The 55658-nt window shown below is 71.5% G+C and carries 55 protein-coding genes (2 of these 55 cut by a window edge); 30 read left to right on the top strand and 25 right to left on the bottom strand.

Going from position 1 to position 55658, the window contains the following annotated elements; genetic code table 11:
• Both serS and ACZ66Z_RS25075 read left to right on the top strand, forming a co-directional pair.
• Positions 1-768 carry the 3' portion of a serine--tRNA ligase gene (serS, locus tag ACZ66Z_RS25080; protein ID WP_469937509.1) on the top strand. Its footprint begins 522 nt before the window's first position, so 768 of the gene's 1290 nt are visible here — the last part of the coding sequence; the start codon falls outside the window, past its left edge; the stop codon is at positions 766-768.
• Positions 765-1571, top strand: a complete 807-nt coding sequence (locus tag ACZ66Z_RS25075) for an HAD family hydrolase (RefSeq protein ID WP_469937507.1) — start codon at positions 765-767, stop codon at positions 1569-1571. The genes serS and ACZ66Z_RS25075 overlap by 4 nt, the downstream gene beginning before the upstream one ends.
• A gap of 131 nt (positions 1572-1702) precedes the next feature.
• Here the strand turns inward: ACZ66Z_RS25075 and ACZ66Z_RS25070 are convergent, their stop codons facing one another.
• Together ACZ66Z_RS25070 and lpdA are read right to left on the bottom strand one after the other, a co-directional pair.
• Entirely contained in the window at positions 1703-2323 is a 621-nt protein-coding gene (locus ACZ66Z_RS25070; protein WP_469937505.1) for a rhomboid-like protein, read from the bottom strand.
• 89 nt (positions 2324-2412) lie between these two features.
• Complete coding sequence (gene lpdA / locus ACZ66Z_RS25065) at positions 2413-3816, bottom strand: dihydrolipoyl dehydrogenase (RefSeq protein WP_469937503.1); 1404 nt, start codon at positions 3814-3816, stop codon at positions 2413-2415.
• Positions 3817-3940: 124 nt separating this feature from the next.
• On the opposite strand from lpdA, the gene ACZ66Z_RS25060 reads away from it, so the two are divergent.
• Positions 3941-4624, top strand: a complete 684-nt coding sequence (locus ACZ66Z_RS25060; RefSeq protein ID WP_469937501.1) for a FadR/GntR family transcriptional regulator — start codon at positions 3941-3943, stop codon at positions 4622-4624.
• On the top strand, positions 4621-5967 hold the full coding sequence (locus tag ACZ66Z_RS25055) for a CynX/NimT family MFS transporter (protein WP_469937499.1): 1347 nt from the start codon (positions 4621-4623) through the stop codon (positions 5965-5967). The genes ACZ66Z_RS25060 and ACZ66Z_RS25055 overlap by 4 nt, the downstream gene beginning before the upstream one ends.
• A 15-nt stretch (positions 5968-5982) precedes the next feature.
• Here the strand turns inward: ACZ66Z_RS25055 and ACZ66Z_RS25050 are convergent, their stop codons facing one another.
• From ACZ66Z_RS25050 to ACZ66Z_RS25035, 4 genes are read right to left on the bottom strand one after another with little or no spacing between them, the layout of a single operon-like run.
• Positions 5983-6702: an ABC transporter permease gene (locus ACZ66Z_RS25050; protein ID WP_469937497.1), complete on the bottom strand. Its 720-nt coding sequence runs from the start codon at positions 6700-6702 to the stop codon at positions 5983-5985.
• A gap of 16 nt (positions 6703-6718) precedes the next feature.
• Positions 6719-7630 carry an ABC transporter ATP-binding protein gene (locus tag ACZ66Z_RS25045; RefSeq protein WP_469937496.1) on the bottom strand — a complete coding sequence of 304 codons (912 nt, stop codon included), beginning with the start codon at positions 7628-7630 and terminating at the stop codon, positions 6719-6721.
• Positions 7627-8517 (bottom strand): ABC transporter permease, encoded by an 891-nt coding sequence (locus tag ACZ66Z_RS25040; protein ID WP_469937494.1) that lies wholly within the window; start codon positions 8515-8517, stop codon positions 7627-7629. The genes ACZ66Z_RS25045 and ACZ66Z_RS25040 overlap by 4 nt, the downstream gene beginning before the upstream one ends.
• Positions 8514-9470: an ABC transporter ATP-binding protein gene (locus tag ACZ66Z_RS25035; RefSeq protein WP_469937644.1), complete on the bottom strand. Its 957-nt coding sequence runs from the start codon at positions 9468-9470 to the stop codon at positions 8514-8516. Before ACZ66Z_RS25035 ends, ACZ66Z_RS25040 begins: the two co-directional genes overlap by 4 nt.
• 249 nt (positions 9471-9719) lie before the next feature.
• Between ACZ66Z_RS25035 and ACZ66Z_RS25030 the strand changes: the two genes are divergently transcribed.
• From ACZ66Z_RS25030 to ACZ66Z_RS25000, 7 genes are all read left to right on the top strand, one after another.
• Positions 9720-10565 carry a M24 family metallopeptidase gene (locus tag ACZ66Z_RS25030; protein ID WP_469937492.1) on the top strand — a complete coding sequence of 282 codons (846 nt, stop codon included), beginning with the start codon at positions 9720-9722 and terminating at the stop codon, positions 10563-10565.
• Positions 10565-12349, top strand: a complete 1785-nt coding sequence (locus tag ACZ66Z_RS25025) for an SDR family oxidoreductase (protein ID WP_469937490.1) — start codon at positions 10565-10567, stop codon at positions 12347-12349. The genes ACZ66Z_RS25030 and ACZ66Z_RS25025 overlap by 1 nt, the downstream gene beginning before the upstream one ends.
• A 174-nt stretch (positions 12350-12523) precedes the next feature.
• The gene (locus ACZ66Z_RS25020; protein WP_469937488.1) at positions 12524-13453 is read left to right on the top strand and encodes a MerR family transcriptional regulator; all 930 of its coding nucleotides are present in this window, start codon (positions 12524-12526) and stop codon (positions 13451-13453) included.
• A 141-nt stretch (positions 13454-13594) separates the two neighbouring features.
• A complete protein-coding gene (locus ACZ66Z_RS25015; protein ID WP_469937486.1) occupies positions 13595-14155 on the top strand; it encodes an RNA 2'-phosphotransferase in 561 nt (186 codons plus the stop codon).
• Positions 14156-14311: 156 nt separating this feature from the next.
• Positions 14312-14764, top strand: coding sequence for a hypothetical protein (locus ACZ66Z_RS25010; protein WP_469937484.1), 453 nt, complete (start codon positions 14312-14314; stop codon positions 14762-14764).
• A 141-nt stretch (positions 14765-14905) separates the two neighbouring features.
• Positions 14906-15826: a DUF72 domain-containing protein gene (locus ACZ66Z_RS25005; RefSeq protein WP_469937482.1), complete on the top strand. Its 921-nt coding sequence runs from the start codon at positions 14906-14908 to the stop codon at positions 15824-15826.
• 78 nt (positions 15827-15904) lie between these two features.
• Positions 15905-16798: an LLM class flavin-dependent oxidoreductase gene (locus tag ACZ66Z_RS25000; RefSeq protein ID WP_469937480.1), complete on the top strand. Its 894-nt coding sequence runs from the start codon at positions 15905-15907 to the stop codon at positions 16796-16798.
• 30 nt (positions 16799-16828) lie between these two features.
• On the opposite strand, the gene ACZ66Z_RS24995 is transcribed toward ACZ66Z_RS25000, so the two are convergent.
• Together ACZ66Z_RS24995 and ACZ66Z_RS24990 are read right to left on the bottom strand one after the other, a co-directional pair.
• Positions 16829-17512, bottom strand: a complete 684-nt coding sequence (locus tag ACZ66Z_RS24995; protein WP_469937478.1) for a DUF6083 domain-containing protein — start codon at positions 17510-17512, stop codon at positions 16829-16831.
• A 189-nt stretch (positions 17513-17701) separates the two neighbouring features.
• Positions 17702-18196 carry a MarR family winged helix-turn-helix transcriptional regulator gene (locus ACZ66Z_RS24990; RefSeq protein ID WP_469937476.1) on the bottom strand — a complete coding sequence of 165 codons (495 nt, stop codon included), beginning with the start codon at positions 18194-18196 and terminating at the stop codon, positions 17702-17704.
• Between the two features lie 101 nt (positions 18197-18297).
• On the opposite strand from ACZ66Z_RS24990, the gene ACZ66Z_RS24985 reads away from it, so the two are divergent.
• From ACZ66Z_RS24985 to ACZ66Z_RS24970, 4 genes are all read left to right on the top strand, one after another.
• Positions 18298-19071, top strand: coding sequence for a hypothetical protein (locus ACZ66Z_RS24985; RefSeq protein WP_469937474.1), 774 nt, complete (start codon positions 18298-18300; stop codon positions 19069-19071).
• 1 nt (position 19072) lies between these two features.
• Complete coding sequence (locus tag ACZ66Z_RS24980; protein WP_469937472.1) at positions 19073-19957, top strand: SGNH/GDSL hydrolase family protein; 885 nt, start codon at positions 19073-19075, stop codon at positions 19955-19957.
• Entirely contained in the window at positions 19954-20604 is a 651-nt protein-coding gene (locus ACZ66Z_RS24975; RefSeq protein WP_469937470.1) for an NAD(P)-dependent oxidoreductase, read from the top strand. The genes ACZ66Z_RS24980 and ACZ66Z_RS24975 overlap by 4 nt, the downstream gene beginning before the upstream one ends.
• A gap of 114 nt (positions 20605-20718) precedes the next feature.
• Positions 20719-21591, top strand: a complete 873-nt coding sequence (locus tag ACZ66Z_RS24970) for a Cof-type HAD-IIB family hydrolase (protein ID WP_469937468.1) — start codon at positions 20719-20721, stop codon at positions 21589-21591.
• A 50-nt stretch (positions 21592-21641) separates the two neighbouring features.
• Here ACZ66Z_RS24970 and ACZ66Z_RS24965 read toward each other — a convergent pair whose 3' ends face one another.
• From ACZ66Z_RS24965 to ACZ66Z_RS24950, 4 genes are all read right to left on the bottom strand, one after another.
• Complete coding sequence (locus tag ACZ66Z_RS24965; RefSeq protein ID WP_469937466.1) at positions 21642-23372, bottom strand: GAF domain-containing sensor histidine kinase; 1731 nt, start codon at positions 23370-23372, stop codon at positions 21642-21644.
• Positions 23373-23392: 20 nt separating this feature from the next.
• The gene (cydD, locus tag ACZ66Z_RS24960) at positions 23393-26941 is read right to left on the bottom strand and encodes a thiol reductant ABC exporter subunit CydD (protein ID WP_469937464.1); all 3549 of its coding nucleotides are present in this window, start codon (positions 26939-26941) and stop codon (positions 23393-23395) included.
• A 69-nt stretch (positions 26942-27010) separates the two neighbouring features.
• Positions 27011-28012: a cytochrome d ubiquinol oxidase subunit II gene (cydB, locus tag ACZ66Z_RS24955; RefSeq protein WP_469937462.1), complete on the bottom strand. Its 1002-nt coding sequence runs from the start codon at positions 28010-28012 to the stop codon at positions 27011-27013.
• 18 nt (positions 28013-28030) lie between these two features.
• Positions 28031-29539, bottom strand: a complete 1509-nt coding sequence (locus tag ACZ66Z_RS24950; RefSeq protein ID WP_469937460.1) for a cytochrome ubiquinol oxidase subunit I — start codon at positions 29537-29539, stop codon at positions 28031-28033.
• 200 nt (positions 29540-29739) lie between these two features.
• Here ACZ66Z_RS24950 and ACZ66Z_RS24945 point away from each other — a divergent pair, with 200 nt between their 5' ends.
• On the top strand, positions 29740-30120 hold the full coding sequence (locus tag ACZ66Z_RS24945; RefSeq protein WP_469937458.1) for a cyclophilin-like fold protein: 381 nt from the start codon (positions 29740-29742) through the stop codon (positions 30118-30120).
• Here ACZ66Z_RS24945 and hisC read toward each other — a convergent pair whose 3' ends face one another.
• Positions 30121-31218 (bottom strand): histidinol-phosphate transaminase, encoded by a 1098-nt coding sequence (gene hisC / locus ACZ66Z_RS24940; RefSeq protein ID WP_469937456.1) that lies wholly within the window; start codon positions 31216-31218, stop codon positions 30121-30123.
• 391 nt (positions 31219-31609) lie between these two features.
• Between hisC and ACZ66Z_RS24935 the strand changes: the two genes are divergently transcribed.
• From ACZ66Z_RS24935 to ACZ66Z_RS24925, 3 genes are all read left to right on the top strand, one after another.
• A complete protein-coding gene (locus ACZ66Z_RS24935; RefSeq protein WP_469937454.1) occupies positions 31610-32716 on the top strand; it encodes a LacI family DNA-binding transcriptional regulator in 1107 nt (368 codons plus the stop codon).
• A gap of 287 nt (positions 32717-33003) precedes the next feature.
• Positions 33004-34527, top strand: a complete 1524-nt coding sequence (locus tag ACZ66Z_RS24930; RefSeq protein WP_469937452.1) for a metallophosphoesterase — start codon at positions 33004-33006, stop codon at positions 34525-34527.
• Positions 34528-34686: 159 nt separating this feature from the next.
• Positions 34687-35331, top strand: coding sequence for a hypothetical protein (locus tag ACZ66Z_RS24925; RefSeq protein WP_469937450.1), 645 nt, complete (start codon positions 34687-34689; stop codon positions 35329-35331).
• Between the two features lie 18 nt (positions 35332-35349).
• Here ACZ66Z_RS24925 and thiC read toward each other — a convergent pair whose 3' ends face one another.
• A complete protein-coding gene (gene thiC, locus ACZ66Z_RS24920; protein WP_469937448.1) occupies positions 35350-37134 on the bottom strand; it encodes a phosphomethylpyrimidine synthase ThiC in 1785 nt (594 codons plus the stop codon).
• Between the two features lie 199 nt (positions 37135-37333).
• Between thiC and ACZ66Z_RS24915 the strand changes: the two genes are divergently transcribed.
• On the top strand, positions 37334-38656 hold the full coding sequence (locus ACZ66Z_RS24915; protein WP_469937446.1) for a YibE/F family protein: 1323 nt from the start codon (positions 37334-37336) through the stop codon (positions 38654-38656).
• 86 nt (positions 38657-38742) lie between these two features.
• Here ACZ66Z_RS24915 and ACZ66Z_RS24910 read toward each other — a convergent pair whose 3' ends face one another.
• The 4 genes from ACZ66Z_RS24910 to ACZ66Z_RS24895 all read right to left on the bottom strand — a co-directional run bounded on the left by ACZ66Z_RS24910 (position 38743) and on the right by ACZ66Z_RS24895 (position 41201).
• Complete coding sequence (locus ACZ66Z_RS24910) at positions 38743-39183, bottom strand: SsgA family sporulation/cell division regulator (protein WP_030685694.1); 441 nt, start codon at positions 39181-39183, stop codon at positions 38743-38745.
• Between the two features lie 138 nt (positions 39184-39321).
• Complete coding sequence (locus ACZ66Z_RS24905; RefSeq protein WP_469937444.1) at positions 39322-40086, bottom strand: IclR family transcriptional regulator; 765 nt, start codon at positions 40084-40086, stop codon at positions 39322-39324.
• Between the two features lie 262 nt (positions 40087-40348).
• Positions 40349-40567: a DUF5326 family protein gene (locus ACZ66Z_RS24900; protein ID WP_123453633.1), complete on the bottom strand. Its 219-nt coding sequence runs from the start codon at positions 40565-40567 to the stop codon at positions 40349-40351.
• Between the two features lie 316 nt (positions 40568-40883).
• Positions 40884-41201 (bottom strand): cupin domain-containing protein, encoded by a 318-nt coding sequence (locus ACZ66Z_RS24895; protein WP_469937441.1) that lies wholly within the window; start codon positions 41199-41201, stop codon positions 40884-40886.
• 51 nt (positions 41202-41252) lie between these two features.
• Here ACZ66Z_RS24895 and ACZ66Z_RS24890 point away from each other — a divergent pair, with 51 nt between their 5' ends.
• The 5 genes from ACZ66Z_RS24890 (at position 41253) to ACZ66Z_RS24870 (ending at position 44596) form a co-directional block, all read left to right on the top strand.
• Entirely contained in the window at positions 41253-41630 is a 378-nt protein-coding gene (locus ACZ66Z_RS24890) for a phage holin family protein (RefSeq protein ID WP_469937439.1), read from the top strand.
• 9 nt (positions 41631-41639) lie between these two features.
• Positions 41640-41810, top strand: a complete 171-nt coding sequence (locus tag ACZ66Z_RS24885) for an arsenate reductase/protein-tyrosine-phosphatase family protein (RefSeq protein ID WP_469937437.1) — start codon at positions 41640-41642, stop codon at positions 41808-41810.
• Positions 41807-42946, top strand: coding sequence for a cystathionine gamma-lyase (locus ACZ66Z_RS24880; RefSeq protein WP_469937435.1), 1140 nt, complete (start codon positions 41807-41809; stop codon positions 42944-42946). Before ACZ66Z_RS24885 ends, ACZ66Z_RS24880 begins: the two co-directional genes overlap by 4 nt.
• A gap of 238 nt (positions 42947-43184) precedes the next feature.
• Complete coding sequence (locus ACZ66Z_RS24875) at positions 43185-44081, top strand: LysR family transcriptional regulator (RefSeq protein WP_469937433.1); 897 nt, start codon at positions 43185-43187, stop codon at positions 44079-44081.
• Between the two features lie 35 nt (positions 44082-44116).
• Complete coding sequence (locus ACZ66Z_RS24870) at positions 44117-44596, top strand: NUDIX domain-containing protein (protein ID WP_030685712.1); 480 nt, start codon at positions 44117-44119, stop codon at positions 44594-44596.
• Positions 44597-44618: 22 nt separating this feature from the next.
• Here the strand turns inward: ACZ66Z_RS24870 and ACZ66Z_RS24865 are convergent, their stop codons facing one another.
• Both ACZ66Z_RS24865 and ACZ66Z_RS24860 read right to left on the bottom strand, forming a co-directional pair.
• Entirely contained in the window at positions 44619-45812 is a 1194-nt protein-coding gene (locus tag ACZ66Z_RS24865; RefSeq protein WP_469937431.1) for a globin domain-containing protein, read from the bottom strand.
• Between the two features lie 104 nt (positions 45813-45916).
• Complete coding sequence (locus tag ACZ66Z_RS24860; protein ID WP_469937429.1) at positions 45917-46570, bottom strand: HAD family hydrolase; 654 nt, start codon at positions 46568-46570, stop codon at positions 45917-45919.
• A gap of 113 nt (positions 46571-46683) precedes the next feature.
• Between ACZ66Z_RS24860 and ACZ66Z_RS24855 the strand changes: the two genes are divergently transcribed.
• The 3 genes from ACZ66Z_RS24855 (at position 46684) to ACZ66Z_RS24845 (ending at position 48592) form a co-directional block, all read left to right on the top strand.
• Positions 46684-47547, top strand: a complete 864-nt coding sequence (locus ACZ66Z_RS24855) for a GNAT family N-acetyltransferase (protein ID WP_469937427.1) — start codon at positions 46684-46686, stop codon at positions 47545-47547.
• 90 nt (positions 47548-47637) lie between these two features.
• Positions 47638-48096 (top strand): MarR family winged helix-turn-helix transcriptional regulator, encoded by a 459-nt coding sequence (locus ACZ66Z_RS24850; RefSeq protein WP_469937425.1) that lies wholly within the window; start codon positions 47638-47640, stop codon positions 48094-48096.
• 43 nt (positions 48097-48139) lie between these two features.
• On the top strand, positions 48140-48592 hold the full coding sequence (locus ACZ66Z_RS24845; protein ID WP_469937423.1) for a GNAT family N-acetyltransferase: 453 nt from the start codon (positions 48140-48142) through the stop codon (positions 48590-48592).
• A gap of 53 nt (positions 48593-48645) precedes the next feature.
• Here the strand turns inward: ACZ66Z_RS24845 and ACZ66Z_RS24840 are convergent, their stop codons facing one another.
• The gene (locus ACZ66Z_RS24840; RefSeq protein WP_469937421.1) at positions 48646-50037 is read right to left on the bottom strand and encodes a serine hydrolase domain-containing protein; all 1392 of its coding nucleotides are present in this window, start codon (positions 50035-50037) and stop codon (positions 48646-48648) included.
• 217 nt (positions 50038-50254) lie between these two features.
• The gene (locus ACZ66Z_RS24835) at positions 50255-50860 is read right to left on the bottom strand and encodes a dihydrofolate reductase family protein (RefSeq protein ID WP_469937419.1); all 606 of its coding nucleotides are present in this window, start codon (positions 50858-50860) and stop codon (positions 50255-50257) included.
• Between the two features lie 140 nt (positions 50861-51000).
• On the opposite strand from ACZ66Z_RS24835, the gene ACZ66Z_RS24830 reads away from it, so the two are divergent.
• Complete coding sequence (locus tag ACZ66Z_RS24830) at positions 51001-51795, top strand: DUF6193 family natural product biosynthesis protein (protein WP_469937417.1); 795 nt, start codon at positions 51001-51003, stop codon at positions 51793-51795.
• A gap of 22 nt (positions 51796-51817) precedes the next feature.
• Here the strand turns inward: ACZ66Z_RS24830 and ACZ66Z_RS24825 are convergent, their stop codons facing one another.
• Entirely contained in the window at positions 51818-52132 is a 315-nt protein-coding gene (locus tag ACZ66Z_RS24825) for a hypothetical protein (RefSeq protein ID WP_469937415.1), read from the bottom strand.
• A gap of 106 nt (positions 52133-52238) precedes the next feature.
• Complete coding sequence (gene dnaB, locus ACZ66Z_RS24820) at positions 52239-53702, bottom strand: replicative DNA helicase (RefSeq protein WP_177181944.1); 1464 nt, start codon at positions 53700-53702, stop codon at positions 52239-52241.
• Between the two features lie 440 nt (positions 53703-54142).
• Between dnaB and ACZ66Z_RS24815 the strand changes: the two genes are divergently transcribed.
• On the top strand, positions 54143-55480 hold the full coding sequence (locus tag ACZ66Z_RS24815) for an MATE family efflux transporter (protein WP_469937414.1): 1338 nt from the start codon (positions 54143-54145) through the stop codon (positions 55478-55480).
• Positions 55481-55639: 159 nt separating this feature from the next.
• On the opposite strand, the gene rplI is transcribed toward ACZ66Z_RS24815, so the two are convergent.
• Positions 55640-55658: the 3' portion of a 50S ribosomal protein L9 gene (gene rplI / locus ACZ66Z_RS24810; RefSeq protein ID WP_053640001.1), read on the bottom strand. The gene runs 428 nt beyond the window's last position; only the last 19 of its 447 coding nucleotides appear in the window; its start codon lies off the right edge, out of view; it ends in the stop codon at positions 55640-55642.

Raw genomic sequence — 55658 nt, 5'->3', positions numbered from 1 at the left:
CTCGCCCTGGTCAACGCGGCGATCGCCCAGGCCACCGAGGCCGGCTTCATCCCCATGCTGACCCCGGCGCTGGTCCGTCCGCGCGCCATGGAGGGCACCGGCTTCCTCGGCCAGGCCGCGGAGAACGTGTACCACCTGGAGAAGGACGACTACTACCTCGTCGGCACGTCCGAGGTGCCCCTCGCCGCGTACCACATGGACGAGATCATCGAGGCCGACAAGCTGCCGCTGCGGTACGCGGGCTTCTCGCCCTGCTTCCGCCGCGAGGCCGGCACGTACGGCAAGGACACCCGGGGCATCTTCCGCGTCCACCAGTTCGACAAGGTCGAGATGTTCTCGTACGTCGCTCCGGAGGACGCCGAGGCCGAGCACAAGCGGCTCCTGGAGTGGGAGAAGCAGTGGCTGACCTCGCTGGAGCTGCCGTTCCAGGTCATCGACGTCGCCACCGGTGACCTCGGCGCCTCCGCCTCCCGCAAGTTCGACTGCGAGGCGTGGATCCCGACGCAGGGCAAGTACCGCGAGCTGACCTCCGCCTCCAACTGCGACGGCTTCCAGGCCCGCCGCCTGTCCGTCCGCATGCGCGACGACAAGGACGGCAAGAAGGTCGTGCAGCCGCTGGCCACCCTGAACGGCACGCTGTGCGCCGTACCGCGCACGATCGTGGCGATCCTCGAGAACCACCAGCTGGCCGACGGTTCCGTGCGGGTGCCGGAGGTGCTCCGTCCGTACCTCGGCGGTCGTGAGGTCCTGGAGCCGATCGCCAAGTGAGCCCCTTTCCCTACCGCCTGGTCGCGACGGACCTCGACGGCACGCTGCTGCGGTCCGACGAGTCCGTCTCGGACCGCACGCGGGACGCGCTCGCCGCCGTCACGGAGGCGGGCGCGGCGCACATCGTGGTCACCGGCCGGGCGGTGCCCTGGACCCGGCACATCCTCGACGACCTCGGCTACCGGGGGATCGCGGTGTGCGGGCAGGGCGCGCAGGTCTACCACGCCGGCGAGCACCGGCTGCTGACCTCGCTGACCCTGGACCGGCAGCTCGCGGGGCTCGCGCTCTCCAAGATCGAGGCGGAGGTGGGCCCGCTGGCGCTGGCCGCCAGCCGCGACGGTCTGGACGGCGAGGTCCTGATGGGCCCCGGTTACCGGGCGCACGAGGGACCGCTGCCGTACGTGTCGTACGAGGACCCGGCGGAGCTGTGGTCGGCGCCGCTGACCAAGCTGTACGTCCAGCATCCGACGCTGACCGACGACGAGCTGACCCGGGCGGCGCGGGAGACGGTCGGCGGGCTCGTCGACGTCGTCATGGCGGGCCCGGGCATCGTGGAGATCCTCCCGCTCGGCCTCAGCAAGGCGACCGGCCTGTCGCTCGCGGCACGCCGACTCGGCGTGAAGGCCGCGGAGACGATCGCCTTCGGCGACATGCCGAACGACATCCCGATGTTCGGCTGGGCGGCGCACGGCGTGGCCATGGGCAACGCGCACGCGGAGCTGCGGGCGGTGGCGGACGAGGTGACCGCCTCGAACGAGGAGGACGGCATCGCGCTCGTCCTGGAGCGCCTGCTGGCCGCCTGACCTGCCGACACCCGGACGAAGGCCCGCTCCCCGAGGGGAGCGGGCCTTCGTGGGTCGCGGCCCGTGCGGACCGTGGTCCGCGCGCTCGAAGCGGCCGCACCCGGGGAATCCCCCGTGTCCCCCGCGTACAACTAGTGTGCGCCGGGCGGCCGTTCGAAGGCGACCGGTTTTCCGTCGGACGGCGTCCCCCGGGTCAGCGGGTAGCAGGCCAGACCGATCGCCAGCGAGATCGCGTGACCGAGGTCGGTGTACGTGCGGTCGGTGGCGAGCGGTACGAGGAAGAACGCGGCCACCACGGCGAGGTAGATCAGGCGCCAGGGGTTCGGCAGCCGGTAGGTCAGGATCCCGGCCGAGGCGGCGAGGCCGTAGCTGACCCCGATGTCGACGACGTGCGCCATGCTGCGCGGCACGTCGTGGAGCTGGATGGCCGCCAGGACCACCTGCTGGCTGATGAGCGTGGCCGCGATGTGGGCGGTGGCGACGGTGAGGAGCCACTTCGGGGTGCCGAGCCAGCGTTCCACGGGAGCGTGGAAGACCTCGAAGAGGACCGCGTAGAGCAGGAGGTCCGCCGGGTTCTCGATCCAGAACGCACTGCCGAGCAGCGCCTGCATCGGGTGGTGCGCGAGCTGGTGGAGATTGCTGCTGTTGCGGTGGAGGAGATAGGTCCCCAGACCGTGCGGGGAGAGCGCGATGACGAGGCTGGTGATCGCGATGACCGCCAGCCACACGTGCGTACCGGGTGACGAACGCACCCACGACCTGATCGGTCGGGACGGTTCGCCACCCGGAGAGGTTTCGCTCGGCACCTTCCCGTGCCTATCACCCGAACCTGGGAGAAACCTCAGAAATTGATCATGTGTCCGGCAATACCGTGGATCGCTTCCTTCACGGCCTCGCCCAGCGTCGGGTGCGCGTGCACGTTCCGGGCGACCTCGTGGACCGTGAGGTCCCACTGCTGGGCCAGCGTCAGCTCGGGCAGCAGTTCGGTGACGTCCGGGCCGATCAGGTGGGCGCCGATGATCTCGCCGTACTTCGCGTCGGCGACGATCTTCACGAAGCCGGTGGCGTCGCCGAGGCCGTGCGCCTTGCCGTTCGCGACGAACGGGAACTTGGCGACCTTGACGTCGAAGCCCTTCTCGCGGGCCTGCGCCTCGGTCCAGCCGAAGCTGGCGATCTGCGGCTGGCAGTAGGTGGCGCGCGGGATCATCGGGTAGTCGAGCTCCATCGTCTCGGCGTCCCCGATGGTCTCGGCCGCGATGACGCCCATGGCCTCGGCGGTGTGCGCGAGCATCAGCTTCGCCGTGACGTCGCCGATGGCGTAGATGTGCGGCACGGAGGTGCGGCAGCGGCCGTCGACGTCGATCGCGCCGCGCTCGGTCAGCGCCACGCCGGTGTTCTCCAGGCCGTAGCCGGTGACGTTCGGCGCGAAGCCGATGGCCTGGAGGACCTTGTCGGCCTCCAGGACCTTCTGGGCGCCGTCCTTGCCGGTGACCGTGACGCGGACCTGCGGGCCGGACTCGTCGATGGCCTCGACGCGGGTGGAGGTCAGGACGTCGATGCCGAGCTTGCGGTACTGCTTCGCGAGCTCCTTGGAGACCTCCTCGTCCTCCAGCGGCGCGATCCGGTCGAGGAACTCGACGATCGTGACCTTGGTGCCGTAGTTGTTCAGCACGTACGCGAACTCGATGCCGATGGCGCCGGCGCCGGCGATGACGATCGACTGGGGGGCGTCCTCGGCGAGGATCTGCTGCTCGTACGAGACGACGCGGTCGCTCAGCGAGGTGCCGGGGAGCATCCGCGGGCTGGCGCCGGTGGCGATGATGCAGTTGTCGAAGGTGATCGTCTCCGAGGTGCCGTCGGCCTTGGCCACCTGGAGGGTGTTCGCGTCGAGGAAGGTGCCCCGGCCGCCGAACTCGGTGATCCCGTTCTTCTTCATCAGGAAGTGGACGCCCTTGACGCGGCCGTCCGCGACCGAGCGGCTGCGGCGGAAGGCCTCGCCGTAGTCGAAGGAGACCGTGCCGTCGACCTTGATGCCGAAGGTCTTCGCCTCGTGGTTGAAGATGTGGGCGAGCTCGGCGTTGCGCAGCAGCGCCTTGGTGGGGATGCAGCCGACGTTCAGGCAGACACCGCCCCAGTACTTCTCCTCGACGACCGCGACCCGCTTGCCCAGCTGGGCGGCGCGGATGGCGGCGACGTAGCCGCCGGGGCCAGCTCCGAGTACGACGACGTCGAAGCGGTCTGACATGACTGACTCCCGAGGGTGATGAGGGTGTTCGGTCCGCGTACGGCCCCACAGTAGTCCGCCACCCCTCGCGCGGTCAGTTGTAGGATGACTGGGTAACCGGGCGAATGGAGAGGTACGGAACGACATGGCGGCACTCAAGGCGGCGGGGCGGACCTCGCTGGTGGACTCCGTGGTGGAACAGCTGCGCACCCAGCTCACCGACGGGGAATGGGCGGTCGGCGACCGCATCCCGACCGAGCACGAACTCGCGCAGCAGCTGGGCGTGGGGCGCAACACCGTCCGCGAGGCGGTCCGGGTCCTCGTCCACGCGGGCCTCCTGGAGTCCCGCCAGGGCAACGGCACCTTCGTCAGGTCGACCGCCGATCCGTCCGCCGTGCTGCGCGGCGTCCGGCACGCGGGCGCGGCCGACGTCCTCGAACTCCGGGTCGCCCTGGAGGCCGAGGCCGCCCGTCTCGCGGCCGTCCGCCGCGACACCCACGACCTGCTGCGGCTGCGGGCCGCCCTGACCGGGCTGCGCGAGGAGGGCGACCGGGACGCGGACGCGGACCTCGCCTTCCACCTCGCGGTCGTCGGCGCCACCCACAACGCGGCCTTCGTGGAGGTGTACCGCTTCTTCTCCGCCCAGGTGCACGAGGTCCTGGTGGAGGCCCTCGGCGACCGGGAGATGCCCCCGGTCGACATCGACGCCCACGAGGCCCTGGTGGCGGCCGTCGAGGCCGGCGACCCGGAGGCGGCGGAGCGACAGGCCCGCGAACTGCTGCGGGTCCCGATGGAGACGGTCGCGGCCCTGACGGAGCAGAACCAGTGAGCTCCGGAACGCGGGCGGGAGCGGGCGGGGGCACGGCTACGGGAAGGGACTCGGGGACCGGTCCGGGCTCGGGGTCGCCGCGCACGGGCGCGGAAGCCCGCGGGCTCGTCGACGCCGAGGCCGGGGTCCGGCCGTCGGCCGAGGGGGCGGCGGCCCGGCGGGCCCTGCTCGCCCGCCCGGCGCTGCTCCTGGTCGGCATCGTGCTGGCCTCGCTCAACATGCGGGTCGCGCTGGCGAGCGTGGCGCCGCTGGTCGGCGAGATATCCGCCGCCTTCGGGCTCTCGTCGACCGCGAGCTCGCTCGTGACCTCTGTCCCGGTGCTCTTCCTCGGCCTGGGCGCCCTGGTGGCACCGTGGCTCGGACGCCGGTTCGGCGCCGAACGCGTGCTGTTCGCGGCGCTCCTGCTGCTCGGCGTCGGCATCCTCGCGCGCGTCCTGCCGTCCGTGTACGCGCTGTACGGCGGCGGGATCCTCGTCGGCACCGCGATCGCCCTGCTCAACGTGCTGATGCCGGGCCTCATCAAGCGGGACTTCCCGGACCGGGCCGCCTCGATGACCTCGGTCTACACGGGCGCGATGATCGCCGGTGCCACCGTCGCCGCGGCGGCCGCGGTCCCGCTGGAGAAGGCCCTGGGCGGCGGCTGGGAGGCCTCCCTGGGCTTCTGGTCGCTGCTCGCCGCGGTCGCGGCCCTCGCCTGGCTTCCGCAGGTGATGATCGCGCGGGGCCGCACGGGGCACGAGGTACGGGCCGTCCCGGCCGGCGGCGCCCGCCCGGTGAGCGTCTGGCGCTCGGCGCTCGCCTGGCAGGTCACCCTCTTCATGGGCCTGCAGTCGCTGTGGTCGTACGTGCTGATCGCCTGGATGCCAACGATCTTCACCGACCACGGGATGAGCCGCTCCGCGGCCGGCGTGATCTTCGCCTTCAACAACCTGATCCAGGTCGCCGGCGCCTTCGTGGTGCCGCTGCTCGCCGGCCGGATGCGCGGCCAGCGCCCGCTGGTCGTGCTGGTCACGACGCTGGTCGCGGCCGGATACGCCGGATTGATGGTGGCGCCCGTGGAGGGCGCCTGGCTCTGGTCGGCGGTCCTCGGCGTCGGTCAGGGCGGCGCCGTCGGCCTCGCCCTGACCCTGATCGTGCTGCGCTCCGGGGACGCGGTGACCGCGGCCGGACTGTCCGGCATGGCCCAGACGGTCGGCTATCTGCTGGCCGCCGCCGGGCCGCTGGCGGCCGGAGCCCTCCACCAGGCCACCGGCTCCTGGACCCTGCCGATCTGCGTGGTCCTCTGCGTCTGCGCCGCGGCCGCGGGCGTCGGACTGCTCGCCGCCCGGGACCGTACGGTCTGACGTTCCCCGGGGTGTCTACTCCTCTCCGGCCAGCTTCAGCGTGCGCAGCTTGTGGCCGGCGAACCAGGTGGCGCCGAGGGTGACGACCACGAGCAGCACGGTCGCCGTCGGCAGGGCCACGTCCGACGTGACCAGGCCGTCGCCGGTGACCTTCTCGGCCAGCGCGAGGGCCCACTGCTGAACGCTGAGGGTGCGCGCGCCGGAGATCAGGGAGCCGAAGAGCGCCTCCCACACCAGGGCGTAGACGAGGCCGATCACCACGGCGTGCCGGCTGACCGTGCCGAGCAGCAGGAAGAGCGCGCTGTAGGCGATGGAGGCGACCAGCGCGGCGACCGTGTAGGCGACGGCGACCTGCTGCCCGTTGCCGTTCAGGATGAAGCCGGCGATCAGCGTCGGCACGGCCGAGAAGACCATGGTGACGGCTATGGCCACGGTCAGCTTGGTGGTGATGATCGTCGACCGCTTCACCGGCTTGGAGAGCAGGTAGACGATGGAGCCGTCGTCGATCTCCGGGCCGATCGCGCCCGTGCCGGCGATGACGCCGATCAGCGGGACCATCGTGGCGAGCGCGAAGCCACCGAGGAGGTCGGCCGCGACCTGGTCGTCCGCGCCGTTGAGCGCGCGGACGGCCGCGGCGATGACCAGGAGCAGGGCGGGCAGGAGGAAGAGGATCGCCGCCCGGCGGCGGCCGAGGAGGGCCCGGTAGGTGAGCCGGGCGACAGTGGGGTCGTACATCGGTGTCGTACTCCTTTCAGGCCGCGACGAGATACGAGAAGACGGATTCGAGGGACTCGTCGGAGGGCGAGACCGTCAGCAGCCGGATGCCCCGCTCCCGCGCGACCTTCGGCAGCAGCTCGGTGAACCGTCCGAAGTCGACGGCCTGGATCCGCAGTCCGCCGTCCACCGCGTCCACCTCGATGCCGGCCGTGGACGGGTCGGCGATCAGGGCGGCGGCGAGCGCCCGGTCGTCGCTGGAGCGGACCAGGTAGCGGTGCGGCCGGTCCGTCATCAGGCGGCGGATCTTGCGGAAGTCACCGGAGGCCGCGTGCCGTCCGGCGACGATCACCTCGATGTGGGAGGCGAGCTGCTCGACCTCCTCCAGGATGTGCGAGGAGAACAGGACCGTGCGGCCGTCCGCGCCCATCCGCCGCAGCAGGTCCATCAGCTGCATGCGCTGGCGCGGGTCCATGCCGTTGAAGGGCTCGTCGAGCAGGAGCACGGACGGCTCGTGGACGAGGGCCGAGGCCATCTTCACGCGCTGCCGCATGCCCTTGCTGTACGTGGCGATCTTCCGGTCCTGCGCGTACTCCATCTCGACGGTGGCCAGGGCCCGCTGGGCCTCCGCCGCGCCGAGGCCCTGGAGCTCGGCGTTGGCCACGACGAACTCGCGGCCGGTGAGGAAGTCGTACATCGCCTCCCGCTCGGGGACGACGCCGATGGAGCGGTAGACCGACTCGTTGCGCCAGACCGGCTCGCCGTCGAGGCTCACGCTGCCGGTGGACGGGTCGAGGAAGCCGCCCATCATGTTGATGAGGGTGGACTTCCCGGCGCCGTTGGGGCCGAGGAGGCCGGTGACGCCGGGGCCGATCGACATCGTGATGTCGTTGACCGCCACCACGTTTCCGAACCAGCGCGAGACGTGGTCGATGTGCAGGGTGCTCACAGTCCGACCTTTCGGTAGCGGCGCATCAGGATGCCGTAGCAGGCGGCGACGAGACCGAGGACGACCAGCAGGTAGACCGCACCGGTGCCGGCCCCGACCTCCATCTCTCCGGGGAAGGAGGCGGGAGCGCCGAGGAAGGCGTTCTGCAGGCCGATGACGAGGGTGAGGGGCGAGAAGAGGCCGAGCCAGACGATGGAGCCGGTGTTCTCGGTGGCGTAGGAGATGCCCTGGAGGGTGGAGACCGCGCCGTAGGAGATGGTGAGGACGGCGATCACGGCGGCGACGCCGAAGCCACGGCGCGGGGTGAGCGCGGCCATGACCAGGCCGACGCCGGCGAAGAGCACCGACAGGATCGCTACGGAGACGAGGCCCTGGCCGAACAGCTTGGCCTGCTCGGCGAAGTCCATCTTGGCCAGCATCGAGCCGATCCACATGATGAGCAGCGGGGCGGCGGTGAGGATGAAGAGCGCCGAGGCCATCGCACCGTACTTGGCGAGCACGTAGTCCACCCGCTCGATGGGGCGGGAGAAGTACAGCGGGACCGTCCGGAACCTCAGGTCGCGGGAGACCGACTGGGGCGCCTGGGAGGCGAGGAAGACGGCGATGACGAGCTGGAGGTAGACCGCGTACTGGGTGTACTCCATGAAGAGCTTGTCGGCCTTGGTGTACACCGAGATGGCGACGATGATCAGCGCGGGCGCGCACATCACCGCGAAGAGCAGCATCGGCAGCACCTTGGACTTGGCGCTGCGGCCCAGTCCGTACGCGCCGCGCAGTGACTGCGAGAACAGCGACCGGCGCGCGTACGCCCGGCCGAGGCGCGGGCCGTCGTAGGACCGGTAGCCGATGTTGTGGATCCGGGTCGTGTCGGGGGCCTGGGAGCTCATCGAGCAGGCACCTCCTCCTGGTCCGTCGCCTTGAAGACCTCGGCGATGTGGTGGCGGCGCTGCTCCATGCGGACGAGACCGAGGCCGAGATCGGCGACGGTGTCCCGCACGAGGTCGTACGTCTCCTCGCCGGCCGCCTCCAGGAGCAGGATGTGGCCGGCGCCCGGCAGGCCGTCCTCCACGCCCTCGTGGACCGTCACGTCGGCGGCGGCGAGGGCCGCGCGGAGCGCCGCCGTGCCGTCGGGGCGGACGTCGGAGTCGGTGACCTCGACGGCGAGCGTCGTGGTGGTCCGGGTGAAGTCGCTGGTGGAACTGGAGCGCAGCAGCCGGCCGCCGTCGATGACGACGACGTGGTCGCAGGTGCGCTCCAGCTCGCCCAGCAGGTGCGAGGTGACGAGGACGGAGATGCCGAAGTCGGTCCAGACCCGGCGGATCAGTCCGAGCATCTCGTCCCGGCCGACCGGGTCGAGGCCGTTGGTCGGCTCGTCGAGGAGGACCAGCTTGGGGTCGTGGACGAGCGCCTGGGCCAGCTTCACCCGCTGCTTCATGCCCGTCGAGTAGCCGCCTATCGGGCGGTAGCGCTCCTCGTACAGGCCGACGTGGCGCAGGGTGTCGGCGGTCCGCTCCCGGGCGGCGGTCGCGGGCAGCCCGGACATCCGCGCCATGTGGACGACGAACTCGGTGGCCGAGACGTCCGGCGGGAGGCAGTCGTGCTCGGGCATGTACCCGACGCGCTCACGGATCTCGGCGCCGTGGGTCCGGACGTCGAGGCCCAGGACCTCCGCGGTGCCCTCCGTGGCGGGGGAGAGTCCGAGCAGGATTTTGATCATCGTGGACTTGCCGGCTCCGTTGGCACCCACCAGTCCGGTCACACCGGGCCCGATGTCCAGGGAGAGCCGGTCGAGAGCGGTCACCCGGGGGAACCGCTTGCTGAGGCTTTCGGTGGCGATCACAGTCACGCTTCGACGGTAGTGGTGTGCGCCACAGCAGTCGTCAGCCCAACGGCTCGATCCTTCTCCCACTTCAGGAGTACAAGCCCGTAGGGGCGTCGCGACGAAAGTCTTTCTCCCGGGCCGTCGGCCGGACTTTTCCACAGGCCGCCGTCCGCCCCCTTGACGCAGCCGCCGGGCATTGTCACATTCATCGGTGTCAAGTTACGAACGCGTAGCGCATCCGGGCGCTCACACGGGACGGCGGGTGGCATGGCCTCAGCAGTGACAGGCGAACTCTCCGCGGAGCTGCGGGGGTTCAGGGAAGTGCAGCGGCTCTCCTACGAGTGCGCGGAAGCCGTCGCGGCCCAGCTCAAGCCGGGCGTGACCGAGCGCGAGGCCGCCCGGATGCAGCGGGAGTGGCTCCACGACCGGGGCGTGCGGGACTGGTTCCACCGACCCTTCGCCTGGTTCGGCGACCGCACGGCCTTCGTGGACTTCAGGGTCCCGCTGCAGTTCTTCCCCACGAACCGGCGCCTGGAGGCGGGGATGCCGTTCATCCTCGACATGGCGCCCGTCTACAAGGGGTACACGGCCGACATCGGCTACAGCGGCTGCCTGGGCCTCGACCCCCTGCACGACAAGCTGCTCGCCGACCTGGAGGCCCACCGCGAGCTGATCCTGCACGAGGTGCGCGAGCGCCGCACGCTGCGCGAGATATACGAGGACGTGGACCGGCTCATGGTCCGCCAGGGGTACGCGAACCGGCACCGGGCCTACCCCTTCGGCGTCATCGCCCACAAGGTCGACCGGGTGAAGGAGCGCCGCTGGTCGCCGACGCTCTTCGGCTTCGGCACCCAGTCGCTCAAGGGGCTCGCGAGCGACGCCCTGCACGGTCACCGGGACGGCTGGTCGCCGCTCTGGTCGCCGTACAAGTTCTCCGACCACCCGCCCGTGCCCGGGCTGTGGGCGGTCGAGCCGCACCTCGGCTTCCGGGGTACGGGCGCGAAGTTCGAGGAGATCCTGGTCGTCACCGACTCCCGGGACCCCGAGCAGAGTGCTTTCTGGCTGGACGACGATCTGCCGCACGTGCGGCGCTGGAACGAGGGGGCGGTCTGATGGCGGGGCTGAACGGGGCGCGGGAGCGCCGGGTCCGGACGGGCGGGATCGAGCTGTGCGTCGCCGAGCTCGGCGACGCGGACCGGCCGACCGTCCTGCTCGTGCACGGATACCCGGACTCCAAGGAGGTGTGGTCGGAGGTCGCGGTCCGGCTGGCCGAGGAGTTCCACGTGGTGCTGTACGACGTCCGGGGCCACGGCCGGTCGACGGCGCCGGTCCCGCTGCGCGGCGGCTTCACGCTGGAGAAGCTGACGGACGACTTCCTCGCGGTCGCCGACGCCGTCAGCCCGGACCGGCCGGTCCACCTCGTCGGCCACGACTGGGGCTCGGTGCAGTCCTGGGAGTTCGCCACCGTGTCGCGCACCGAGGGCCGGATCGCCTCCTTCACCTCGATGTCGGGGCCCTCGCTCGACCACTTCGGGCACTGGATCAAGCAGCGGATGACCCGGCCCACCCCGCGCCGGGTCGGCCAGCTCCTCGGCCAGGGCGCCAAGTCCTGGTACGTGTACATGCTGCACACGCCCGTGCTGCCGGAGCTCGCCTGGCGCGGCCCGCTCGGCAAGCGCTGGCCGAAGGTCCTGGAGCGGATGGAGAAGGTCCCCGCCGGCGACTACCCGACGTCCTCCCTGCCGAACGACGCGGCGCACGGAGCCTGGCTCTACCGGGACAACGTCCGGGCCCGGCTCGGCCGGCCGCGCCCCGACGCGTACGCGCACGCGCCCGTGCAGCTGATCACGCCGACCGGGGACGCGTTCCTCTCCGAGCGGCTCTACGACGACCTGGGCACCTGGGTCCCGGACCTGACCCGGCGCACCCTGCCGGCCAAGCACTGGGTGCCGCGCACCCGGCCGGACCAGCTGTCCGCCTGGATCGCCGAGTTCGTCCGGGCCAACGAGGACGCGGCGACCAGGGCGCCGAAGCCGATCGCGGCGAAGAGCGGCGTGAAGCCGGCGTACGCGGAGCGGTTCGGCGGCCAGCTCGTCCTGGTCACCGGGGCGGCCAGCGGCATCGGCCGGGCCACCGCCTTCGCGTTCGCGGAGGCCGGCGCCCGGGTGGTGGCCGTGGACCGGGACGCCGAGGGGGCGGCCCGCACGGCGGAGATGGCACGCCTGATCGGTGCCCCGGAGGCCTGGGGCGAGCCGGTCGACGTGGCCGACGAGCAGGCGATGGAGAAGCTGGCCGCGAAGGTGGCGGCCGAGTACGGCGTGGTCGACGTCCTGGTCAACAACGCGGGCATCGGTCTCACCGGCTCCTTCTTCGAGACCTCGGGCGAGGAGTGGAAGCGGGTCCTGGACGTCAACCTGTGGGGCGTCATCCACGGCTGCCGCTTCTTCGGTGCGCAGATGGCCGCGCGCGGCCAGGGCGGCCACATCGTCAACACCGCCTCGGCGGCGGCCTTCCAGCCCTCCCGGGCACTGCCCGCGTACAGCACGTCGAAGGCGGCGGTGCTGATGCTCAGCGAGTGCCTGCGCGCCGAACTGGCCGACCAGGGCATCGGGGTGTCGGCGATATGCCCCGGCATCGTCAACACCAACATCACGGCGACCGCGCGGTTCGCCGGGGTCACGGACGCGGCCGAGGAGAAGCGGCGGCAGCAGAAGGCCTCCCGGCTGTACGGGCTGCGGAACTACCCGCCGGAGAAGGTCGCGGACGCGATCCTGGGGGCGGTCCTGCACGACCGGGCCGTCGTCCCGGTGACCCCCGAGGCCCGGGGCGCCCACCTCCTGTCCCGGCTCAGCCCCGGTGCCCTGCGGACGCTGGCCCGCTGGCAGCCGCCGGCCTGACCGTCGGACCGACCGGGCCCGGGCCGGTGGCCACGCCGTCGTGACCGGCAGGACCCAGGTCAGTGGCCACGCCGTCGTGACCGGCAGGGCCCGGGCCGGGTCGGCGGTCGTACGATCCCTCCCAGGAGGGGCTCCGCGGTGGCGGGGCGGAGGACGCGGGTGGTGGGAGCGGGTTTGTCCGAGCAGTCAGCACAGCCGGAGTACCGGATCGAGGATCTCGCCCACCACAGCGGGGCCACGGTCCGGACGATCCGCGCCTACCAGGACCGTGGTCTGCTGCCCCGCCCGGAGCGGCGGGGCAGGTCGAACGTGTACGGGGACGCGCACCTCGCGCGGCTCCGGCAGATCGCCGACCTCCTCGACCGGGGCTACACCCTGGCCTCGATCAAGGAGCTCCTGGAGGCCTGGGACACCGGCCGGGGGCTCGGCGGGGTGCTGGGCCTGGTCGCGGAGGTCCACGGACCGTGGACGGACGAGGAGGCGGACCGGATCTCCCGCGCGGAGCTGGACGCCCGCTTCGGCGGCACGCCGGACGAGGAGGCCATCCGGGAGGCGGTCGAGCTCGGCGTACTGGAGCGGCTGCCGGGCCGGGAGGACGAGGAGTACCTCGTCCCGAGCCCGCAGGAACTGGCGGTGGCGGCCGAGTTGTACGCGGCGGGGGTGCCGTTGGCGGCGATCACCGGTCACCTGAGGGAACTTCGCGATCAGGTCGAGCACATCGCGTCCCGTTTCCTGGAGTTCACGACCGAGCACGTCTTCGCGCGCTACCTGGAGCACCGGCCGCCGACGGACGCGGACGCGACCGAGGCGGCGACGATGGTGCGGCGCCTCAGGCCGCTCGCCCAGCAGACGGTGGACGCCGAACTGGCACGCGCCATGCGCTTGTTGGCCACGCGGCACCTCCAGATCCATCTGTCGCCGGATCCGCCCCGGGCGAAGGACGATCAGCCGCGCGCGGTGTCGCTCCCGGCCGGGACGATAAGGGCCGTGCAGGGCCTGGTCGGCGCGGAGGGCGTGGAGGCCTTCATCGCGGCGGCCACGGAACGAGAGGTGAACAAAAGGACATTGGATACCCTTGCCTCAAGTCGCAGCATAACGGACTAATTTACCCAATCTCCCTGGAAGTGCAGCGCTGTTGTCCACAGAAGTGCCAACATCCCTGTGGATAACTAGCCTTGCTTGTGGATCAAACCTGCGCGCTCGAATTCGATGGTGAAGGGTTCCACGCTCCGGCATCCTGACGGCATGAACCGAAGACAACCACCCGACGAACGTCGCACGGTGAAGGTGTCGAAGTACCTCTCCAAGCATCTGCGTCACCAGCCCGAGCGCATCGGGCTCGTCCTCGACGCGCACGGCTGGACCGAGATCGACGACCTGCTCCGGGCCGCCGCGGAGCACGGCTTCCCCTTCACCCGCGAGGAGCTGGACCACGTCGTCGAGACCAACGACAAGAAGCGCTTCGCCGTCGAGGGCACCCGCATCCGTGCGAGCCAGGGCCACACCGTCGCGGTCGACCTCGACCTGCCGGCCGCCGAACCGCCCGCGTACCTCTACCACGGCACGGTCGCGGACCGGCTCCCCGCGATCCGGGCGGAAGGCCTGCGGCCCATGGCCCGCCACCACGTCCACCTCTCCCCCGACCGGAAGACGGCGACCCGGGTCGGCGCGCGCCGGGGGCGGCCCGTCGTGCTGAGCGTCGACGCCGGTGCCATGCGGCGGGCCGGACACGTCTTCCGCGTCAGCGCCAACGGGGTCTGGCTGACCGACGCCGTCCCGCCGGAGTTCCTCCGCTTCCCCTCCTGAGCCCGCAGGTCCGGGCCCGCACACTTCGACCCGTACGCACCTCGGCCCATGCGCGCCTCGGCTCGCGCACTTCGGCCCATACGCACCTCGGCCCATGCGCACCTCGGGCCCGTGCTCGGGAGCGGGGCTCAAGGGCGATCGGGCATGATCGTTCCCATGCCCCGTCCGCACCTGCCCACCACCGAAGCAGCCGTCACCGCGATCCGCGAGATCGCCCGGGAATTCCACCTGGAGATGACGGTGACCGACGACATCGGCGCGGACCGGACCTCCCGGCGCATCTCGTCCGGCGCGTTCGCCGTCCTCGACCCGGACGGATCGCTGCCGCACGAGGCCTACGTCGAACTGGGCGGCTCCCCCTCGGTCACGGTCCAGGTCTTCCCCGAGGACGACGCCAGGATCACCGTGGACGGGATCGAGTTCGCGGACGTGCCCCGCGACGCCGTCCCCGCCTTCCTCCGCTCCGTCCACGGCGGCCTCGCCCGTGTGAAGGGGCGGTTCTTCCCGCCCGGCTGGTGGCTGATCGTCCCGCTGCCCGGCGACGAGACGTACAAGGAGCTCGTCCCCGGCACCTCGCTCACCCCCTGGATGAGCTCCCGCGTCCACTGATCGCCACGGGCTCGGAGACATGCCCCCGTGCCTGAGCGGCGTGATCCTGCCCGTCGCCCACCGGCACGCATCCGCTCGCGTCCGAGGGAATCGCGAGCGCCGGAAGAGAGTCGGCGGCACCGGTCCGGGAAGACGGTGACCATGGGTGACATTCTCGTCGGCGCGTGTTCATGGACGGACAAGGAGCTGCTGGCCAGCGGCTGGTACCCGAAAGGCCACCGCGGCGCGGAGGCCAGGCTGCGGCACTACACCACGAAGTTCCCGCTGGTCGAAGTGGACGCCACCTACTACGCGTTGCCCAGCACGCGGAACAGCGTCCTCTGGGTCGAGCGTTCGCCGGCCGGTTTCCGCTTCGACGTGAAGGCGTTCTCGTTGCTGACCGGTCATCCGACACGACCCGCCTCGCTGCCGGCCGATCTGCGGACGGCAGTGGCCGGGCGGCGCGGTCGGGAGGAGGTGGACCCCGGGCTGCTGGACGAGGTGTGGGACCGTTTCAGCGGAGCCCTCGAACCCCTGCGCCAGGCGGAACGCCTGGGGACGGTTCTCTTCCAGTTCCCTCCGTGGCTGGCTCCGAGCCCGTCGGCGGCGTCGATGCTGCGCCAGTGCCGGGAACGCACCGCGGGCTGGCCGGTGGCGGTGGAGTTCCGGCATCCCGACTGGTGGCGGCCGGACCGCTCCGCCTCCACCTTCGGCCTGCTGGCGGAGCTGGACCTGACCGCCGTGGCCGTGGACATGGTGCAGTCGCTCCCCACGTCCATCCCGCCGGTCACCCCGGTCACCTCCGACCGGCTCGCGGTCGTGCGCTTCCACGGCCGCAACCGCGCCTGGGGGACGGGCACGAAGGAGGAGCGGTTCCGCCACCGGTACACGCCCGAGGAGCTCTCCTCCTGGACGCCGGCCGTCCGCGCGATGGCCGACCGGGCCCGCGAGGTCCACGTCCTCTTCAACAACTGCTGCGGCGACGCGGCCGTCCGCGCCGCCGAGACGATGAGCCACCTGCTCGGAGCGCCGTCCGAAGCCGATCGGGCGGACGGCCCGGGCGACGCGACGCGCCTGTTCTGAGCGGCCGGGGGCGGGCCGCCGAGCCGGGAACCGGTCGGGGCCGACGCCCGGCCGGAGGGGTCCCGTAGGGTCGACGGCATGCGACTGAGCACGGTGATCCTCCCCATCCACCGGTGGAGCGAGGGGCAGAAGACCTGGCGGCGGGCCGAAGACCTCGGTTTCCACGCCGCGTACACCTACGACCACCTCTCCTGGCGGAGCTTCCGCGACGGCCCGTGGTTCGGCGCGCTGCCCACGCTCACCGCGGCGGCAGCGGCCACCGAGCGGATCCGCCTCGGCACCCTCGTGACCTCGCCGAACTTCCGGCACCCGGTGACGCTCGCCAAGGAGCTGATCACGCTGGACGACGTCTCCGGCGGACGGATCACCCTCGGCATCGGCGCGGGCGGCAACGGCTTCGACGCCACCGTGCTCGGGCAGGAGGCGTGGACGCCGAAGGAGCGGGCCGACCGGTTCGGCGAGTTCGTGGCGCTCCTCGACCGGCTCCTCACCGAGGACGCGGTGACCGAGCGGGGCACGTTCTACTCGGCCGACGAGGCGCGGAACGTCCCCGGCTGCGTCCAGCGCCCGAGGCTGCCGTTCGCGGTGGCGGCGACCGGACCGCGCGGGCTGAGGCTGGCCGCGCGACACGGCCAGGCGTGGGTGACCACCGGCGACCCGAAGCTGTACGAGGAGGGGACGCCCGAGCAGTCGGTGGCGGCCCTGCGCGGCCAGGTCGAGAAGCTCGCCAAGGCGTGCGCCGAATCCGGTCGGGACGTCGCCGGACTGGACAAGGTCCTGCTGACCGGTTTCACCCCGGACCGGGGGCGGCCTCTGGAGTCCGTGGACGCCTTCGTCGACTTCGCCGGGCGGCACCGGGAGCTCGGCTTCACCGAGATCGTGATCCACTGGCCGATCCCGGACTCCGGCTTCGCCGCCGACCAGACCGTCTTCGAGAAGATCGCCACCGAGGCGCTCGCCCAGCTGGACTGAGCGTCCCGGCCCGCCCGGGGGCGGTGCCCGTCAGGCCGTGTGCCGGGCGTGGCTCCGCCACAGGGCGAGCAGGACCGGGGAGTCGGCCGGTGCCGGGCGCGCCGGGCAGACGTCGAAGTGGCTGACCCGACACCTGTCCGACGGCAGGGCCGCGCCCAGGCCGACCGCTGTCCCGTCGCCGCCGACCCGCCAGCGCCTGCCGGCCGGTACGAGCCGGGCCGCCAGTTCCCCGGGCTCGATCATGATCCAGCGCCCGCGCACCGTGCGGTGCCACTCGGCGCGCGCCCCGCACCGGTCACAGACCGCGAGTCCCGGATCCCGGGCGCCCGGACCCGAGTGCCCGGGATCCGGGCCCCGTGCGTCCGGATCCCATGCGTCCGGTGCCCCGCTCCCGGGCCCGACGCCGTCCTGCACGGCGTCCCCGGGCCCGAACAGATCCCGTACGGTGCCCCCGGCCCCGTCGCGTACGGCACTCCCGGCCGCGTCACGCACGCCGCTCCCCGACCGCGTCCGCTGCGCCACGACGCGGGCGCCCCGGGCCACGTCGGCGGCCAGGCCGGCCAGGACGTCGCCCACCAGCACCGGGTCCCGCGTGGGGTGCGCCGCTCCGACCCGCTCGCACTCCGCGCAGAGGGCCATGCCGAGGCTCGCGATCCACGCCCCGTACGGCGTGCCGCAGCAGTCGCACTCCGCGCCTCGCCGGCCCGCGACCATGCCCCGCCCTCCCTGGAGACGCCGTCAGCTCCCAGGGGTCTTCCCCCGTCACGGCCGGAACGAACGGGTGTTTACGGCCATGTCCTGGCGCACACCGGCGCACACCGGGTACGCCCGCTCCGCGCCGACTCAGCGCCCGCTCCGCGCCGACTCCGCACCAGCTCAGTGCCGGCTCCGCGCGGCCCTCGCTCAGTCCGGGCGCTTCGGCAGGTGGCGGTAGCCCGGGTGCACGCCGGGGGTGAGGCCCTGCTGTTCGGCGATCCGCCCGAGGAGCGCCGTCAGCCGGGCCCGGTCGTCCTCGTCGAGCGCGGCGAACAGGTCGTCCTCGTGCAGCGCGGCGACCTCACGGACGCGTCCGAGCGCGCGGCGGCCGTCCTCGGAGACGTACAGCTCGTGGTGGCGCCGGTCCTCGGCGCTGCGGCGCCGCTCGACGAGCCCCTTCCTCTCCAGGTTGTCGATGAGCGCGACGACCCGGCTCGGGACGACGCCGAGGTCGGCGGCGAGGGAGCGCTGGCTCCGTCCCGGTTCCGTGGCGATCATCCGCAACAGGCCGACGTCCGGCGGGGCGAGCCCGAGCTCGCCGACGCGCTCGCCGAAGCGTCCCGCCGCGTGCGCCCCGAGCTGGGCGAGCAGGAACGCTCCGCCGCGCGGGGGCGGGGCCGTCGCCGCTCCGGAATCTTCCACTGGTTGCCGGTCACTGCTCACGGGGCTATCGTACGCGAAAAGAACGATTCTTCCCTGTGAACTATTCTCACCAGAGAACCATAAGAGAACGGAGTGGACCCGTGTCCGCAGCAGAAAGCCGGGCCGAGCTCCGGCCGTCCGCCGCCCCCCGTCCGCACGGGGAAGCCCAGGGAGGCCCTCCGCCCGGCGTGCTCGCCGTGGTGTTCACCGGGCTGTTCCTGGCCGGGCTGGTGCTCAGCACCGTGCTCGCCGACGGTGACCCCTTCCCCTCGCCCTTCGGCGGGACCGGCGAGATCGTGGCGTACTTCCAGGCCCACTCCGACGCCGTCCGGATCTCCGGCGCCCTCCAGTTCGCGGCCTCCATCCCGCTGGCCGTCTACGCCGCCACGGTCTCGGCCCGGCTGCACCGGCTCGGCGTCCGCGCGCCCGGCGCGACCATCGCCCTGGCCGGCGGCCTCCTCGCCGCCGGTTTCCTGGCCTGCTGCGGCCTGGTGAGCTGGACCCTGTCGCGTACGGAGGTCCTGGAGCTCCCGCCGCTCGTCCGGGCCCTCCAGTACCTGGCCTTCGCCACCGGCGGCCCGGGCCACGTCGTGACGCTGGGCCTGCTGGTGGCCGGGATCGCCGTCCCCGGGCTCCTCGCCGGACTGCTGCCCCGCGCGTTCGCCGTGACCGGCCTCGCCCTGGCGGCGGTCGCCGAACTCTCGACCCTCGTCCTGCTCCTCGACGGCGCCGCCCTGCTGCTGCCCCTGGCCCGCTTCACCTGCCTGGGCTGGCTGATCGCCGCCGGCTTCCTGCTGCCCCGGCACCGCGCCCGTACCCGTACCCGTACCCCTACCCGTACCGAGCCCCTCCTCCGCACCGGCAAGGAGCACTGACATGACCGACACCACGACGGACACGACGGCCAGGACGGCCAGGACGGCCAGGACGGCCACGGACAAGAAGCTCACGGACAAGCTGGTGCGCTTCCAACAGCCCGAGAAGGTCCTCCGCTACCTGGGCGAGGTGCCCGACACCCGCCTCGCCGCCCTCTTCGGCCTGGACACCGAGACGTACCGGACGCTCCTGCGCGGCCTCGACGACCAGACCCAGGAGGTCGCCGCCGAGCTCCTCGAGGACCCCGCCTTCGCCGAACGGGTCGACCGGCTGCCCTTCCGGCCGGGGCAGCGGATCGTGGCCCTCGGCGAGAGCACCACCGCCGACCGGCTCTCCTGGTTCTCGATCCTGCGCCACCTCCTCCCGGACGGCGTCGAGCTCGTCAACCTCGCCGTCTCCGGCTCCACCACCACGCAGGCCCTCGCCCAGCTGCCCCAGCTCGGCTTCCTGCGCCCCGACTGGATCCTGTGCATGCTCGGCGCCAACGACGCCCAGCGGCTGGGCCGCGGCGCGGGGGCCGTCGGCACCCGGCTGGTCAGCGAGACGGAGACCGAGCGCAACCTCCTCGCCCTGCGGGACCTCACCGGGCGCGGCGGCCCCTCCGGCCCGGACCGCTGGATCTGGCTCACCCCGAGCGCGGTGGACCAGGAGCGGGCCGACGCCTATCCACACTTCCGTCGCGCCGGGATCGGCTGGACGAGCGAGGACGTCGACGGTGTCGCCGACTTCCTCCTCGGGCGTCCGGAGCTCACGGTCGACACCCGGCGGGCCACCGCCGGTCTCCACCTCGACGACGGCGTCCACCTCGGCCTCGACGGCCAGCGTGCCGTCACCGTCGCCCTCGTCGACGCGCTGGCACAGCGGGCAGGGGCGGTGGCCCCATGAGGCTCATGCTCTTCGGCGTCACCGGAGGTACGGGCGCGCAGCTCCTGACCCAGGCCCTCGGCGCCGGCCACCGGGTCACGGCCGTCGCCCGCGACCCCGCCCGGGTCCCCGCAGCGGACCCGGGGGCCGGGCTGACCGTCCTGCCCGGCGACGTGCTCGCCCCCGGGAGCTGGCGGAAGGCGGTCGCCGGCCACGACGCCGTCCTCTCCTGCCTCGGCAGCACCGACCGCAAGCACCCCACGACCGTCTACTCGCGGGGCACGCGGAACATCGTCGAGGCCATGCGCGCCTCCGGCGTCGACCGGCTGCTCTGCCTCTCGTCCGCCGGCCTGGAGATCACCCCGGAGGTGCCGCTGCCGCAGCGGCTCGTCACCCGGTACGTGATCCAGCGGCTCTACCGGCACGGCTACGCCGACATGGCCCGGATGGAGGACTTCGTGCGGTCGCCCGCCGCGGACGGCACCGTGTGGACGGTGGTCCGGCCCCCGATGCTGACCGACGGCCCGCTGACCCGCTCCTACCGGACCGCGGAGAACGCCCCTCTGGAGCGGCCGAAGTCGCTCTCCCGCGCCGATCTCGCGCACTACCTGCTCACCCACGTCGACGACCGCCGCGCCCACCGGGCCGTCGTGGAGGTCGCGTACTGAGAACCCCGCGGCGAGAACCCACGCGCTCAAGGCGAGAACCCACCCGCTCGAACCCGCGCACTCATATGTGCGGCTCCTCGCACGCCCGTGCGTCCGGTGCGGAAGAATGGGGCGGTGACCTCTCCCCGTTCCCCGCGCCCTTCCGCCCCGGTGGCCCGGCTGATCGCCACCGACCTCGACGGCACCCTGCTGCGTGACGACAAGTCCGTCTCCGAGCGCACGGTCGCCGCCCTCGCGGCCGCCGAGCAGGCCGGCATCGAGGTCTTCTTCGTCACCGGCCGCCCGGCCCGCTGGATGGACGTCGTCAGCGACCACGTCCACGGCCACGGCCTGGCGATCTGCGCCAACGGGGCCGCCGTCGTCGACCTCCACGCGGGAGGCGCCTTCCTGGAGGTACGCCCGCTGGAGCGGCCGGTCGCGCTCGACGTGGTCCGCGCCCTGCGCGCCGCCGCGCCGGGGACGTCCTTCGCCGTCGAGCTCACCACCGGCATCCACTACGAGCCGCAGTACCCGCCCTTCTTCCTCGACCCCGGCGCCACCGTCGCCACCGCCGAGAAGCTCCTCTACGAGGAGAAGGCCGGCTCGGCCGCTCCGGTGCTCAAGCTGCTCGCCCAGCACCCCGAGCTCGACCCGGACGTGTTCCTCGCGCTCGCGCGGGAGGCCGCGGGCGACCGGGCCGCCTTCACCCGCTCCAGCCCGACCGCCCTCATCGAGATCAGCGCGTTCGGCGTCTCGAAGGCCTCCACCCTGGCCCTGTGCTGCGCCGAGCGCGGCATCGCGGCCGAGGAGGTCGTCGCCTTCGGCGACATGCCGAACGACATCGAGATGCTGAGCTGGGCCGGCCGCTCGTACGCCATGGGCAACGCCCACCCTGACGTCATCACCGCCGCCTCGGGCCGCACGGTCGGCAACAACGAGGACGGCGTGGCCGTCGTCATCGAACGGCTCGTCGCGGAGGTCCTCGGCGCGTCGGAGGCGTCGGCCTAGCCGAAGGCCCCGGGCTAGTCGGAGGCCTCGGGCTAGTCGGGGCCCTCGGGCTAGTCGGAGACGTCGGGCTGGAGCGGTGCCTCCCACAGCACCGTCGTCCCGCCGCCGTCCTCGCCCAGGCCCGGGCCGCACCAGCTCGCGCCGCCCAGCGACTCGGCCCGGCGCGCCAGATTGCGCAGGCCGCTGCGCCGCCCGCCCGCCGGGATGCCGATCCCGTCGTCGGCGACCGAGAGCCGCACCCCGGCGGAGCCGTCGGGCAGGGTGACCCCGGCGTCGACGACGACCTCGATGCGGCTCGCCTCCGCGTGCCGGAACGCGTTCGAGAGCGCTTCGCGCAGGGCGGCGATGAGGTTCTTGCCGGTGAGCTCCCCGACCGTCGCGTCGATCGCGCCGAGGAAGCGGTGCGCGGGCTTGAAGCCGAGCGGCACCGCCGCCATGTTGATCTCCCGCAGGACGCGGGTGCGCAGCCCCGACGGGGCCTCGGCGGGACCCTGCTGGAGCGCGAAGATCGCCGTACGGATCTCCTGGATGGTCACGTCCAGCTCGTCCACGGCCTTGCCCACGCCCTCGCGCACGGCCGGCACGATCGACCTCCGCTGGGCGCTCTCCAGCATCATGCCGGTGGCGAAGAGCCGCTGGATGACCAGGTCGTGCAGGTCCCGGGCGATCCGGTCGCGGTCCTCGAAGACGGCGAGGCGCTCCCGGTCGCGCTGCGCGTCGGCCATCATCAGGGCGAGGGCGGCCTGCGAGGCGAACTGGGTGGCGAGCGTCCGCTCGGCCTCCGTGAACGGCCGGGCGCCGCGCAGCCGGGGCGTGGCGAGCGCGCCGAGGACCCGTCCGCCGCTCTGCAGCGGCAGCATCATGCTCGGCCCGTACGGGGACGTCAGCCGGCTGATCATGCGCGGATCGGTCGAGGCGTCGGCCACGAAGACGGCCTCGCCCTGCAGGAGTTCCTTCACGACGGCGCTCTCGGACGGGATCACCGTGCCCAGCGACTTCGTGGGCAGGGGCGAGGAGACGGCGACGATCTCCAGGCCGCCTTCCTCGGCGGGCAGCAGCACGATCCCGGCGTCCGCGCCGGCGAGCCTGCGGGCCTGTTCGGCGACGACCGTGAGGGCGTCGTCCGCGTCGCCGCCGGAGAGCAGGGCGGTGGTGACGGCGACCGAGCCGTCGATCCACCGTTCGCGCTGCCGGGCCGCCTCGTACAGGCGGGCGTTGCCGATCGCGATCCCGGCCTCGGTGGCGAGGACCCGGACCATGTGCACGTCGTCGTCGTTGAACTCGCCGCCGCCGTGCTTCTCCGCGAGGTAGAGATTGCCGAAGATCTCGCCCTGGACCCGGATGGGGACGCCGAGGAAGGACCGCATCGGCGGATGCCCCGGCGGGAAGCCCGCCGCGCGCGGATCGGTGGACAGATCGGCGAGCCGGATGGTCTGCGGGTCGCGGATCAGCGCGCCGAGCAACCCCGCACGGCCGTCGGGGCGGTGGCCGATCCGGCGGACCACGTCCTCGCCGGCGCCGAAGGTGACGAAGGCGGAGAGCCCCTCGCCCTCCTCGTCGACCACGCCGATCGCGGCGTACTCGGCGTCGGCGAGTTCGGCGGCGGTCTCGCAGATCCGGTCGAGGGTGGAGGGGAGTTCGAGCCCGGTGCCGACCGAACGCATGGCCTCCAGGAGCTGCGGCACGCGGGCGGTGAGCTCCGTGGACAACCCCTGGAGGCTGCGGGTGACCTGGGTGGCGGCTTCCAGGGGGTCCGGGGCGTCGGACGCGGCGGCGGTCATGGAAGCGAGCCTAGTAAGTCCTATTTGGCGAGAAAAGTCGGCCGTTCCGTACCGGTCGTCGCGGAGGTGACGAGCAGGTCGGTTCCCCGTTCCCGCTCCAGCATCCGGCGCAGCGGGCCCTCCGTCGCCGCGAGCTCGGCGTACGGGCCGCGCTGCACGGTCCGGCCCTCGTCAAGGACCACCACCTCGTCGACGGCGTCGAGACCGTGCAGCCGGTGGGTGATGAGGACGGTGGTGCGGCCCTCGGTGGCCCGGAGCAGATCGTCGGTGAGGGCGTCGGCGGTGGCCAGGTCCAGGTGCTCGGCGGGTTCGTCGAGGACGAGGACCGGGAAGTCGGCGAGGAGGGCCCGGGCGAGCGCGAGGCGCTGCCGCTGTCCTCCGGACAACCGGGAGCCGTGCTCGCCCACGAGCGTGTCGAGTCCGGCGGGCAGCCCGTCGACCCAGTCGAGCAGCCGGGCCCGGCGCAGCGCCTCGCGCAGCTCCTCGTCGTCCGCACCGACCTTGGCGAGCCGCAGGTTCTCGCGCACGGAGCTGTCGAAGAGATGGGCGTCCTGGGCGCAGAGCCCGACGAACCGCCGGACCGCGTCGCCGTCCAGCTCCCAGGCCGGTACGCCGCCGATGCGGTACGTGCCGTACTCCACGTCCAGGAACCGCAGCAGCACCTGGGCGAGCGTGGTCTTGCCGGAGCCGGAGGCACCGACGACCGCGACCCGGCGCCCCGCCTCCAGGGTGAGCCCGAACCCGTCGAGCGCGAGCCGCTCCTGTCCGGCGTGCCGGGCCGAGAGCCCGGCCAGTTCCAGCGGGAACGGGCTCGCCGGGGGAGCGGCGGGCGTCTCCGGCTCGTGCACGGGGACGGGGGCGTCGAGCACCTCGAAGACCCGCTCGGCACTGCGCTTGATCCGCTGCCGGTACTGGACGGCGAGCGGCAGTCCGGTGACGGCCTCGAAGGCGGCGAGGGGCGTCAGGACGATCACGGCGAGGGCCACCCCGTCGAGCCGCCCGTCCCGTACGGCCTGGACGCCGACGAGCGCGGCGGCCGCGACCGTCAGGTCGCGGACCAGGGCCGAGAGGCCGGCGCCGAGCGCGGTGGCGGCGGCCTGCCGGGAGGCGATGGAGGTGAGGGCGCGGTCCGCGTCCCGCGTCCGCGCGATCCGGCCGCGGAGCGCACCGGCGACGGTCAGTTCGGCGCAGCCGCGCAGCAGGTCGGCCACGGCGGTCGCCAGGGCGCCGCGCGCGGGGGCGAGCCGCCGTTCGGCCCGGCGGGCGAGGGCTCCGCCGGCCGCCGGCACGGCGACTCCGGCGACCAGCAGGCCCGCGGCGAGGACGGCACCGGCCTGGGGCAGCAGCCAGGCGGTGAACCCGGCGGAGGCGATGCCCACGACGAGCGCGGCGCCCACCGGGAGCAGCCAGCGCAGCCAGTAGTCCTGGAGGGCGTCGACGTCCTGGACGAGCCGTGCGAGGAGGTCACCGCGCCGGATGCGGCGCAGTCCGGCCGGAGCGATCCGCTCCAGGCGCCGGTAGACGGAGACCCGCAGGTCGGCGAGCATCCGCAGGACGGCGTCGTGCGAGACGAGCCGCTCGGCGTACCGGAAGACGGCCCGGCCGATGCCGAAGGCGCGCGTGGCGGTGACGGCCATCATCAGGTAGAGCACGGGCGGCTGTTCGGAGGCCCGCGAGATGAGCCAGCCGGACACGGCCATGAGCCCGACGGCGGATCCGAGCGCCAGGCTTCCGAGCAGCAGCGCGAGCGCCATCCTGCTCTTGAGCTTCCCGGCCGTCCCCCGCACCCGCGCCAGTGCGGGCCCCTGTTCCGCACGGGGCGGAACGGGCGGGCGCACCCCACCGGCGACGCCGTCGTCTTCCGCACCCGCGCCCCCGGCGCCCCGGACGGTCGCCCCGGGCGCCTCCGGTGCGGCGGGCTCCGCACCCACCACGGCACCGCCCAGGCTCACCACCCGATCGGCGACGGCCAGCAGTGCCGGCCGGTGCACGACCAGCAGCACCGTCCGCCCGGCGGCGAGACGGCGGACCGCCTCCACGACCCCCGCCTCCGTCGCACCGTCCAGCGCCGCCGTCGGCTCGTCGAGCAGCAGCAGCGGCCGGTCCGCCAGGAACGCACGGGCGAGCGCGAGCCGTTGCCGCTGTCCCGCCGAGAGTCCCGCGCCGTCCTCGCCGAGCGGGGTGTCGAGACCCTGGGGCAGCCCCGCCACGAACCCGTCCGCCCCGGCGTCCCGCAGGGCGTCCCGTACCGCCTCGTCGGAGGCGTCCGGACGGGCGAGCCGTACGTTCTCGGCGACCGTCCCCGCGAAGAGGTACGGGCGCTGCGGGACCCAGGCGATCCGGGACCGCCACTCCTCCACGTCGAGCGTCGCCAGGTCGGTGCCCCCGACCCGTACGGAACCGCCCTCCTCCGGCACCGCGAAGCCCAGAACGACGTCGAGCAGCGTCGACTTCCCGGCCCCGCTCGGCCCGACCAGAGCCACCGTCTCGCCCGGTTCCACCGTCAGCGTCGCCGCGTCGAGCGAGGGCTCGGCGCGCCCCGCGTGGCGGACGGTCACGCCGTCGAGCTCAAGGCGTACGGACTCCGGCGCGGCCGCCGTGCCGCCGTCCCGTACCGGCTGCTCCAGGACGTCGAAGATCTCCTCCGCCGCCGCGAGCCCCTCCGCCGCCGCGTGGTACTGCGCCCCCACCTGCCGCAGCGGAAGGTACGCCTCGGGCGCCAGGATCAGGATGACGAGCCCGGTGTACAGATCGAGCTCGCCGTGGACGAGCCGCATGCCGATGGTCACGGCGACGAGCGCGACCGACAGGGTCGCCAGGAGCTCCAGGGCGAAGGAGGACAGGAAGGCGATCCGCAGCGTGCGCATCGTCGCCCGGCGGTACTCCGAGGTGATCGCGCGGATCGACTCCGCCTGGGCCTTCGCCCGGCCGAAGATCTTGAGGGTGGGCAGGCCGGCCACCACGTCCAGGAAGTGCCCGGAGAGCCGTGAGAGCAGCTTCCACTGCCGGTCCATCCGGGCCTGGGTGTACCAGCCGATGAGGACCATGAAGACCGGGATGAGCGGCAGCGTGACCACGATGATCGCCGCCGAGACCCAGTCCTCGGTGACGATCCGGGCCAGGACCGCCACCGGCACGACCACCGCGAGGCCCAGTTGCGGCAGATAGCGGGCGAAGTAGTCGTCGAGGGCGTCCACGCCCCGGGTGGCGAGGGCGATCAGCGAGCCGGTCTTCTGGCCGCTCAGCCACCCCGGTCCGAGCGCGGCCGCGCGGCCGAGGAGCCGACCGCGCAACTCGGACTTGACCGCCGCGCTCGCCCGGTGGGCGGCGAGCTCGGTCAGCCAGGAGACGAGCCCCCGCGCCACCGCGACTCCGGCGAGCAGCAGCAGGGGCGCGGTCAGGTCGGCGGCCGACTGGGCCTTCTGGAAGGCCCCCACCACGATCTCGGCGACGAGCATCGCCTGGGCGACGACCAGCGCCGCTCCGACGAGGCCGAGCACGACCACCGCGCTCAGGAAGAGACGGGTGGCCCTGGCGTACCGGAGCAGGCGCGGGTCGATCGGTTTCACGTGAAACATGCTCCTCTGGAGAGCGTCGGCCGCCGAGCGCCGGCGGGGGCGTCGGCGGCCGAGTGGCGACTAGTGAGCATCGGCGATGTGCTGCGTACCGATGCGCTTGCGGAACACCCAGTAGGTCCAGCCCTGGTAGAGCAGCACCAGCGGGGTCGCGATCGCCGCACACCAGGTCATGATCTTGAGCGTGTACGGGCTCGAGGACGCGTTCGTCACGGTGAGGCTCCACTCGGGGTCGAGTGAGGACGGCATGACGTTCGGGAAGAGCGCCAGGAAGAGCATCGCCACGGTTGCGGCGATCGTCACGCCCGAGAGCGCGAACGACCAGCCCTCGCGTCCCGCCTTGATGGCGACGAGGGCGCCGACCAGCGCCACCACGGCGACCAGCATCGCCGCGAGGCTCCCGCCGTCCCCCGTGTCGACCTGGGTCCAGCTCAGGAAGCCCAGGGCGAGCACCGCCGTGACCAGACCCAGCTTGAGCGCGAGCGCCCGTGCCCGGCCCCGGATGTCCCCGACCGTCTTGAGCGAGGCGAAGACCGCTCCGTGGAAGGTGAAGAGGGCGAGCGTGACCAGACCGCCGAGGAGCGCGTACGGGTTGAGCAGGTCCCCGAGGGTGCCGACGTACTCCATGTCGGCGTCGATCTTCACGCCCCGGACGATGTTGCCGAAGGCCACGCCCCAGAGGAACGCGGGGATCAGCGAGGTCCAGAAGATCGCCTGCTCCCAGTTGCGCTGCCAGTTCTCCTCGGCCCGCTTCACCCGGTACTCGAAGGCGACGCCCCGGACGATCAGGCAGACCAGGATGATCAGCAGCGGCAGGTAGAAGCCGGAGAACAGCGTCGCGTACCAGTCGGGGAACGCGGCGAAGGTCGCGCCGCCGGCGGTGAGCAGCCACACCTCGTTGCCGTCCCAGACGGGTCCGATGGTGTTGATGAGGACCCGCTTCTCGGCCCGGTCACGGGCGAGCAGCTTGGTCAGGACTCCGATCCCGAAGTCGAAGCCTTCGAGGAAGAAGTAGCCGGTCCAGAGGACGGCGATGAGTACGAACCAGACGTCGTGGAGTTCCATGCCTCGATCTCCTCAGCCTCAGTACGAGAAGGCCATGGGCCGGTCGGGGTCACGAGAGTCCCCGCCGATCCTGGTGGGCGGGTTGAGGTCGTCCTCGGTGAGCTCCGGCGGGCCCGCCTTGACGTACTTGACGAGGAGCTTGACCTCGATGACGGCGAGGATCGCGTAGAGGGTGGTGAAGACGATCATCGAGGTGAGGACCTCGCCCTGGGAGACACCGGGGGAGACCGCGTCACGGGTGCGCAGCACGCCGTAGACGACCCAGGGCTGGCGGCCCATCTCGGTGAAGATCCAGCCCCAGGAGCTGGCGATCAGCGGGAACGCCATCGTCCAGAGGGCGGCGATCCAGTACCACCTGCCCAGGCGGGGGCTGAGCGCCTTCCGCTTGAACAGGACCAGGTTCGGCACCTCGTCCTCACCGGTCCGCATCCCCGGCGGCAGCATGAACTTCTTCCGGGTCAGCCAGAGGCCGAGCATGCCGATGCCCAGCGAGGCCATGCCGAAGCCGATCATCCAGCGGAAGCCCCAGTAGGCGACGGGGATGTTGGGCCGGTAGTCGCCGGGGCCGAACTTCTCCTGCTCGGCCTTGTTCACGTCGTTGATGCCGGGGACGTACGAGCTGAAGTCGTCGTTCGCGAGGAAGGACAGCAGGCCCGGGACCTCGACGGCGACCGTGTTGTGGCCCTTCTCGACGTCGCCGTAGGCGAAGACGGAGAAGGGCGCGGGCGCCTCGCCGTCCCAGAGCGCCTCGGCGGCGGCCATCTTCATCGGCTGCTGCTTGAACATGACCTTGCCGAGCAGGTCACCGCTGATGGCGGTGCCGAGGCCGGCGATGATCAGCGTGATCAGACCGAGCCGCAGCGAGGTCCGCATGATCGGGACGTGCTTCTTGCGCGCCAGGTGGAAGGCGGAGATGCCCACCATGAACGCGCCGCCGACCAGGAACGCCGCCGTCATCGTGTGGAAGAACTGGGTGAGCGCGGTGTTCTGGGTGAGCACCTGCCAGAAGTCGGTGAGCTCCGCCCGGCCGCGCTCCTTGTCGATGCGGTAGCCCACGGGGTGCTGCATCCAGGAGTTGGCCGCCAGGATGAAGTACGCGGAGAGGATCGTGCCGATCGACACCATCCAGATGCAGGCGAGGTGGATCTTCTTCGGGAGCTTGTCCCAGCCGAAGATCCACAGACCGATGAAGGTCGACTCGAAGAAGAAGGCGATGAGCGCCTCGAAGGCGAGCGGGGCGCCGAAGACGTCGCCGACGAAGCGGGAGTAGTCGGACCAGTTCATGCCGAACTGGAATTCCTGCACGATCCCGGTGACCACGCCCATGGCGATGTTGATCAGGAAGAGCTTGCCCCAGAACTTCGTCGCCCTGAGGTACTTCTCCTTGCCCGTGCGGACCCAGGCGGTCTGGATGCCGGCGGTGAGCGCGGCAAGCGAGATCGTCAGGGGCACGAACAGGAAGTGGTAGACGGTGGTGATGCCGAACTGCCAGCGCGCCAGTGTCTCCGGCGCCAAAGCTAGGTTCACGTCTTCTCCTTACTCGACGTGGTCACAGCGGGCAGTCTGCCTGGCGGGTTCCACCCCAAAAGGGGAGGAAGCAGGACACGCTTGTGAACGCGTTCACATTCACAAGCATTATTACTTATACGAAATCCGCACCGTAAGGCGGGGGGCTGTACTACGGGTCACACTTTCCGAGCCCTTCAACATATTGTTGAATCCGGTGTATGACTCTTCGGATACGCATCTCCTGGCCGGCCGGACACACCACGGCCACCCTGGACGAAACCCCCACGAGCAAGGCGCTCGCGGGGGTTCTCCCGATCATCTCCACCGCCCGGACCTGGGGCGAGGAGGTCTACTTCGACACGCCGGTCTCCACCTCGGTCGAGGACGGCGCGCGTCAGGTCGTCGAGCCCGGCACCGTGGCCTTCTGGACGGAGGGCGACGCGCTCGCCCTCCCCTACGGCCCGACCCCGATCTCGCGGGGCGAGGAGTGCCGGCTGGCGAGCCCCTGCAATCTGCTGGGCGCGCTCGACGGCGACCCGCGGGTCCTGGCCACCGTCAGAGACGGTGACCCGATCCGCGTGGAACTCGCCGGGAACTGATCAGAGGCCCTCGCGGAAGCCCTCCGCCGCCTTCAGGAACAGGTCGTTCGCCTCGCACTCACCGATCGTGACGCGCACGCCCTCGCCCGCGAACGGCCGCACCACCACGCCGTGCCGCTCGCACTCCGCCGCGAAGTCCATGGTCCGCTCACCGAGCCGCAGCCAGACGAAGTTGGCCTGGGTGTCCGGCACGGTCCAGCCCTGGGCCACGAGCCCCGCGTGGACCCGCTCGCGCTCGACCACCAGCGAGCCGACCCGCCCGAGCAGTTCGTCCTCGGCCCGCAGCGAGGCCACCGCCGCGTCCTGCGCCAGCTGGCTCACGCCGAACGGCACCGCCGTCTTGCGCAGCGCCGCAGCCACCGGCTCGTGGGCGATCGCGAAGCCGACCCGCAGCCCCGCCAAGCCGTACGCCTTGGAGAAGGTGCGCAGCACGGCGACGTTGGGCCGGTCGCGGTAGAGCTCGATGCCGTCCGGGATGTCGCTGTCGCGGACGAACTCCCGGTAGGCCTCGTCGAGCACGACGAGGACGTCGGAGGGCACCCGGTCCAGGAAGCGCTCCAGCTCCGCCCGGCGCACGGCGGTGCCCGTGGGGTTGTTGGGGTTGCAGACGAAGATCAGCCGGGTCCGCTCGGTGATCGCCCCGGCCATCGCGTCGAGGTCGTGCACCTCGCCCCCGGTCAGCGGCACCTGCACGGAGGTGGCCCCGCTGATCTGCGTGATGATCGGGTACGCCTCGAAGGAGCGCCAGGCGTAGATCACCTCGTCGCCCGGGCCCGAGGTGGCCTGGAGCAGCGACTGCGCGACGCCGACCGAGCCGGTGCCGGTGGCCAGGTGGGAGACGGGCACGCCGAAGCGGTTCGCCAGCTCCTCCGTCAGCCCGGTGCAGGCCATGTCGGGGTAGCGGTTGAAGTTCGCGGCGGCGGCGAGCGTGCTCTCCATGACCCCCGGCAGCGGCGGGTAGGGGTTCTCGTTGGAGGACAGCTTGAAGGCCACGGGACCGCCCGCGGCGGCCGGCTTGCCCGGCTTGTAGGTGGGGACGCCGTCCAGCTCGGCGCGCAGCTTGGGGCTGCCGGTGCTCGTCCCGCTGGTCTCGCTCACAGTGTGGCCTCCTCGACCGTCCGTACCGCCAATACTCCTCACCTTAAGAGGATTCGCCGCCGCTGCGAATGGGCTGTGGACAACAGGAGGGACACGCTGTGGACACGGCCCCGCTCGCGCTCCGGAAGAAGGGGGGCGCGCACCAGGGTGGCGTGCGCCGGTGGCGGGCGCCGTGGCGCGCATCCCCCGTAGAGGTGAGTTGAGACCTCTTCGAGACCTCGCCCCCACGCCAGGTCTACGCCGTTCGATGGCCCTAGATCGCACGTAAGCCGCGGTAACTGCCTTGGATTTAAAGTCCATTGGCGTTCTTCGATCATGCAGAAACGTGTCTGTCAACGTCTGCATATGCGACCGTCCCGACCGCCCCTCGTCGCCCTACTATCGGCTCGCCATGACAGCAGCAGGGAAGCACCAGGTGAGCCGGGCACAGACCCGGGGAAGCCGGCAGGGCCGGGCAGGCATCCGGGACGTGGCCGCCGCCGCCGGGGTCTCCATCACGACTGTCTCCGACGCGCTCAACGGCAAGGGCCGACTCCCGGACGCCACCCGCCGCCACGTCCGCGAGGTCGCCGACAGGCTGGGCTACCGCCCATCCGCGGCGGCCCGCACGCTCCGTACCGGCAAGTCGGGACTCCTCGGCCTGACCGTGACCACGTACGGGGATGAACCTTTCACCTTCACCGAATTCGCGTACTTCGCGGAGATGGCCAGAGCAGCCACATCGGCGGCACTCGCCCGGGGCTACGCCCTGGTCATCCTCCCCGCCACCTCCCGCCATGACGTCTGGTCGAACGTCGCCCTCGACGGCACCGTCGTCATCGACCCCTCCGACCACGACCCGGTCGTCACCGAACTGGTCCGCCAGGGCCTGCCCGTCGTCTCCGACGGACGCCCCGCCGGCACCCTTCCGGTCACCGCCTGGGTCGACAACGACCACGAAGCCGCCGTCCTCGACCTGCTCGACCACCTCGCCGACGCCGGCGCCCGCCGGATCGGCCTCCTCACCGGAACCACCACCGACACGTACACCCGCCTGTCCACCACCGCGTACCTCAACTGGTGCGAACGGGTGGGCCAGGACCCCGTCTACGAGGCCTATCCGGCGCACGACCCGTGCGCGGGCGCCGTCGCGGCCGACCGGCTGCTCGCCCGCCCGGACCGGCCCGACGCCGTGTACGGCCTCTTCGACCCCAACGGAACCGACCTCCTCGCGGCCGCGCGCCGCTACGGACTGCGCGTCCCGGACGACCTGCTGCTGGTCTGCTGCAGCGAGTCGACCGTCTACGCCACCACCGAACCGCCCATCACGACGCTCTCGCTCAAGCCGCGCCGGATCGGCACGGCCGTCGTCCAGCTCCTCATCGACGCCATCGAAGGGATCGACGCCGACGGTCCGGTCGAGCAGGTGATACCGACCGAACTCATCGTCCGCACCTCCTCGCAGCGGCGTTCGCCGCGCACCACGGTCAGCCCGCCGCGCTCGCCCGCCAAGGACTGAACCCCACGGGCGACGGCGCCCGAACCCGCCGTCATCCGAACCGCCGTCCCCGCCCCTGCCCGTGGGCGGGGACGGCGAAACCGGCCACCGCACCGGCCTCACCCCTGGACTGGACCTTCGCAATTCGGGCGAAACAACTGGTGAACCCGGAGTGGACCCGGATTCACCACCCCTGGTGCGTCACACGGAAGCGCCCTCATTCCTATGATGGGCGGACGACACCGCGGACCACCCCGACCAGGCCGGTCCGCGATGTGCAGGGCATCGCGACGGTGGTGGAGGGGTCGATGACTCAGGGGGCCGGTCAGGAGCCCGTGGTGCGCACGGCGACATTGCGTGACTTCCGCGTACCGCCGTACGCCCGCGTGCCCGTGCAGGGCCACGCCGCGGAGCCGCCGTCCCCGGAGGGGCCGCCGACGGCTCCGCCGGGCGAGCCGGCCACGACCGGGCACCGGTCTCCCGCCGCGTACCCGGCGTCCGTCGAGCACCTTCCCCCGGTCGCGCCCTCCCCGGTCGAGGCCGTCCCGGTGCCGACCCCGCCGGCCGAGGCCCTCCCGGCGGAGGTCCCCGCGACCGAGGTCCCTCCGACCGAGGCACCCCCGGCCGCGCCCGCCACCGCTCCACAGGCCGCCGCGCCCGCCGCGCCGCCGGTGACCGCGCCCGCCGCACCACAGGCCGCCGCACCGCAGCCCCCCGCGCCCGCCGCACGGCCGGCGACCGCGCCCGCCGCGCCGCAGGCCTCCGCGCCCATGCCCGCCGATCCGACCCTTCATCTGGGGCACCGGATCGCCCCGGCGTACGCCGCCCCGGCCGGCTCCTCCATCGTCTCCGTCGCCACCGGCCACCCGGGCAACGCCTTCCCCGGGGGCGAGCCGCCCGAGGGGTACACCCCGACCGAGCGCGACCTCCCCGTCATCAACCGCGGCGACACCGTCCAGGTCCCCGTCACCCCCGAGCCGGCCCCCGCCCCCGAGCCCGCGAACGGTGACGGGCCCGGCCCCCTCTACGTCGTCGGCGACGTCCACGGCTACCTCGACGAGCTCCTCGCCGCCCTCCGCGCCCAGGGCCTCATCGACGACAACGGCGGCTGGGCCGCGGGCAACGCCCGACTCTGGTTCCTCGGCGACTTCACCGACCGCGGCCCCGACGGCATCGGCGTCATCGACCTCGTCATGCGCCTCTCCGCCGAGGCCGCCGCCGCCGGCGGCTACTGCAAGGCCCTCATGGGCAACCACGAGCTGCTGCTGATCGGCGCCAAGCGCTTCGGCGACACCCCCGTCAACTCCGGCGCGGGCACCGCCACCTTCCAGGCCGCCTGGCTGCTCAACGGCGGCCAGAAGCACGACATGGACCGCCTCCAGGACGTCCACCTCCAGTGGATGTCCCGGCTCGACGCCGTGGTGCGCGAGGACGACCACCTCCTCGTGCACTCCGACACCACCGCGTACCTCGAATACGGCCAGACCATCGAGGACGTCAACGACACGGTCCACGAGATCCTCAACCGGAACGACGCCGACGAAGTCTGGGACGTCTTCCGGAAGTTCACCAAGCGCTTCGCGTTCCGCGACGACGGCGGCCCGCAGGCAGTCCAGGAGCTGCTCTCCACCTACGGCGGCCGCCGGATCGTGCACGGGCACAGCCCCATCCCGTACCTCCTCGGCCAGGTCGGCGCGGAGGACGGCGAGGACGGCGCGGGCCCGGTCGTCGACGGACCGCACGTGTACGCCGACGGCCTCGCGATCGCCATGGACGGTGGAGTGACCATGGCCGGGAAGCTACTGGTCGTCCAACTCCCCCTGAACGGCTGATGCATAACGCTGCGCATCCGAGGAAGTCGATTTCCGGAAAGACCCTGTCAGGCCGTGGTGTCGCCGCAATACCATCGGGTCATCCGTAGCAGGCTCTCCTCCGTTTCCGCCCGACCGACCGTTTCCCACGGCTGATCCGGGCCTACGGAGCATCGGGGGATGCACATGAACGTGGCTCCGCACCTGCTGACCGAGGACCGCGCCGAGTACGAGCGGGTCCTCGACGACGCACTGGGCACCGCCCACGCACGTCCGGAACTCGCCGGAGTGGGCACGAGGCTCACGGTCGCGCAGCTGCGCGCCATGACGATGAACGCGACGGCGCTCATCACCACCGCCGCGGCCCTCGAGTACGACCACTTCGTGAAGGTCCGCGAGCAGAACCGGGCGGCGCTCGGGGCCCGGACGCCCGAAGCCGAGCAGGACGCGGACACCGGCGCGGGCGCCGTCGCCGTCGTCACCGTGCTGCTGCCCGTCCTCGCGGGCACCGCTGCAGCGATATTCCTGCTGGTCGGCGGGGTCCTGCACGCCCTCGCGCCCACCGTGGTGTTCGGCGGGACCCTGCTGACGGCGGGCCTCGTCTTCGCCGCCCTCGCCGCCGCCGGCCTGCTCTCCGCGGGCGTCGGCCTCCTGGTGACCGCGCTGCGCAACAGGCCGGCCGCGGCGGACGGGACCGCCACGGCCGACGACGAGCTCTCGCTCGCCCGGGAGGCCTGGCGCCACGCCCTCCTGGAGCGCGGCATCCTCCCCTTCCTCCGTGACGCCCTCGCCGCCGCGGCGCCCCCGGACGCGACGGCGCCCTGAGGAACGGCGGTGCCGGGACTACTCGGCCAGCGGCAGGTAGACGCGGTTGCCGCTCGCCGCGAACTCCTTCGACTTCTCCGCCATGCCGGCCTCGATCTCCTGCTGCGTACCGCCGTGCTCACGACGGATGTCCTGGGAGATCTTCATCGAGCAGAACTTCGGACCGCACATCGAGCAGAAGTGCGCGGTCTTCGCGGGCTCCGCCGGCAGCGTCTCGTCGTGGAACTCGCGCGCGGTGTCCGGGTCGAGCGCCAGGTTGAACTGGTCCTCCCAGCGGAACTCGAACCGCGCGTCCGAGAGCGCGTCGTCCCACTCCTGCGCGCCCGGGTGCCCCTTGGCGAGGTCCGCGGCGTGCGCCGCGATCTTGTACGTGATGACGCCCGTCTTCACGTCGTCCTTGTTCGGCAGGCCCAGGTGCTCCTTGGGCGTGACGTAGCAGAGCATCGCCGTGCCCCACCAGGCGATCATCGCGGCGCCGATGCCGGAGGTGATGTGGTCGTACGCGGGTGCGACGTCCGTGGTCAGCGGGCCGAGCGTGTAGAACGGCGCCTCCTCGCAGATCTCCTGCTGGAGGTCGATGTTCTCCTTGATCTTGTGCATCGGGACGTGGCCCGGGCCCTCGATCATCGTCTGCACGTCGTGCCGCTTGGCGATGGTGTTGAGCTCACCGAGGGTCTTCAACTCCGCGAACTGCGCCTCGTCGTTGGCGTCCGCGATCGAACCGGGGCGCAGGCCGTCGCCGAGCGAGTACGTGACGTCGTACGCCGCCAGGATCTCGCAGAGCTCCTCGAAGTTCGTGTAGAGGAAGTTCTCCTTGTGGTGCGCCAGGCACCAGGCGGCCATGATCGAGCCGCCGCGCGAGACGATGCCGGTCTTGCGGCGCGCGGTGAGCGGCACGTACGGCAGGAGCACGCCGGCGTGCACCGTCATGTAGTCGACGCCCTGCTCGGCCTGCTCGATGACCGTGTCCTTGTAGATCTCCCAGGTCAGGTCCTCGGCCTTGCCGTCGACCTTCTCCAGGGCCTGGTAGAGCGGCACGGTGCCGATGGGCACGGGGGAGTTGCGCAGCACCCACTCGCGGGTGGTGTGGATGTTGCGGCCGGTGGACAGGTCCATGACCGTGTCGGCGCCCCACTTGGTCGCCCAGGTCATCTTCTCCACCTCCTCCTCGATGGAGGAGGTGACGGCGGAGTTGCCGATGTTGGCGTTGACCTTCACCAGGAACCGCTTGCCGATGATCATCGGCTCGATCTCCGGGTGGTTCACGTTCGCCGGCAGCACGGCGCGGCCCGCGGCGATCTCCTCCCGTACGACCTCGGGGGAGACGTTCTCGCGGATCGCGACGTACTCCATCTCCGGGGTGATCTCGCCCCGGCGGGCGTACGCGAGCTGGGTCACCGCCTGGCCGGTGCGGCCCCGGCGCGGCAGGCGGGGACGGCCGGGGAAGACGGCGTCGAGGTTCTTCAGCCCACCGCCGCGCGGGGAGGTGTGCTTGATGCCGTCGTCCTCGGGGCGGGCCGGGCGGCCCGCGTACTCCTCCGTGTCGCCGCGCGCGATGATCCAGTTCTCGCGCAGCGGGGGAAGGCCCCGCCGGACATCGGTGTCGATGGCGGGGTCGGTGTACGGACCGGACGTGTCGTACAGCGTGACGTCCTTGCCGTTGGTGAGGTGCACCTGACGGACGGGCACCAGGAGGTCGGGGCGCGAGCCCTGGACGTACCCCTTGTGCCAGCCCGGCGTGCGCTCCTGCCCGTCGGTGCGGTTCTGGTCGGAGGCAGGCGTGCGTGCATCCTGAATGGTCATGAGACCGATCTCCCTACGCCGGCATTACCCGGTAACAGGTTCGGCGGTCGGCGCAGCCTCTTCCCGTACGCGCGTACGGTGATCAGCGCCCTCTCAGCCCGGTGCTCCGAGCTCCCGCGTGTGCAAAGGTGCCACCACGCTAGCGCCCTCCCTGGCGTGCTGAACAGTGGGCCCCCGTCGTTCTTGCGATGATCGGCCGGTGACTTCCCCCCAGCAGACCCACGAACCTCATGGCCACGGGCACTCCCATTCCCACAGCCACGGGCCCGCCGCCCCGGTCTCGCGGCATCTGCGCAAGGTCATCGCCGCGATCCTGATTCCCTTCGCCGCCGCCGTCGTCGTCGGGCTCGCGGTCCTGTGGCCGGGCGGTGCCCCGGCGCACCAGCGCACCGGCGTCGGCTTCGACCGGCAGACCCAGCAGGGCGAGGTCGTCTCCGTCGAGCACGTCGACTGCAAGGACGTGAACGCCGCTCAGGTCCCGCCCACCGGCGACACCTCCACTCCGGAGGGGCGCGAGGCGGTCGACGCCCAGCGGGGGCAGTGCGGGAAGGCGACGGTCGAGGTCACCAGCGGCCCGGACGAGGGGCGCAGGTTCGTCGAGATCGTGCAGCCGGACGCACCGCGCCAACTGCACGAGGGGCAGGGCGTGGTGGTGGCGTACGCCCCCGACGCACCGCACGACCTGCAGTACTCGGTGACCGATGTGAACCGCAAGCTGCCGTTGGCGCTGCTCGCCGGCATCTTCGCCGTCGCGGTCGTGGTCGTCGGCCGGATGCGGGGCCTCATGGCGCTCGTCGCGCTCGCCGTGAGCTTCCTCGTGCTGACGTACTTCATCCTGCCGGCGATCCTGGAGGGGTCGAACCCGCTGGTCGTGGCGGTGGTCGGGTCGAGCGCGATCATGCTGCTCGCGCTCTACATGTGCCACGGGCTCTCGGCCCGCACCTCGGTCGCCGTGCTCGGCACGCTGATCTCGCTGCTGCTGATCGGTCTCCTCGGCTCGCTCTTCATCGGCTGGACCTCGCTCAGCGGCAACACCGACGACTACACCGGCCTGATCCACGGCCTGTACCCGGAGATCGACCTGTCCGGGCTGCTGCTCGCGGGGGTCATCATCGGTTCGCTCGGTGTGCTCGACGACGTGACGGTCACCCAGACCTCGGCGGTCTGGGAGCTGCACCAGGCGGATCCGGGCATGGGGCCGCGCGGCCTGTACCGGGCGGGGATCCGGATCGGCCGCGACCACATCGCCTCGGTCGTGAACACGCTGGTACTGGCCTACGCGGGCGCCGCCCTGCCGCTGCTGCTGCTCTTCTCCATCGCCCAGAGCAGCATGGGGACGGTGGCCAACAGCGAGCTGATCGCCGAGGAGATCGTCCGGACCCTGGTCGGGTCGATCGGTCTGGTGGCGTCCGTTCCGGTCACCACGGCGCTCGCGGCCCTGGTGGTCTCCGCCGACCGCCCGGCCTCCGGGGGCGGGAAGCCTGCGGCGGTACGGGGAGGGCGGCGCCGTCGCGCCAAGTGAGGTGGTCGTGCTGGGGGATCGGGCCGGCCCGACTCGGGGAGGGTCCGGCTCGGAGAGGAGCGTCCGGCTCGCAGAGGGCGGCCGGTTCAGGCGGGGCCGGCGCTCTCTTCGGCCAGGATCCGGCCCAGCGCGGCCTCCAGGTGGTCCTCGAAGTCTCCGAGGGTCCGCTCCTGACCGAGCGGAACCAGCTTGTCCGTTCGGTCGAGGAAGGCGACCAGCGGCGGCGCGCTGGCCCGGAACAGCGCGCGATCGCCGCCCACCTGGAGCCGGATGGAGACGTCCGAGAGCCGCTCGGGCTCCGTCGGAGCGATGTGCACGTCACCGTCCCCACTCGGCCGGTTGATGCCGTCGAGCAGCAGCTCCCTCCCGAAAGCCCAGGTGACGGGGGCGTCTCCGGGAAGGTGGAAGGTCATCCGCACCGCGTAGGGATCCCGGGTCTCATACCGGAGTTCGACCGGGATCTTGAAGGAGAGCTCCTCGGAGACGAGGAAGCTCATCAGGACCTCGGCCTGAACCGACTCTCGCATCGTGTACCCCGCAGTAGGTGAAGCAGTTGTGTGAACACAGCTGCTGAAAGCTGTGACCGAAACGGCCAGGAATGATCCCCCACGGCCCTCTTGACGTAATCGTGCTGTAAGCACTAGCAGATCACAAGGAGTGATTTTTCAGATACTGATAGAGAACGCGAGCGAACCCAGGAGACTTCCGATCTCATAACGTAGTCGCTCGACTGCGGGGAGCAACCGTTCTTCCTGGTGGAGGGGGAGAGAAATCGCCATCGCGGCCGCCGTGGAGCCCGCAGTGATGGGGATCGCGGCACAGACGGTGCCGAGCGCATATTCCTGACGCTCCACCAGGGGCTCCATTCGCCCCAAACCGCCCAGACGCTCCAAAAGCACACGGCGATTACGCACCGTGTACGGAGTGATGGCTTCCACAGGGTGGCGGTCAAGGTGGTCTTGACGAGATTTCAGATCGAGTTGACTCAGTAGGCACTGCCCGATCGCATGGGCGTGCGCGGTCTCGCGGAAGTCGGCCCATTCCTCCACCGCGGGGGCGGAAGGGGTGTCGGCGACGGCGACGAGTTCGACCTCGCCTTCGCGGTAGAAGGCGAGGTAAATGGGTACACCGATCTCGTCCCGCCAGCGGGCAAGGGAGTCTTCGATCTTGATGCGACGATTCTGCACGGCTCCGCCGCCGGCCAGCCGGACAGCGGCCTCGCCCAGGACGAACACGCCCTTGTCGCGGAGCAGATAGCCCTCGTGCGTCAGGGTGCGGAGCAGGTGGTACGTGGTGGGCAGCGGGAGGCCCGTCTCGCGGGCGAGCTGTTTCGCGGGGGCGCCCTCCGCATGGGAGGCCACGGCCTCCAGGAGTCTCAGCGCCCGCTGCACCGAGCCGATCAGGGTAGGCGCTGTCGTCTGCGTGGCCATGGCCAAAGGTCACCCCCAGGCGTGAGGACGGATGCAGTGCACCCGCCCGCGGGGGCCGCCCCCGCGCGCCCGCCGGGCCTGGGAAACCGCTGGTCAGTATGGAGGTCTACGCCTGTAGTCCCCATCGCGGCGGAGAGATTCCACTCTAGTGGCAGGCCCGGGGCCCATACCCTGATTGGCCAGGGCGGTCCCCCGCCCGGGCTAACGCCCTCCTTCGCCCTCGTACCGATCAACAGCTTGTGCTACCGGTCCTCGGCTCGATCTACCAGTCCTCGCGCGACCTGGCGGAGGAGCTGAACTTCCGCACGACGTAGACGAGTCCGGCGACCAGGGCCACGAAGAGCAGCACCTTGAAGAGCAGACCGACCACGAAGGTGAGGACGCTGGTGATCAGCCCGCCGAAGACGAGCAGGGCGAGCACGGGTATGGCGACCCACTTCACCCACCAGGGCATCCCCGCGAGAATCTCCCGTACGGCCATCGTCCCTACCTCGCTCTCGAAGAACCGCGCACTCCGCGCCGAACACCCTCAAGGCTAGGGGCGGGAGGAAGCCGGTGGGGGCCCCGCGGCCCCCGCTCTCCCCTGATCCGCCCCCTAGGGGGTCGGCCCTCGCACCGGCACCCGCTCTCCGGGTCCGCCTCGACGCCCGCGCCGGCTCAGTCCCGCGCCGGCTCAGCCCTGGCCGGCTCGGCGACCGCGCCTGCTCGGCCCTGACCGACTCGGCGCCCGCGCCTCCGCCGGCCCAGACCGACTCGGCGGCTCCGCGGGCCCAGACCGACTCGGCGGCCCCGCCGGCTCAGCTCTCCGGCGGCGAGAAGACCACCATGACCCGCAGGTCCTCGCTGATGTGGTGGAACCGGTGCTCCACCCCGGCCGGCACGTAGACCACGCTCCCGCGCGCCACCTGGGTCGTCTCCGTCCCGACCGTGATCGCCGCCCGTCCGCTGACCACGAAGTACACCTCGTCCTGGCCGTGCGGCTGCTGCGGATCGAGTTCCCCGGCGTCGAGGGCGTACAGGCCCACCGACATGTTCCGCTCGCGCAGGAACTGGAGGTACGCGCCCTTGTTGGCGGCGCGCTCCGCCTCCAGTTCTTCCAGCCGGAATGCCTTCATCGTCCGCTCGCCCCTGCCCTCGGCCCGATCATGTCTGCCACGATCAGACACATGATGAATTTCGTAGTCAAGACGCTCGCGAACGCGGGCGCCCTGGGAGTCGCCATCTGGCTGCTCCAGGACATCACCCTGACCGGTGAGAGCACCGGCAAGAAGGCCCTGACCCTCATTCTCGTGGCCCTCGTCTTCGGGCTGGTGAACTTCCTGGTCAAGCCCGTCGTCAAGCTCCTGACGCTTCCCCTCTTCATCCTGACCCTCGGTCTGATCACCCTGGTGGTCAACGCCCTGATGCTGCTCCTCACGTCCTGGCTGGCCGAGCAGCTCGACCTCAGCTTCCACGTGGAGGGCTTCTGGACCGCCGTCCTGGGCGGCCTGATCATCTCCGTGGTCTCGTGGGCGCTGAACGTCGTGCTCCCCGACGACGACTGAGGGGAGACCATGACCTACCGCGTCCGCTCCGTCCGCACGGGCGACATCTGCCGCTCGCCGACGGTCGGGCACGTCTTCCGCCGTCGGGCGGAGGAGGCCGGCCCCGGTGGTCCGGCGGAGATCGACAGCACGGGACTGCTCGCGGCCGTACGTGCGGAACTGGAGGAACGGACACCGTGAAGGACGACGAACTCGGCGACGGCACACGGGCGGTACGGGCCGGGCTGCCCGAACCCGTGAAGTACGAGCCGACCCTGCCGGGGCCGGTCTTCGCGGCCCACTTCCACCTGCCGGGCGAGCCGACCGGCCCGTACACCTACGGCCGCGACGAGAACCCCACCTGGACCCATCTGGAGCGGGCGATCGGCGAGCTGGAGGCGCCGGGGGAGGAGGGCGTGGAGACGCTCGTCTTCGCCTCCGGCATGGCCGCGATCTCCGCGGTCCTGTTCTCCCAGCTGAAGGCCGGCGACGCGGTGGTGCTGCCGACCGACGGCTATCAGGCCCTGCCCCTGCTGCACGAGCAGCTGCGGGCGTACGGCGTCGAGGTCCGCACCGCACCGACCGGCGGCGACGCCCAGCTGTCCGTACTGGACGGGGCCCGGCTGCTGTGGATCGAGACCCCCTCCAACCCCGGCCTCGACGTGTGCGACATCCGCCGTCTGGTGCGGGAGGCCCATGCGGCCGGGGCGCTCGTCGCCGTCGACAACACGCTCGCCACCCCGCTCGGACAGCGACCGCTCGCGCTGGGCGCGGACTTCTCCGTCGCCAGCGACACCAAGGGCATGACCGGACACGGCGACGTCCTGCTCGGCCACGTGAGCTGCCGTGATCCCCGGCGGGCGGCGGAGGTGCGGCGCTGGCGCAAGATCGTCGGTGCCATTCCCGGCCCCATGGAGGCCTGGCTCGCCCACCGTTCGCTCGCCACGCTCCAGCTGCGGATCGACCGGCAGTGCTCCACCGCGCTGGCGCTGGCGCGGGTGCTCGCCGAGCGCGCGGACGTGACCGGGCTGCGCTACCCCGGGCTGCCCGACGACCCCTCGCACGCGGTGGCCGCCCGGCAGATGCGGCGCTTCGGCCCGGTGGTCTCCTTCGAGCTGGCGGACCGGGAGCGGGCCGAGCGGTTCCTGGAGGGGCTGCGGCTCGTCGACGACGCCACCAGCTTCGGCGGCGTGCGCTCCACGGCGGAGCGGCGCGGGCGCTGGGGCGGGGACGCGGTGGCGGAGGGTTTCGTCCGCTTCTCGGTCGGAGCCGAGGACCCGGAGGACCTGATCGCCGATGTGCTGCGCGCCCTCGACGAGGCCGGGAGCGCCGACTGAGACCGGTGGCACCGGCTCCGGAGCGTACGGAACGGGGCGCTCCGAGCCTCCCCCCTCGTGGCTCGGAACGCCCTCGGTCTCCCACGCGGAAACCGCCTGCACAAGGCTAGTTGACTGGGCGTCAGTGTCCAATCACGGTAGCGACAGCGACCTATCGACTTATTTATAGTTGGACGGTCCTGAGGCGCAGTCAGCCGACCGCCTGAGTCGAACGGCCACGGGCCGGGAGGGGGCGCACATGGATCTGGCCCTGCTGCGCACGTTCGTCACGGTGCACCGGGCCGGCTCCTTCACCCGCGCCGCCGCGCTCCTGGGCCTCTCCCAGCCCGCCGTCACCAGCCAGATCCGCACGCTGGAACGACAGCTCGGGCGGCCGCTCTTCCTCCGACGGGCGCGCGGGGTCACCCCGACCACCATCGGCGACGAGCTCGCGCACCGCGCGGCACCCCATCTGGACGCCCTCGTGGAGATCGCCGAGACCGGGCTCGACGAGGACAGCGGGGTCCGCACCCTCCATCTCGCCGGGCCTCCGGAGTTCACCGCGCTCCGTGCGCTGCCCGCCCTCACCCCGCTGGTCGGGCGGGGGCTCGCCGTGCGGGCCACCTTCCTCGGCGACACGGAGGAGATCCTCGACGGGCTCGCCGCGGGCCACCACGATCTGGCCATCGCGACCGCCCGTCCCCGGGGAGGCCTGCTGGTCTCCACCCCGCTCTGCGACGAGGAGCACGTCCTGGTCGCGGCTCCGCGCTGGGCCGCCCGGCTCTCCCCCGAGGCGCTGCCGGGCAAGGGCGCGATGTCCCTGGAACAGCTGCCGGTGGTCGAGGTCCACGAGTCGCTGCCCTTCGTCTCCCGCTACTGGGCGAGCGTCTTCGAGACCAAGCCGGCGGCGACCGCCACCGTCATCGCCCCCGACCTGCGGGCCGTGCGGGACTCCGCCGCCTCGGGGGCCGGGCTCGCCGTCCTGCCGCGCTACCTGTGCGAGGAGGCCCTGCGGCAGGGACGGCTCGTGGCGCTGCTCGACCCTCCGGTCCCGCCGCTGCGGACCTACTTCCTGGTCGCCCGCACGGGGACGCTCGCCCTGGCCCCGCTCGCCCTGGCCCACGAGGAACTGCTGCGCGCGGCCGGGAACTGGTGAGTTTCAGGACACCCCGGACGGGCCATTTTCTTCCCATGACCGAACGGCCCGTGATCAAGCGCACCGCACGCGCCATCCTGCTCGACGGGGACGATCTGATCCTCATCAAGCGGACCAAGCCCGGGATGGATCCCTACTGGCTCACGCCCGGCGGCGGCGTGGAGCCCACCGACTCCACCGTCGTCGAGGCCCTGCACCGCGAAGTGCTCGAAGAGCTCGGCGCCAAGATCACCGATGTGGTGCCCTGCTTCGTCGACACCGTCGAGCACATCGTCGACGGCGGGGTCTCCGGGGTGAAGGTCCAGCACTTCTTCGTGTGCCGGCTCGGCTCCATGGACCCCTCCCTGCGGCACGGCCCCGAGATCGAGGAGCCGGTCGGCGAGTACGAGATCGTCCGGGTGCCCTTCAGCCGGGTCGGCATCGCCGCCGTGCACCTCGTCCCGCTCTCCCTGCGCCACTACCTCGACGGCAACATCGAGGGCGTCCGCGCGATGCACGCCCCCGACCTGGGCTAGGGCCCGCTTCTCGGACCGGTCCCTAGCCGGCCGCCGCGGGGGTGAGCTCCGCGAGGAAGTCGTGGCGGATGCGGTCCGAGGGGACCCCCGCGCCGCGCAGTGCGTCGACGCCTCGGCGGACCATGGCGAGCGGCCCCGAGAGATAGGCGTCCCGTTCGTTCCACGGGCCATAGCGGCAGACGGCGTCCGGGAGCCTCCCCTGTTCCTCGGTGACCGGGTGGACGGAGAGCCACGGGAAGGTCTTCTGGAGCCGCAGCATCGTGTCGATGTCATAGAGGTCGTGGCCGCTGCGGGCCCCGTAGAAGACGTCGACCGGGCGCCGGTCCCCGTGCTCGGCGACGTCCTCGACCAGCGCCTTGATCGGAGCTATCCCGGTGCCGCCGCCCATGCAGAGCAGGCCGGTGTCCGTGGAGTGGTCCACCGTCATGGAACCGGCCGGCGGACCGAGCCGCAGCACGTCCCCGGGGCGCGCCCGGTGGACCAGCGCGTTGGAGACCCAGCCGGCCGGGACGGCCTTGACGTGGAGGGAGAGCAGCCCGTCCGGCCGGGGCGCCGAAGCGAAGGAGTAGTGCCGCCAGACCCGGGGCCACCACGGGGTCTCCAGCGTCGTGTACTGCCCGGCGAGGAAGGCGTACGGCTGGTCGGGCCTGAGCGTGAGGACGGCGATGTCCGGCGTGCGCAGGTCGTGGGAGACCACCTCGGCCTGCCACCAGGCGGGCGCGGCCCTCTCGTTCTCCGCGGCCGCGTCGATCATGATCTGGGAGATCGTCGTGTACGTGCGGACCCAGGCGGCCTCGGTCTCCTCGTCCCAGCTCTTCTCCGCGTACCGCTCCAGAGCGCCCATGAGGGCCTCGCCGACGGCCGGATAGTGGGCCGCCCGGGTTGCATACTTCCGGTGCCCCCTGCCGAGGTTCTCCAGGTACGCGGTGAGGACCGGGGTGTCGTCCAGGTGCTCGGCCGCCGTCAGCAGGGCCCTCAGGAGCCGGTCCCGCTGGGTGTCCATGGCAGCGGGGAACATCTCGCGCAGCTGGGGGTGCCGGACGAAGAGCAGGGCGTAGAAGTACGAGGTCACCCGGTCGGCGACCGGTGCGATCTCCGCCAGGGTGCGCCGGACGAGCACGGCGTCGGCGGAGGGCCCCTCGAGTATTCGGGGTTCCGTCCCCTCTGCCTCCGGGAACTCCCGCTCGTCCGTCGTGGTGGTCGGAGCATCCATCATGTGCCTCGCCTCGTGCCGGCCGGCTTCCGTGACCGCAGCATGGCGCTCGGACCCGCGCTTCGGACGGAAAGCGACGTTCTCGGGCCATAGGCCCGGGTTTCTGGCTAGGCTGCGCTGTTTCGGACCAGGGCGTAGGCCTCGCGCAGATCCCCGCCGGAGTAGCTGTGGCGGGAGAGCCCGGCGAGATGGTGGTCCGCGTTCACCGCCACCGTCTCCGGAACGATCGCGAAGAGCTCCGCGTCGGACATCGAGTCCCCGTACGCGACGCAGTCGGCGGGACCCACTCCGTATCCCGCGCAGAGCTCCCTCGCGATCCGCACCTTCGCACGCGCGTCGAGAATGCCCGGTCGGTGGATCGGCTCGGTGAAGGGGACCACCGGCCAGCGCGAACCGTGGGTCGAGTCGGCGCCCCAGTCGAGCAGCCGCTCGACGAAGAAGTCGGGCGAGAGGGAGATGACCGCGCAGCGGTCTCCCCGCGCCCGGATGTCCGCCCACACCTCGCGGATGCCCGCCAGCCAGGGAGCCCCTTCGAAGGCCGCCGTGACCTGCTCCGGGGTGAGCGCGGCCCACAGCTCGCGGGCCCGGACGGCGAACTCGTCCGGCGCGAGTCCCCGCAGAAATCCCTCCTCCAGGGCGGCGATCTCATCCCCCAGGTCCAGTTGCCGGGAGATCTCCACCGCGGCGGCCGAGCCCCTGATCAGGGTGCCGTCGAGGTCGAAGAGGTGCAGTCGTGGCGTTCGGGGTTTCACGTGAAACATCGTCCGGGTGCCGTCCGACGGAAGCAACGGTTCCTCCCGTACCGGCCGGCACGGTCGGTCGGATCCGGTAAAGCGGTGGACGGAAGATCACCGCGTCGGACAGCCTGAAAGGCATGCCGATTTCCCCCGCCTCCCTCGCACAGCTCCCGATCCGACGCCTCACCTCGAAGGACCTGCTCGCCTGCGCCGATCTCTCCGAGAACAGGGGTTGGCCGCGCGAGGAACACAAGTGGGGGCTGCTGCTCACCGCCGGCACCGGCTACGGCATCGACGACCCCGACGGTCCGGGCCTCGCCGCCTGCTCCGTGGTCACCTCGTACGGTCCCGGGCTCGCCGCGATCGGCATGGTGCTCGTCGCCGAGCGGTACGCACGCCGGGGCGTGGGGCTCCGCCTCATGCGGCACGTCCTGGCGGAGGCCGGGGACACCCCGCTCACGCTGTACGCCACGGCGAACGGACAGCCCCTGTACGAACAGCTGGGCTTCACCGAGGCCGGCCGGGCCGAGATGGTGAGGGGACACTTCACCTTCACCGCGCCCGCCCCGGACGTTCCGGTCCGGCCGGCGACGGCCGAGGACCTTCCGGCGATCCTGCGCCTGGACCACGAGGTCTTCGGGCTCGACCGCACCCACGTCATCGCCCGGCTCCCCGCCTTCGCGGACCACCTCAGGGTCGCGGAGGAGGACGGTGAGCTCACCGGCTTCGCGGCCGCCTGGCCCAACATGGACACCCGCGTCATCGGCCCCCTGATCGCCCGGGACCCGGGCACGGCGAAGGCCCTGATCACCTCCCTGGCCGCCGTCACCGACCGGCCGCTGCGGACGGACATCGACGTACGGCATGCCTCCCTGCTGAGCTGGGTGAAGGAGAACGGCATCGACACGATCGCCACCACGTCGGTGATGATCCGCTCCCTGCCCGATCTCCCCGGCGACCGGCGCCGCCGCTTCGCCCCCCTGACGGTCGCCGCCGGATAGTTTTACTTGCAGACGCCCATTATTGCGCCGCTTCGTCTACCCTGGGTCGAGAGCCGCATCGGCGCCGAGGAGACATCGAGGAGAGAGAACATGACCGCGACGGACCCCGCACTCACCGCGCTCTCCCAGCGCTGGTGCGCCCTCTCCCTGCTGCACGGCAGGATCGAGTCCCACATCGAGCGCGCCCTGGAGTCCGGCCACGGTCTGAGCGTGCGGGAGTACTCGCTGCTCGACGTCCTCAGCCGCCAGCACAGCGGCCCCGGCGGCCACCTCCAGATGAAGCAGGTCGCCGACGCCGTCGTGCTCAGCCAGAGCGCCACCACCCGGCTCGTCACCCGGCTCGAGGACCGCGGTCTGCTCACCCGGTACCTCTGCGCCACCGACCGGCGCGGCATCTACACCGATGTGACCGAGGCCGGTCAGAAGCTCCTCGAAGAGGCCCGCCCCACCAACGACAGCGCGCTGCGCGAGGCCCTCGACGAAGCCGCGAAGAACCCCGAGCTGGCCCCGCTGGTCCAGGTCGTGGAGGGCGTGGGCACGCCCGCGTGAACCTGAGCGCCGGGCCGGGAGCGTCGGCGTTACGCTGCGGGGCATGAGCGATCTTGAGATACGTCCCGCCGCCGCGGAAGACCTCCCGGCCATCGTCGCCATGCTCGCCGACGACCCCCTGGGCGCACAGCGCGAATCCCCCGACGACCTCGCCCCGTACCTCCTCGCCTTCGAGCGCCTCGCGAACGACCCGAACCAGCACGTCGTCGTGGCCGTCCGCGAGGACAAGGTCGTCGGCACCCTCCAGCTGACGATCATCCCGGGGCTCTCCCGCCGGGGCTCCACCCGCTCGATCATCGAGGGCGTCCGCATCCACGCCGACGAGCGGGGCAGCGGTCTCGGAACGCAGCTCATCGAATGGGCCGTCGAGGAGTGCGGGCGGCAGCGCTGCCAACTCGTTCAGCTGACCTCCGACGTCACCCGCACCGATGCCCACCGCTTCTACGAGCGCCTGGGCTTCGAAGCCTCCCACGTCGGCTTCAAGAAGAGCCTCTGACGAGCCGTTTCACGTGAAACAGCACGGTTTCACGTGAAACAGCACGCAGCGACTCAGAGACCGCGCCAGCCTGCCTCGTCCACACCGCCCGGAACCGCGTCCTTCGGGTCGTACGGCTCCCGTGTGAAGACGAACGAGCCGAGGTCGAGGTGGCTCACGCTGCCGTCGGCGCGCCGCACCGCCCTGAGCGTCTCCCCCGCGTAGTAGCCGTTCAGACCGACCCAGCCACCTTCGGGTAGCGCCCGGAAGCGGGCCCGCCGCCCGGCGCCCCGCAACGGTTCGAGCACCACGCTCCGCTCGGGACCGAGCCGGAGCCCGTAGGCGTACGTGCCCCAGTACCAAGGCCCCGTGAGGGACAACAGCTCCTCGTCGACCTCGGCCTCGGGAAGGGGCCGCCACGGCTCCGGGAACCTGGGCTCCGCCTCCGCCACGATCCGTACGAGATCGGCGGCCACGACCCCCGTCAGCGGTCCCGAAGTGGCATTGGCGAGGGCGATGCCCGCGAGGCCGTCCTCCACGCTCACCCACAGACAGGCGACGAAACCCGGCAGGGAGCCACTGTGTCCGATCAGGGTGCGGCCGTCCTTGCGCACCAGCTGGAGGCCGAGCCCGTAGCTCCCCTCCCAGTCGCCTTCCCCGGCGGGAGAGGCCGGGGCACGCATCTCCTCCACGGACGCCGCGGCGAGCACCCGATCGTCCCCCGCAGCGAGGAAGGCGGCGAAGCGGGCGAGGTCGGCGGCCGTCGACCAGAGCTGCCCGGCCGGCGCCATCAGACCGAGGTCCTCGGACGGCTCGGGCAGCATGACGTCGGCCCAGGGGTGCACCGCCCAGCCGCCCGCGTGCGGAGCGACGGGATCGACCGTCGTACGCCCCATCCCCAGCGGTTCCAGGATCTCGCGCCGCAGCGCCTCTTCCCAGGACACCCCCCGGACCGCCTCGACCAGTGAACCGAGCAGCGTGTAGCCGGGGTTGGAGTAGTGGTGACGGCGCCCCGGCGACTGGAGGAAGGGCTGCTCCCCCAGGACGTCCGAGAGTTCCGGTCGCAGGGCGGCCGAGGACCGCTCCCACCACGAGTTGGGCGTCTCGGCCGCGAGTCCGCCGGTGTGGCCCAGGAGTTGGGCGATCGTCACCTCGCCGACGCCCGTTCCCTTCAGATGGCGCTCCAGCGGATCGTCCAGCCCGAGCAGGCCCTCGTCCCGGAGCCGCATCACCAGTACGGCGGTGAACACCTTGGTGATGGACCCGATCCTGAACTGGGTGTCGGCGTCCGGCGCGTGGCCGTCCACACAGCTGCGCGCACCGCTCCACACCAACGCTCCGTCACGGACCACCGCCCCCACGAAGGACGGCGCCCGTCCCTCGGACTGGGCGACCGCGACGCGGTGCAGCAGAGCCCGCTCGGTACCGGGCAACAAGGCTTCGAAAGATGTCGTCACAGAACCCATCCAACGCCCCGCCGGCCGCGAGGCTTCCCGTACGGCTCGCGAAAGGGAACGGCACCGTGCGCTGCAGCGTCCTCGGCCGCCTCACAGCCGGGCCGAGAGCCCTGTCTCACGAGGGCGTCACTCCCTGTGGGTGGGCCCCGGCGCGCTCCATGACGGCCCCCGCGAACGGAACGAGCGGACCGGCCCGGCAACCGCGGAAACACCGCGGCACACGGCATCAGTAACTGTCGTAGCCGGGCTTGCCGTTCGGCCGGTAGACGCCGACGACGGTGCCGCCCTTCGTCGTCGAGACGCTGACCGGCTCCAGCGCCGTGGGGATCGCGCCGTCGGCGAACAACCGCTTGCCGGTGCCGATGATCACCGGGTGGATGGTCAGCCGGTACTCGTCGACGAGGTCGTGCCGCATGAGGGTCTGGGCGAGGTCGCCGCTGCCGACGACGTTGATGTCGCCGCCGTCGGACGCCTTCAGCGTCCGTACGGCATCGACGGTGTCGCCCTCCAGCAGCGTGGAGTTCTGCCACCGGACGGACGTCAGGGTCCGGGACGCCACGTACTTGTGCATGCCGTTCATCCGCTCGGTGAACGGGTTGCCGGGATCGGCGGTCGGCCAGTACGACGCGAAGATCTCGTACGTCTTGCGACCGAGCAGCATCGCGTCGGAGCGCTCGTACCAACCGGCGATGGCCGCGCCCACCTCGTCGTCGTCCACCGGTTTCTGCCAGCCGCCGTGCTCGAAGCCGCTCTCCGCGTCCTCGTCCGGACCGCCCGGCGCCTGCATGACGCCGTCGAGCGTCAGGAACGTACAAACGATGATCTTGCGCATGGTGTGCTCCCTTCGTCGACGGGTAGACCGCACGACCGCCGGAAACTCATCGGCGCCCCTGCCGCGGCACACCCCCACGGTGCCTCACCGCGCTGCCGGACCCGACGTCCGCCCGACAGCACGAGGGGCAGACTGCCTCGGTGACCTCAAACGCGACGCCCCCTGCCCGGCATGAGCCACTCCCGGCCGACGCTTCCTTGTATCCAGACCTGGCGTCCGTCGGCAGCTTCGCCGGAGCGCTGGAAGCCGTGGCTGCTGAGCTCGGTCTCTCCCTAGGCAGGGTTCTTGTGGATGATTCGAACCCGCTCCGGTCGGCAGGCGTCGAGAGCACGGTGGCTGACCGTGAGGCGTGCTGGATCAGCCTGGGGTCTGTGGAGCGGTGGTTCATCTTCAGCGGTTGGTCCATGGGGGTGCAGTTGGTCTCGGGCGCGACTCAGGACTTGGGCGAGATGGCACGGGCCCTGGAGGCATGGCGGAACGGCCTGAGGCTCAAAGAGATCCGCGAGGTGAGCCCATTCGTCAAGGTCACCGAGCTGGCCGAAGCCCATGAAAAGGGTCCGGCCGAGGCAGTCGCGGTGAAGTGGCGCTTGCTCCTTGAAGGCCTGCGCCGAGATTCGGACCGCCAGGAGCTCACCCATCGGACGCTGAAGGTTGCCGAGCTTGCGCATGCCGAACCACAGCTGCGCCAGTTGCTTCCGTTCACCAGCCACTGGTCGCTTCATTTCACAACCTGCACTGGGTTCCCGTACTCATGGGACGTGCCGTTCATCGATCCGCTGAGCGACGGACGATATCGAGTCTGCGGCCCCTCACGAGGAAGAGTGATCGGTGAGGCGGACACCGCTGAGCACGCGATCGCTTTGGTGGTGGGCGGGCTTCCGGCGAACTGCGGACCAGCAGTCGCCGGCACTGTCAACGATCAACAGTCTTCGTAGTTCCTCCTCCGCCCGTCCGATCTCATGACGGCCGGGCTGCGATCTGCCGACGGGCGGAGTTCCAGACCTCCTCGAACTCGTCGGAGGTCAGCTGCTCCGGATCGTGGCCTTCCCACTCGGAGACGGGCTGTTCGGCTGTGATCCCGAACCTGCTGTCGTACTCGTCGAGGCGGCCTTCGTCGCGGGCTCGCTGCCACTCGGCGAGGGAGGCAGCTGCGACCGGGGTCAGCTCAGGCCCTTCGAGTTCGACCTGCCGGATCACCCAGCCTTCGGCGTCGATCTCGAAGTAGAACCAGGTGTCTTCCTCATCCCAGTAGCAGCGTATCCATGTGGTCACCAGGCCATGATGCCGGGCCAGTCTTACAGCGATGTCGGATCCGACTTCCGTCCGACATCGCCGGTGAGATTCCGACACGGGATTTGAGATCCCACACAGATCGGGATCAGGTCTGGGCCATGTCCACGAAACGCGAGTAGTGGCCCTGGAAGGCCACGGTGATCGTGGCCGTCGGGCCGTTACGGTGCTTTCCCACGATGATGTCCGCCTCGCCCGCGCGCGGCGACTCCTTCTCGTAGGCGTCCTCGCGGTGCAGCAGGATGACCATGTCGGCGTCCTGCTCGATCGAGCCGGACTCACGCAGGTCGGAGACCATCGGCTTCTTGTCGGTGCGCTGCTCGGGACCACGGTTCAGCTGGGAGAGCGCGATCACCGGCAGTTCCAGCTCCTTGGCGAGGAGCTTCAGGTTTCGCGACATGTCGGAGACCTCTTGCTGACGGCTCTCCTGCCGCTTGGAACCGCCCGACTGCATGAGCTGCAGATAGTCGATGATGACGAGCTTGAGGCCGTTGCGCTGCTTGAGCCGGCGGCACTTCGCGCGGATCTCCATCATCGACAGGTTCGGGGAGTCGTCGATGTACAGCGGGGCCTGGGAGACGTCCGGCATCCGGCGGGCGAGTCGCGTCCAGTCCTCGTCGGTCATCGTGCCGGAGCGCATGTGATGGAGCGCGACCCGGGCCTCGGCCGAGAGGAGGCGCATCGCGATCTCGTTGCGGCCCATTTCGAGGGAGAAGATGACGCTGGGCAGGTTGTGCTTGATGGAGGCCGCCCGGGCGAAGTCCAGGGCGAGGGTCGACTTACCCATGGCGGGACGGGCCGCGATGATGATCATCTGGCCCGGGTGCAGTCCGTTGGTGAGCGAGTCGAGGTCCGTGAAGCCGGTGGGCACACCGGTCATCTCGCCGCTGCGGGAGCCGATCGCCTCGATCTCGTCGAGCGCCCCCTCCATGATGTCGCCGAGCGGCAGGTAGTCCTCGGTGGTGCGCTGCTCGGTGACGGCGTAGATCTCGGCCTGCGCCGAGTTCACGATCTCGTCGACGTCCCCGTCGGCCGCGTAACCCATCTGCGTGATCTTGGTGCCGGCCTCCACGAGGCGGCGCAGGACCGCGCGCTCGTGGACGATCTCCGCGTAGTACGAGGCGTTGGCCGCGGTCGGGACCGACTGGACCAGGGTGTGGAGGTAGGAGGCGCCGCCGACGCGGGTGATCTCGCCGCGCTTGGTGAGCTCGGCGCCGACCGTGATCGGGTCGGCCGGCTCACCCTTGGCGTAGAGGTCGAGGATGGCCGCGTAGACGGTCTCGTGGGCGGGCTTGTAGAAGTCGTTGCCCTTGATGATCTCCACGACGTCCGCGATGGCGTCCTTGGAGAGCAGCATGCCGCCGAGGACGGACTGCTCGGCGTCGAGGTCCTGCGGGGGAACGCGCTCGAAGGCGGAGAGCCCGCCGTCCCAGGGGCCCTCGCCGCCCCGCTCGTGCTGGTCGTCGCGGCCACGGCCACGGCCGCGCCCTTCGCCACGGGTACGGGTGGGCAGCCGGTCGCTCGGTCCGCTGTCGGCCCAGGGGTCGTCCATGGGCTCGGGAACGCTCACCAAGCACCTCCTCCCGTCCGCTCCGCGGACCTCGCCGTGCCACTCTTCCTTACGCCACGCCTTGATCGACGAGTGGCTGCGCGACCGCTTCTGACGCGTCGGGCGCCGGACCACGGTAGGCCTGTGGAGAGCCCCAGCCAATCTGGTTATCCACAGGCCCTGTGGGTTACGGGCCAGATGCTGTGGAGAACTCGCCGGATCCTGTGCACGGAGCGGGGGACAGCCATGTGGACAAACTCATAGCCCCCCCGACCTCACCCATTTGACCTGCAGTTTTTCCATCCACGGGCTGTGGGGGAGAAAAAGTTGTCCCCCGGGGCCAAGATCAGAACAAACGGCCCACACCCGAAGTCCCGCACCAGCGGAAAGTAAGGATCACTAACGCATTGCATCTCTTACCTGTGGAAGATTAGATTGAGCCCATGACTCAGGCTCCCGCGACCTCGAAGACCACCCGCCGACAGCACGACCGCGAGATCGTCTCCCTCGCCCTGCCGGCCTTCGGTGCTCTCGTCGCCGAGCCGCTGTTCCTCATGGTCGACAGCGCCATCGTCGGCCACCTCGGCACGCCACAGCTCGCGGGCCTCGCGATCGCCGCGGCACTGCTCTCCACCGCCGTCAGCGTCTTCGTCTTCCTCGCCTACGCCACCACGGCCGCCGTCGCCCGGCGCGTGGGCGCCGGTGACCTCCAGGCCGCCATCCGCCAGGGCATGGACGGCATCTGGCTGGCGCTCCTCCTCGGCGCCGCCGTCGTGGCGCTGACCCTGCCCACCGCACCGTGGCTCGTCGACGTCTTCGGGGCCTCGGGCACCGCCGCCCCGTACGCCGTCACCTACCTCAGGATCTCCAGCCTCGGCATCCCCGCCATGCTGGTGGTCCTGGCCGCCACCGGCGTCCTGCGCGGCCTCCAGAACACCCGTACGCCGCTCTACGTCGCCATCGCCGGATTCGCGGCCAACGGCGCGCTCAACGCCGGCCTGGTCTACGGCGCGGGTCTGGGCATCGCCGGCTCCGCCTGGGGCACGGTCATCGCCCAGTACGGCATGGCCGCCGTCTACCTCGTCGTGGTCGTACGGGGCGCCCGGCGCCACGGCGCCTCCCTCCGCCCCGACCCGGCCGGCATACGCGCCTCCGCCCAGGCCGGCGTCCCGCTCCTGGTCCGTACGCTCTCCCTGCGCGCGGTCCTGATGATCGCCACGGCCGTCGCCGCCCGGCTCGGGGACGCCGAGGTCGCCGCCCACCAGATCATCCTGTCCCTGTGGAGCCTGATGGCCTTCGCACTCGACGCGATCGCCATCGCGGGCCAGGCCATCATCGGCCGCTACCTCGGTGCGGACGACGCCGACGGGGCGCGCCAGGTCTGCCGCCGCATGGTCCAGTGGGGCGTGCTCTCGGGGGTGGTGCTCGGTGCGCTGCTCGTCGTCACCCGACCCCTGTTCGCCCCGCTCTTCACCGGCGACGCCACCGTGCAGGACACCCTGCTCCCGGCCCTGCTCGTGGTCGCGATCTCCCAGCCGGTCTCCGGGGTCGTCTTCGTCCTCGACGGCGTCCTGATGGGCGCGGGAGACGGCCCCTACCTGGCCTGGGCGATGCTGCTCACGCTGGCGGTCTTCGCCCCGGTCGCCCTTCTGGTCCCGACGCTCGGCGGCGGGCTGACGGCACTCTGGTGGGCGATGGCCCTGATGATGACGGTCCGGATGGGCACCCTCTGGTTCCGCATGCGCTCCGGCCGCTGGATCGTCACGGGCGCCACCCGCTGAGGCCCCTGTTTCACGTGAAACGCCGGAAGAAACGCCGAAAGAGACAGCGGAAGGAAGCAGCGGAAGCACGCAGCCGAAGGAAGAGCGAACAGCGGAAGGGCCGCACCCCGAGGGGTGCGGCCCTTCCTCACTGCTGAGCGCAGACTGCCAAGGGCAGCGTTACGCGGCGACGACCTCG

Source organism: Streptomyces sp. NPDC107498, from assembly GCF_055582805.1.
Note: the sequence above shows the minus strand (reverse complement) of the source record. Positions and strands in the feature narration are given on the sequence as shown.

Coding starts and splice junctions, on each gene's coding strand:
- ACZ66Z_RS24895 (WP_469937441.1), bottom strand. CDS start 41,201: ATGAAGGCATTCCGGCTGGAAGAACTGGAGGCGGAGCGCGCCGCCAAC.
- ACZ66Z_RS24890 (WP_469937439.1), top strand. CDS start 41,253: ATGATGAATTTCGTAGTCAAGACGCTCGCGAACGCGGGCGCCCTGGGA.
- ACZ66Z_RS24925 (WP_469937450.1), top strand. CDS start 34,687: ATGCACATGAACGTGGCTCCGCACCTGCTGACCGAGGACCGCGCCGAG.
- ACZ66Z_RS24845 (WP_469937423.1), top strand. CDS start 48,140: ATGAGCGATCTTGAGATACGTCCCGCCGCCGCGGAAGACCTCCCGGCC.
- ACZ66Z_RS24885 (WP_469937437.1), top strand. CDS start 41,640: ATGACCTACCGCGTCCGCTCCGTCCGCACGGGCGACATCTGCCGCTCG.
- ACZ66Z_RS24995 (WP_469937478.1), bottom strand. CDS start 17,512: ATGGTCGCGGGCCGGCGAGGCGCGGAGTGCGACTGCTGCGGCACGCCG.
- dnaB (WP_177181944.1), bottom strand. CDS start 53,702: ATGGACGACCCCTGGGCCGACAGCGGACCGAGCGACCGGCTGCCCACC.
- ACZ66Z_RS24835 (WP_469937419.1), bottom strand. CDS start 50,860: ATGCGCAAGATCATCGTTTGTACGTTCCTGACGCTCGACGGCGTCATG.
- ACZ66Z_RS25025 (WP_469937490.1), top strand. CDS start 10,565: ATGGCGGGGCTGAACGGGGCGCGGGAGCGCCGGGTCCGGACGGGCGGG.
- ACZ66Z_RS24975 (WP_469937470.1), top strand. CDS start 19,954: ATGAGGCTCATGCTCTTCGGCGTCACCGGAGGTACGGGCGCGCAGCTC.
- ACZ66Z_RS24875 (WP_469937433.1), top strand. CDS start 43,185: ATGGATCTGGCCCTGCTGCGCACGTTCGTCACGGTGCACCGGGCCGGC.
- thiC (WP_469937448.1), bottom strand. CDS start 37,134: ATGACCATTCAGGATGCACGCACGCCTGCCTCCGACCAGAACCGCACC.
- ACZ66Z_RS24905 (WP_469937444.1), bottom strand. CDS start 40,086: ATGGCCACGCAGACGACAGCGCCTACCCTGATCGGCTCGGTGCAGCGG.
- ACZ66Z_RS24930 (WP_469937452.1), top strand. CDS start 33,004: ATGACTCAGGGGGCCGGTCAGGAGCCCGTGGTGCGCACGGCGACATTG.
- ACZ66Z_RS24910 (WP_030685694.1), bottom strand. CDS start 39,183: ATGCGAGAGTCGGTTCAGGCCGAGGTCCTGATGAGCTTCCTCGTCTCC.
- ACZ66Z_RS24865 (WP_469937431.1), bottom strand. CDS start 45,812: ATGATGGATGCTCCGACCACCACGACGGACGAGCGGGAGTTCCCGGAG.
- ACZ66Z_RS24815 (WP_469937414.1), top strand. CDS start 54,143: ATGACTCAGGCTCCCGCGACCTCGAAGACCACCCGCCGACAGCACGAC.
- ACZ66Z_RS24945 (WP_469937458.1), top strand. CDS start 29,740: ATGACTCTTCGGATACGCATCTCCTGGCCGGCCGGACACACCACGGCC.
- cydB (WP_469937462.1), bottom strand. CDS start 28,012: ATGGAACTCCACGACGTCTGGTTCGTACTCATCGCCGTCCTCTGGACC.
- ACZ66Z_RS24850 (WP_469937425.1), top strand. CDS start 47,638: ATGACCGCGACGGACCCCGCACTCACCGCGCTCTCCCAGCGCTGGTGC.
- ACZ66Z_RS25030 (WP_469937492.1), top strand. CDS start 9,720: ATGGCCTCAGCAGTGACAGGCGAACTCTCCGCGGAGCTGCGGGGGTTC.
- ACZ66Z_RS24870 (WP_030685712.1), top strand. CDS start 44,117: ATGACCGAACGGCCCGTGATCAAGCGCACCGCACGCGCCATCCTGCTC.
- lpdA (WP_469937503.1), bottom strand. CDS start 3,816: ATGTCAGACCGCTTCGACGTCGTCGTACTCGGAGCTGGCCCCGGCGGC.
- ACZ66Z_RS25005 (WP_469937482.1), top strand. CDS start 14,906: ATGGGTGACATTCTCGTCGGCGCGTGTTCATGGACGGACAAGGAGCTG.
- ACZ66Z_RS24900 (WP_123453633.1), bottom strand. CDS start 40,567: ATGGCCGTACGGGAGATTCTCGCGGGGATGCCCTGGTGGGTGAAGTGG.
- ACZ66Z_RS24860 (WP_469937429.1), bottom strand. CDS start 46,570: ATGTTTCACGTGAAACCCCGAACGCCACGACTGCACCTCTTCGACCTC.
- ACZ66Z_RS24965 (WP_469937466.1), bottom strand. CDS start 23,372: ATGACCGCCGCCGCGTCCGACGCCCCGGACCCCCTGGAAGCCGCCACC.
- ACZ66Z_RS24855 (WP_469937427.1), top strand. CDS start 46,684: ATGCCGATTTCCCCCGCCTCCCTCGCACAGCTCCCGATCCGACGCCTC.
- ACZ66Z_RS25000 (WP_469937480.1), top strand. CDS start 15,905: ATGCGACTGAGCACGGTGATCCTCCCCATCCACCGGTGGAGCGAGGGG.
- ACZ66Z_RS24935 (WP_469937454.1), top strand. CDS start 31,610: ATGACAGCAGCAGGGAAGCACCAGGTGAGCCGGGCACAGACCCGGGGA.
- ACZ66Z_RS25040 (WP_469937494.1), bottom strand. CDS start 8,517: ATGAGCTCCCAGGCCCCCGACACGACCCGGATCCACAACATCGGCTAC.
- ACZ66Z_RS25060 (WP_469937501.1), top strand. CDS start 3,941: ATGGCGGCACTCAAGGCGGCGGGGCGGACCTCGCTGGTGGACTCCGTG.
- ACZ66Z_RS24840 (WP_469937421.1), bottom strand. CDS start 50,037: ATGGGTTCTGTGACGACATCTTTCGAAGCCTTGTTGCCCGGTACCGAG.
- ACZ66Z_RS25015 (WP_469937486.1), top strand. CDS start 13,595: ATGAACCGAAGACAACCACCCGACGAACGTCGCACGGTGAAGGTGTCG.
- ACZ66Z_RS25010 (WP_469937484.1), top strand. CDS start 14,312: ATGCCCCGTCCGCACCTGCCCACCACCGAAGCAGCCGTCACCGCGATC.
- ACZ66Z_RS25050 (WP_469937497.1), bottom strand. CDS start 6,702: ATGTACGACCCCACTGTCGCCCGGCTCACCTACCGGGCCCTCCTCGGC.
- ACZ66Z_RS24980 (WP_469937472.1), top strand. CDS start 19,073: ATGACCGACACCACGACGGACACGACGGCCAGGACGGCCAGGACGGCC.